The 56,388-nt window shown below is 62.1% G+C and carries 51 protein-coding genes and 2 pseudogenes (2 of these 53 only partly in view); 30 read left to right on the top strand and 23 right to left on the bottom strand.

What is annotated here, in order from left to right:
* Positions 1-472: the 5' portion of an L-ornithine N(alpha)-acyltransferase gene (gene olsB / locus EXN22_RS22400; protein ID WP_130266117.1), read on the bottom strand. The gene continues 284 nt to the left of window position 1, outside the view; 472 of the gene's 756 nt are visible here — the first part of the coding sequence; its start codon is at positions 470-472; its stop codon lies beyond the left edge, outside the window.
* A gap of 133 nt (positions 473-605) precedes the next feature.
* Between olsB and EXN22_RS22395 the strand changes: the two genes are divergently transcribed.
* From EXN22_RS22395 to EXN22_RS22370, 6 genes are all read left to right on the top strand, one after another.
* The gene (locus EXN22_RS22395) at positions 606-1,493 is read left to right on the top strand and encodes an acyl-CoA dehydrogenase middle domain-containing protein (protein ID WP_130266116.1); all 888 of its coding nucleotides are present in this window, start codon (positions 606-608) and stop codon (positions 1,491-1,493) included.
* Positions 1,494-1,535: 42 nt separating this feature from the next.
* Positions 1,536-2,633, top strand: coding sequence for a serine hydrolase domain-containing protein (locus EXN22_RS22390; protein ID WP_130266115.1), 1,098 nt, complete (start codon positions 1,536-1,538; stop codon positions 2,631-2,633).
* Positions 2,630-2,926, top strand: coding sequence for an amidase (locus EXN22_RS22385; protein ID WP_130266114.1), 297 nt, complete (start codon positions 2,630-2,632; stop codon positions 2,924-2,926). The genes EXN22_RS22390 and EXN22_RS22385 overlap by 4 nt, the downstream gene beginning before the upstream one ends.
* Positions 2,927-2,971: 45 nt before the next feature.
* A complete protein-coding gene (locus EXN22_RS22380; protein ID WP_130266113.1) occupies positions 2,972-3,553 on the top strand; it encodes a YceI family protein in 582 nt (193 codons plus the stop codon).
* Between the two features lies 1 nt (position 3,554).
* Positions 3,555-4,712 (top strand): phospholipase D-like domain-containing protein, encoded by a 1,158-nt coding sequence (locus EXN22_RS22375; protein ID WP_130266112.1) that lies wholly within the window; start codon positions 3,555-3,557, stop codon positions 4,710-4,712.
* A 72-nt stretch (positions 4,713-4,784) separates the two neighbouring features.
* The gene (locus EXN22_RS22370) at positions 4,785-6,179 is read left to right on the top strand and encodes a hypothetical protein (protein WP_130266111.1); all 1,395 of its coding nucleotides are present in this window, start codon (positions 4,785-4,787) and stop codon (positions 6,177-6,179) included.
* Between the two features lie 62 nt (positions 6,180-6,241).
* On the opposite strand, the gene EXN22_RS22365 is transcribed toward EXN22_RS22370, so the two are convergent.
* Positions 6,242-7,765, bottom strand: a complete 1,524-nt coding sequence (locus EXN22_RS22365) for a fumarate hydratase (RefSeq protein WP_010220854.1) — start codon at positions 7,763-7,765, stop codon at positions 6,242-6,244.
* Positions 7,766-8,075: 310 nt separating this feature from the next.
* Between EXN22_RS22365 and EXN22_RS22360 the strand changes: the two genes are divergently transcribed.
* Both EXN22_RS22360 and EXN22_RS22355 read left to right on the top strand, forming a co-directional pair.
* Positions 8,076-9,188, top strand: coding sequence for a GGDEF domain-containing protein (locus EXN22_RS22360; RefSeq protein WP_130266110.1), 1,113 nt, complete (start codon positions 8,076-8,078; stop codon positions 9,186-9,188).
* Complete coding sequence (locus tag EXN22_RS22355; RefSeq protein ID WP_130266109.1) at positions 9,181-10,119, top strand: iron-sulfur-binding ferredoxin reductase; 939 nt, start codon at positions 9,181-9,183, stop codon at positions 10,117-10,119. Before EXN22_RS22360 ends, EXN22_RS22355 begins: the two co-directional genes overlap by 8 nt.
* A 67-nt stretch (positions 10,120-10,186) precedes the next feature.
* On the opposite strand, the gene pyk is transcribed toward EXN22_RS22355, so the two are convergent.
* Positions 10,187-11,638, bottom strand: coding sequence for a pyruvate kinase (gene pyk, locus EXN22_RS22350; protein WP_130266108.1), 1,452 nt, complete (start codon positions 11,636-11,638; stop codon positions 10,187-10,189).
* A gap of 188 nt (positions 11,639-11,826) precedes the next feature.
* Here pyk and EXN22_RS22345 point away from each other — a divergent pair, with 188 nt between their 5' ends.
* The 3 genes from EXN22_RS22345 to sbcB all read left to right on the top strand — a co-directional run bounded on the left by EXN22_RS22345 (position 11,827) and on the right by sbcB (position 14,190).
* The gene (locus tag EXN22_RS22345) at positions 11,827-12,213 is read left to right on the top strand and encodes a tetratricopeptide repeat protein (protein ID WP_130266107.1); all 387 of its coding nucleotides are present in this window, start codon (positions 11,827-11,829) and stop codon (positions 12,211-12,213) included.
* 125 nt (positions 12,214-12,338) lie between these two features.
* Positions 12,339-12,698, top strand: coding sequence for a PilZ domain-containing protein (locus tag EXN22_RS22340; protein ID WP_130266106.1), 360 nt, complete (start codon positions 12,339-12,341; stop codon positions 12,696-12,698).
* Positions 12,699-12,759: 61 nt separating this feature from the next.
* Positions 12,760-14,190, top strand: coding sequence for an exodeoxyribonuclease I (gene sbcB, locus EXN22_RS22335; RefSeq protein WP_130266105.1), 1,431 nt, complete (start codon positions 12,760-12,762; stop codon positions 14,188-14,190).
* 76 nt (positions 14,191-14,266) lie between these two features.
* On the opposite strand, the gene mvaT is transcribed toward sbcB, so the two are convergent.
* Positions 14,267-14,644, bottom strand: coding sequence for a histone-like nucleoid-structuring protein MvaT (gene mvaT, locus EXN22_RS22330; protein WP_130266104.1), 378 nt, complete (start codon positions 14,642-14,644; stop codon positions 14,267-14,269).
* A 316-nt stretch (positions 14,645-14,960) separates the two neighbouring features.
* On the opposite strand from mvaT, the gene purU reads away from it, so the two are divergent.
* Positions 14,961-15,812, top strand: a complete 852-nt coding sequence (purU, locus tag EXN22_RS22325) for a formyltetrahydrofolate deformylase (protein WP_130266103.1) — start codon at positions 14,961-14,963, stop codon at positions 15,810-15,812.
* Positions 15,813-15,835: 23 nt separating this feature from the next.
* Positions 15,836-16,009 (top strand): hypothetical protein, encoded by a 174-nt coding sequence (locus EXN22_RS26255; protein ID WP_165392250.1) that lies wholly within the window; start codon positions 15,836-15,838, stop codon positions 16,007-16,009.
* A 26-nt stretch (positions 16,010-16,035) separates the two neighbouring features.
* Here EXN22_RS26255 and EXN22_RS22320 read toward each other — a convergent pair whose 3' ends face one another.
* The 4 genes and pseudogenes from EXN22_RS22320 to EXN22_RS26765 all read right to left on the bottom strand — a co-directional run.
* On the bottom strand, positions 16,036-16,797 hold the full coding sequence (locus EXN22_RS22320; protein WP_130266102.1) for a DUF2334 domain-containing protein: 762 nt from the start codon (positions 16,795-16,797) through the stop codon (positions 16,036-16,038).
* The gene (locus tag EXN22_RS22315) at positions 16,790-17,911 is read right to left on the bottom strand and encodes a glycosyltransferase family 4 protein (protein ID WP_130266101.1); all 1,122 of its coding nucleotides are present in this window, start codon (positions 17,909-17,911) and stop codon (positions 16,790-16,792) included. Before EXN22_RS22315 ends, EXN22_RS22320 begins: the two co-directional genes overlap by 8 nt.
* Positions 17,912-18,106: 195 nt before the next feature.
* Positions 18,107-18,703: pseudogene (locus EXN22_RS26770) on the bottom strand (methyl-accepting chemotaxis protein); the annotation flags it as partial.
* 309 nt (positions 18,704-19,012) lie between these two features.
* A pseudogene (locus EXN22_RS26765) lies at positions 19,013-19,843 on the bottom strand (cache domain-containing protein); the annotation flags it as partial.
* Between the two features lie 313 nt (positions 19,844-20,156).
* On the opposite strand from EXN22_RS26765, the gene EXN22_RS22305 reads away from it, so the two are divergent.
* Positions 20,157-21,635: a helicase HerA-like domain-containing protein gene (locus tag EXN22_RS22305; protein WP_130266099.1), complete on the top strand. Its 1,479-nt coding sequence runs from the start codon at positions 20,157-20,159 to the stop codon at positions 21,633-21,635.
* 194 nt (positions 21,636-21,829) lie between these two features.
* Here EXN22_RS22305 and EXN22_RS22300 read toward each other — a convergent pair whose 3' ends face one another.
* The gene (locus tag EXN22_RS22300; protein WP_130266098.1) at positions 21,830-23,302 is read right to left on the bottom strand and encodes an inorganic phosphate transporter; all 1,473 of its coding nucleotides are present in this window, start codon (positions 23,300-23,302) and stop codon (positions 21,830-21,832) included.
* Positions 23,303-23,631: 329 nt separating this feature from the next.
* A complete protein-coding gene (locus EXN22_RS22295) occupies positions 23,632-23,832 on the bottom strand; it encodes a hypothetical protein (RefSeq protein WP_130266097.1) in 201 nt (66 codons plus the stop codon).
* A 607-nt stretch (positions 23,833-24,439) separates the two neighbouring features.
* On the opposite strand from EXN22_RS22295, the gene pcaR reads away from it, so the two are divergent.
* The 9 genes from pcaR (at position 24,440) to pcaC (ending at position 33,998) form a co-directional block, all read left to right on the top strand.
* On the top strand, positions 24,440-25,315 hold the full coding sequence (gene pcaR / locus EXN22_RS22290) for a pca regulon transcriptional regulator PcaR (RefSeq protein ID WP_130266096.1): 876 nt from the start codon (positions 24,440-24,442) through the stop codon (positions 25,313-25,315).
* Positions 25,316-25,591: 276 nt separating this feature from the next.
* Positions 25,592-26,938: an MFS transporter gene (locus EXN22_RS22285; RefSeq protein WP_130266095.1), complete on the top strand. Its 1,347-nt coding sequence runs from the start codon at positions 25,592-25,594 to the stop codon at positions 26,936-26,938.
* Positions 26,939-27,161: 223 nt separating this feature from the next.
* Positions 27,162-28,022 carry a CoA transferase subunit A gene (locus EXN22_RS22280; RefSeq protein ID WP_130266094.1) on the top strand — a complete coding sequence of 287 codons (861 nt, stop codon included), beginning with the start codon at positions 27,162-27,164 and terminating at the stop codon, positions 28,020-28,022.
* Positions 28,019-28,798, top strand: coding sequence for a CoA-transferase subunit beta (locus EXN22_RS22275; protein ID WP_130266093.1), 780 nt, complete (start codon positions 28,019-28,021; stop codon positions 28,796-28,798). The genes EXN22_RS22280 and EXN22_RS22275 overlap by 4 nt, the downstream gene beginning before the upstream one ends.
* Positions 28,795-30,000, top strand: a complete 1,206-nt coding sequence (gene pcaF / locus EXN22_RS22270) for a 3-oxoadipyl-CoA thiolase (RefSeq protein ID WP_177414086.1) — start codon at positions 28,795-28,797, stop codon at positions 29,998-30,000. The genes EXN22_RS22275 and pcaF overlap by 4 nt, the downstream gene beginning before the upstream one ends.
* Before the next feature lie 120 nt (positions 30,001-30,120).
* A complete protein-coding gene (locus EXN22_RS22265) occupies positions 30,121-31,410 on the top strand; it encodes an MFS family transporter (RefSeq protein WP_130266091.1) in 1,290 nt (429 codons plus the stop codon).
* 19 nt (positions 31,411-31,429) lie between these two features.
* Positions 31,430-32,794: a 3-carboxy-cis,cis-muconate cycloisomerase gene (locus EXN22_RS22260; RefSeq protein ID WP_130266090.1), complete on the top strand. Its 1,365-nt coding sequence runs from the start codon at positions 31,430-31,432 to the stop codon at positions 32,792-32,794.
* Positions 32,795-32,805: 11 nt separating this feature from the next.
* Complete coding sequence (gene pcaD, locus EXN22_RS22255) at positions 32,806-33,603, top strand: 3-oxoadipate enol-lactonase (RefSeq protein WP_130266089.1); 798 nt, start codon at positions 32,806-32,808, stop codon at positions 33,601-33,603.
* Positions 33,604-33,605: 2 nt separating this feature from the next.
* A complete protein-coding gene (gene pcaC, locus EXN22_RS22250) occupies positions 33,606-33,998 on the top strand; it encodes a 4-carboxymuconolactone decarboxylase (RefSeq protein ID WP_130266088.1) in 393 nt (130 codons plus the stop codon).
* A 70-nt stretch (positions 33,999-34,068) separates the two neighbouring features.
* Here pcaC and EXN22_RS22245 read toward each other — a convergent pair whose 3' ends face one another.
* On the bottom strand, positions 34,069-34,593 hold the full coding sequence (locus EXN22_RS22245; protein ID WP_130266087.1) for an Mpo1 family 2-hydroxy fatty acid dioxygenase: 525 nt from the start codon (positions 34,591-34,593) through the stop codon (positions 34,069-34,071).
* An 88-nt stretch (positions 34,594-34,681) separates the two neighbouring features.
* Between EXN22_RS22245 and EXN22_RS22240 the strand changes: the two genes are divergently transcribed.
* Positions 34,682-35,371, top strand: coding sequence for a Crp/Fnr family transcriptional regulator (locus EXN22_RS22240; protein ID WP_130266086.1), 690 nt, complete (start codon positions 34,682-34,684; stop codon positions 35,369-35,371).
* Here EXN22_RS22240 and EXN22_RS22235 read toward each other — a convergent pair.
* From EXN22_RS22235 to EXN22_RS22225, 3 genes are read right to left on the bottom strand one after another with little or no spacing between them, the layout of a single operon-like run.
* Positions 35,343-36,944: an arylsulfatase gene (locus tag EXN22_RS22235; protein ID WP_130266085.1), complete on the bottom strand. Its 1,602-nt coding sequence runs from the start codon at positions 36,942-36,944 to the stop codon at positions 35,343-35,345. The genes EXN22_RS22240 and EXN22_RS22235 overlap by 29 nt on opposite strands.
* Before the next feature lie 9 nt (positions 36,945-36,953).
* Positions 36,954-37,778 (bottom strand): ABC transporter ATP-binding protein, encoded by an 825-nt coding sequence (locus tag EXN22_RS22230; RefSeq protein ID WP_130266084.1) that lies wholly within the window; start codon positions 37,776-37,778, stop codon positions 36,954-36,956.
* Positions 37,775-39,370: an ABC transporter permease gene (locus EXN22_RS22225; RefSeq protein WP_130266083.1), complete on the bottom strand. Its 1,596-nt coding sequence runs from the start codon at positions 39,368-39,370 to the stop codon at positions 37,775-37,777. The genes EXN22_RS22230 and EXN22_RS22225 overlap by 4 nt, the downstream gene beginning before the upstream one ends.
* 277 nt (positions 39,371-39,647) lie before the next feature.
* On the opposite strand from EXN22_RS22225, the gene EXN22_RS22220 reads away from it, so the two are divergent.
* Positions 39,648-40,694: an ABC transporter substrate-binding protein gene (locus tag EXN22_RS22220; RefSeq protein ID WP_130266082.1), complete on the top strand. Its 1,047-nt coding sequence runs from the start codon at positions 39,648-39,650 to the stop codon at positions 40,692-40,694.
* On the opposite strand, the gene EXN22_RS22215 is transcribed toward EXN22_RS22220, so the two are convergent.
* The gene (locus EXN22_RS22215) at positions 40,651-41,577 is read right to left on the bottom strand and encodes a LysR family transcriptional regulator (RefSeq protein ID WP_130266081.1); all 927 of its coding nucleotides are present in this window, start codon (positions 41,575-41,577) and stop codon (positions 40,651-40,653) included. The genes EXN22_RS22220 and EXN22_RS22215 overlap by 44 nt on opposite strands.
* Before the next feature lie 181 nt (positions 41,578-41,758).
* Here EXN22_RS22215 and EXN22_RS22210 point away from each other — a divergent pair, with 181 nt between their 5' ends.
* Positions 41,759-42,664, top strand: a complete 906-nt coding sequence (locus tag EXN22_RS22210; RefSeq protein ID WP_130266080.1) for a TauD/TfdA dioxygenase family protein — start codon at positions 41,759-41,761, stop codon at positions 42,662-42,664.
* 66 nt (positions 42,665-42,730) lie between these two features.
* Here the strand turns inward: EXN22_RS22210 and EXN22_RS22205 are convergent, their stop codons facing one another.
* The 4 genes from EXN22_RS22205 to EXN22_RS22190 form a co-directional block, all read right to left on the bottom strand.
* Entirely contained in the window at positions 42,731-43,978 is a 1,248-nt protein-coding gene (locus tag EXN22_RS22205) for an OprD family porin (protein WP_130266079.1), read from the bottom strand.
* Positions 43,979-44,255: 277 nt separating this feature from the next.
* Positions 44,256-45,710: an AdeC/AdeK/OprM family multidrug efflux complex outer membrane factor gene (locus EXN22_RS22200; RefSeq protein WP_130266078.1), complete on the bottom strand. Its 1,455-nt coding sequence runs from the start codon at positions 45,708-45,710 to the stop codon at positions 44,256-44,258.
* Positions 45,707-48,859, bottom strand: coding sequence for an efflux RND transporter permease subunit (locus EXN22_RS22195; RefSeq protein WP_130266077.1), 3,153 nt, complete (start codon positions 48,857-48,859; stop codon positions 45,707-45,709). Before EXN22_RS22195 ends, EXN22_RS22200 begins: the two co-directional genes overlap by 4 nt.
* A 3-nt stretch (positions 48,860-48,862) precedes the next feature.
* A complete protein-coding gene (locus tag EXN22_RS22190; RefSeq protein WP_130266076.1) occupies positions 48,863-50,014 on the bottom strand; it encodes an efflux RND transporter periplasmic adaptor subunit in 1,152 nt (383 codons plus the stop codon).
* A gap of 259 nt (positions 50,015-50,273) precedes the next feature.
* Here EXN22_RS22190 and EXN22_RS22185 point away from each other — a divergent pair, with 259 nt between their 5' ends.
* Positions 50,274-50,906, top strand: coding sequence for a TetR family transcriptional regulator (locus EXN22_RS22185; RefSeq protein ID WP_130266075.1), 633 nt, complete (start codon positions 50,274-50,276; stop codon positions 50,904-50,906).
* A gap of 94 nt (positions 50,907-51,000) precedes the next feature.
* Here the strand turns inward: EXN22_RS22185 and pobA are convergent, their stop codons facing one another.
* Positions 51,001-52,185 (bottom strand): 4-hydroxybenzoate 3-monooxygenase, encoded by a 1,185-nt coding sequence (gene pobA, locus EXN22_RS22180; RefSeq protein WP_130266074.1) that lies wholly within the window; start codon positions 52,183-52,185, stop codon positions 51,001-51,003.
* Between the two features lie 168 nt (positions 52,186-52,353).
* Here pobA and EXN22_RS22175 point away from each other — a divergent pair, with 168 nt between their 5' ends.
* Positions 52,354-53,232 (top strand): helix-turn-helix domain-containing protein, encoded by an 879-nt coding sequence (locus EXN22_RS22175; protein ID WP_130266073.1) that lies wholly within the window; start codon positions 52,354-52,356, stop codon positions 53,230-53,232.
* Here the strand turns inward: EXN22_RS22175 and EXN22_RS26250 are convergent.
* Positions 53,225-53,398, bottom strand: a complete 174-nt coding sequence (locus EXN22_RS26250; RefSeq protein ID WP_165392249.1) for a hypothetical protein — start codon at positions 53,396-53,398, stop codon at positions 53,225-53,227. The genes EXN22_RS22175 and EXN22_RS26250 overlap by 8 nt on opposite strands.
* 72 nt (positions 53,399-53,470) lie before the next feature.
* Complete coding sequence (locus tag EXN22_RS22170) at positions 53,471-54,379, bottom strand: LysR family transcriptional regulator (protein ID WP_130266072.1); 909 nt, start codon at positions 54,377-54,379, stop codon at positions 53,471-53,473.
* Between the two features lie 105 nt (positions 54,380-54,484).
* On the opposite strand from EXN22_RS22170, the gene EXN22_RS22165 reads away from it, so the two are divergent.
* On the top strand, positions 54,485-55,366 hold the full coding sequence (locus EXN22_RS22165) for an MBL fold metallo-hydrolase (RefSeq protein ID WP_130266071.1): 882 nt from the start codon (positions 54,485-54,487) through the stop codon (positions 55,364-55,366).
* A 30-nt stretch (positions 55,367-55,396) separates the two neighbouring features.
* Positions 55,397-56,032, top strand: a complete 636-nt coding sequence (locus EXN22_RS22160; RefSeq protein ID WP_130266070.1) for an NAD(P)-dependent oxidoreductase — start codon at positions 55,397-55,399, stop codon at positions 56,030-56,032.
* Between the two features lie 11 nt (positions 56,033-56,043).
* On the opposite strand, the gene EXN22_RS22155 is transcribed toward EXN22_RS22160, so the two are convergent.
* Positions 56,044-56,388 carry the 3' portion of a LysR substrate-binding domain-containing protein gene (locus EXN22_RS22155; RefSeq protein WP_130266069.1) on the bottom strand. Its footprint extends 564 nt past the window's final position, so only the last 345 of its 909 coding nucleotides appear in the window; its start codon lies beyond the right edge, outside the window; the stop codon is at positions 56,044-56,046.

Below are 56,388 nucleotides of genomic sequence, written 5' to 3'. Positions count from 1 at the left end.
CCTGCATGGGGATGCTGGCGCAGCCCATCAGGTAGCTGTAGCGGCCTTCGTTGAGCACTTCGGCCAGTTCCGCCCAGAGCACGGCGATGGTGCCGCCGTTGCGGTAGGCCGGATCGACGCAGGTGCGGCCAAGCTCCAGGATCGGTCCTTGCAGGTGGCCGAGGCCGTGCAGGCTGAACTCCTCTTCGCTGTAGAAGCGCCCCAGGCTGCTGGCGGCCTGGTGGTCGAGCAGGCGGGTGGTGGCGACCAGGCGCCCGCTATTGAGATCGCGCACGCCGATGTGACGGCAATGAATGTCGTAGTCATCCATGTCCAGGCCCAGCTCGGCGCCTTTGAGTTTGGCCTTGAATTCACCGCTGAATACGCTGAAACGAAGGGCCTGAGCTTCCTGCAGGGCGGCCGGGCCGACCAGGCGTTCGGCTTGCAGACGGCGTTCAGTGCTGTTGTCGCCAGAGCGAGCGATCCGAGTCATTGCGTGTCTCCATAAGCCAGCCATGGGGTTGCGGCCGGTCGACTTTGTTGTGCAAGCTCAGCCTAGGTAGATGCGGTGTCACCCCCGTGAAGAATTGGTGATGCTTGTATGACAGCCCCCAAGGAGCGCTTCGATGGCCTGGTTGCAACGACTCAACGACCGACAACGACACCCACAGGCCGCGACGCTGGCCGACACCTATTCCAGCCTGCTGGCGCGCCTGGGCCCGGTCAGCCCGTTCGAGCTGGCGGTGCTCGGTGGGCGGGCCATGAACACCCCGGGCCTGGCCTTCCTGGTCGGTTACCAGGCGGCGCTGCGGGTGCTGTGGCCCAGTGCGCCGCAGAGCCTTGGCGCCCTGTGTGCCAGTGAGCGGCGCAGCGTGCGCCCGGCGGACATGCACGTGCGTCTGGATGATCTGCGCCTGACGGGCAGCAAGGACTTTGTCACCGCCGGGCTCGATGCCGAGTGGCTGCTGGTGGCGGCGCGTTGCGAAGCGTCCGGGCAGCCGGTGGAACTGAGCCTGGCGGTGGTCTATGCCGGCGAGCCGGGTGTAAGCCTGGAACCCCTGCCGTCCTTGCCGTTGATGCCGGAAGTCGGCCATGCCCGCCTGCACCTGGACGGCGCATTGTGCGAGCGCCTGGCCGGTGACGGCTGGGATGCCTACGTCAAACCCTTCCGCTCGCTGGAGGATCTTTATGTGCTCAGCGCCCTGTGTGCCTGGCTGTATGGCGTCGGTCAGGAAAGCGGTTGGCCGCAGAGCCTGCAGCTGCGCCTGATCGGCCTGCTCGGCGGCTGTGCAGAAAGCACTCGCCAGTGCGCGGATGTCGCGGCCAGCCATCTGCTGCTAGGTGGCCTGTTTGCCCAGTTCAACGCCTTGAAAGAGGAGATCAACCTGGCGCTGCTGGCAGGCCCCGACGAGTGGGCCAGCCTGTGGCAACGCGACCAGGGTTTGCTGGAGATTGCTAGCGCCGCCCGGGCCAAGCGCCTGGCCAAGGCGTGGGCCGCCGCCGGATTGTCATGAACCGCTGGCAGGCTGGGCGAACCCTGGCCAAGAGTGCGCGGCATGAGCAGAGTGGTGTGGTGGATACTGGCTGTTCTTGCCTTCAGCAAGGCCGTGTCGGCCGCAGAGTATTGGCCCGTACCTGACTGGCCGGTTGCCGATGATGCCAACCCAGGCGCCTGGCAGGCGGTCGAACGCTATGCCTTCGCTCCACGTAATGATGAACAACGCCAGGGCGTGCGCACCGACGCCCTGCTGGTGATCGCCGACGGGCGCATTGTCTATGAGCGCTATGCAGCGCCCAACACGGCGCAAACCGCGCACCTGACCTGGTCGATCAGCAAGAGCGTACTGGCGACCCTGTTGGGTGTCGCCCACGCCCAGGGCCGCTTTGACCTGCAGGATCCGGTGGCGCGTTTCTACCCGCCCATGCGCGCCCATCCCCAGGTGCGCATCGAAGACCTGCTGCATTGGGCCAGCGGTCTGGACTGGCAGGAGGACTACGAATACGCGCCGCTCAAGTCATCGGTAGTGGCCATGCTCTACACCCGCGGGCGCGGCGATATGGCCGACTACACCGCAGCCAGGCCTGAGGCGGTAAGCCCTGGGCTGCGCTTTCTCTACTCCAGCGGGGACAGCAACGTGCTGGCAGCGGCCTTGCGCGAGATGGTTGGCGAGGGCGGTTATGCAGAGTATCCCTGGCACGCTTTGTTCGAACCCCTGGGTATTGGTAGCGCCGTGTGGGAGCGTGACGGCAAAGGCACCCTGGTGGGGTCCTCCTACCTGTACCTGAGCGCCCGTGATCTGGCGCGCATCGGGCTGTTGATGCTGCGTGAAGGCCGCTGGCAGTCGCGGCAATTGCTGGCCAGCGATTGGGTTGCGTTCAATCGCCAGCCGTTCCTGCAAGCCACTTCGCAACCTGGTGAGGCAAACCCAGGTGGGCACTGGTGGCTCAACCAGGCGTTGCCCGGCAGAGCGCAACCCTGGCCGGATGCGCCATCCGACACTTACGCAGCCCTCGGGCACTGGGGCCAGGCGCTGTATGTACTGCCTGCGCGCAAGTTGGTGATCGTGCGTTTTGCTGATGACCGTGACGATAGCTTCGCCCATAACGAACTACTAAAGCGGGTACTGGCAGCGACCAGCGAGGCACTACCATGAAGCGCATAGTGCTGGTGCTGATCCTGCTGGCAGGCGCCTGGGGCTGGTACGAACGCCAGGCGCTGGCGGATTTCCCCGGTATTCTCAGCGCCTATTCGGCCAAGGAGTACTGCTCGTGCCGCTATGTCATGAATTTCGACTCCCACTATTGCCGGAGCTACGTACAGCAGTACCTGCCACTGAGTGGCCTGGATGAGGATGTCCAGCAGCGGTTGATTCGCGCTGAAGGGTTGGGAGTAGCAAGCCGAGCGCAATGGCAAGGGCCACGCGTGGGCTGTCGCTTGCTGCCGTGAAGGCAGCCGGGTAAGGTTGATGACCATTGTGTTACAGGATTTCACATGTTCAGTCTGCCGCGTCTTCTGCTAACCCTGCTGGTCGTCTTGAGTCTCCCTGCCCAGGCCAATTGGCACCTGGACGGCGAATCGTCGCGCCTGTCGTTTATCTCCAGCAAGAACGGCGACACGGCCGAGGTGCATCGTTTCCTCGTCTTGCATGGCAAGGTCGATCGCAAGGGCGCCGCCGAACTGCAGATCGAGATGGACTCCAACAGCAGTGGTGTACCGTTGCGTGATGAGCGCATGCGCAAGGAACTGTTCGAGTTCGCCAAGTTCCCCGAAGCCACGGTCAGCGCGCAGATCGACCTGCGCCCGATCAACGACCTGGCCAACGGTGCCCAGGTGGAACTGCGCCTGCCCTTGACCGTCAGCCTGCATGGCAAGCAGCACAGTTACAGTGCTCTGTTACTGGCCACCCGCCTGGATGAGCGGCGCTTTCAGGTGGTGACCCTGGAGCCGTTGATGCTGCGCGCCGATGATTTTGATTTGCTCCCAGGCCTTGCCACCCTGCGCAAGCTGGCCGGGCTCAAGTCCATCAGCCCGTCGGTGCCGGTGGCTGCGGTGCTGATTTTCACGGCGCGTTGAGATGGCCGGACCGGTCTTTCCCTGGCGCGATGGCAATCGGTTCGAGCTGTTGATCGACGGTCCGCAATTCTTCCCGCGCATGCTCACCGCCATCGTGCGCGCCGAGCATCAGGTGGATCTGGAACTGTACCTGGTAGAGGCGGGGGCCTGCGCCGAGGCCATGGTCCAGGCCCTGGTGCAGGCCGCCGAGCGCGGGGTGCAGGTGCGTTGCCTGTTCGATGATTACGGCTCGCTGGCCTTCACCCTGAGCCTGCGTCAGCGCTTGCTGGCGGCCGGCGTCGAACTGCGCTGGTACAACCGCCTGCGCTGGCGCCGGGGCTTGCGCAACCTGTACCGCGATCATCGCAAGCTGCTGTTGGTCGACCAGGCCTGGGCGGTGGTGGGCGGCACCGGTGTCACTGACCAGTTCTGGACCCCGAGCGAAGACGTCAGCGAATGGCACGAAGTGATGGTGCAGATGCAAGGCCCGCTGGTGGCCGATTGGCAGATGCTCTTTGATCGCCAGTGGCGCGCCAATCTGCGCCGCACCGCCTGGCGGCCACCGACCCATTTCGGCCTGCCGCGCTTGCCACGGGTTCCGGACAGAGGCATCGGCATGGGCCGGGTGGCCTACGCCGACGCCCGCCAGCACCGGGACATTCTGCAATCGCTGGTGCGTGCGTTGAACAGTGGCCAGCGGCGGATCTGGCTGGCGACACCTTACTTTCTGCCGACCTGGAAGGTCCGTCGCTCCCTGCGCCGCGCCGCTTCCCGTGGTATCGACGTGCGCCTGTTGCTGACCGGGCCGCGCACCGATCACCCTTCGGTGCGCTATGCCGGCCATCGCTATTACCCGCGGCTATTGCGCGCCGGTGTGAAAATCTTCGAGTACCAGCCGTGTTTCCTGCACTTGAAGATGGTGCTGGTGGACGACTGGGTCAGTATCGGCTCGTGCAACTTCGATCACTGGAACCTGCGGTTCAACCTTGAAGCCAATGTCGAGGCCATCGACCCACCCCTGACCGCAGATGTGGCGGCGAGCTTTGAGCGTGACTTCGCCCAGAGCCTGGCCGTTGACCTTGCCCACTGGCATGCGCGGCCGTTGTGGAAGCGCGTGCAGCAACGCTTGTGGGGCTGGCTCGACCGGCTGGTGGTCAACCTGCTCGACCGTCGCGACTAGTATTTTTGCTAGTTGTTCAGGGGAAAAGAAGACGTTTCAATGAGTCTCTTATCTACCCTTGGAGGGTACGAAATGAAGGCTCGGAATAACCACGGAAATATCGATCTTTCCTTCGGTGATGCAGGGTATGTCGGCACTGATTATGAAAAGTCGCAAGGTGCGATATGCAGCTTGGCCACAGGCGCTATTCGCAATTTCTATTTAGACTTAAGCTTAAATGTCAGTGGCTTTTATATTCAGGGGCGTTTGGCCAATGGTCAGGTAGATCCCCGGTTTGGCGAAGGAGGGACCAAGTTCCTGAGAATTGTTAGGCCGGAGGAAGACAATGTCCGTTTTGTGCATCCTCTTTATGCTATCCGTACGGCTGCCAATGATTGTCTGGTCATTGGTGTGCTGCTGGCTGGGGAGGCTGCCCAAGCATTTGTTTCCAAGGTGCGCGCCGATGGGGACCTAGACCTCGATTACGGTGAGAATGGAACGGCGACTTTCACGCTGGTGGGGGCGAGCAGTGGCGTACTTCAGGTAAATGCAACGAAGGCAGACGCTACGCTTTGCGCAGTAGCGACCCAGTGGGCGTGTGCAAAACCTCGTCTCAAGAGTGTGCCCAAAAATACTGTTGCAACAGGCCAAGTAGCGCAGGATGGCGGTCTGATTTTTTCAATCAGAAGCCGCTTTCAGACTCAGGGTGATTTCATTGTCAAGCTTGATGCAAGCGGAAATCTGGATGAAGCGTTTCAGGGGGGCTGCATACAGATTGTCGTTAATGGTGAGCTGGCGAAAATCGGCAGCGTCATTCTCGATGAGCAGCACCGGGTCGTAGCGTGTGGTTGGATAGCGGACTATGGCTTTGTTGCAAGGCTTACCGACGACGGCATGGCAGATACCAGCTTCGGCCCACAAGGCAATGGTTTTAGCATGTTTGCGAGCGAACACCCGGGCGGGCAAGTCAGCCTGTACAGCCTGCTTGCAGGCAATGCTGGAAGGTTGTTTGTCGGTGGTTTCACGGACACCTATCCGAATTTTTTTGGCAACATCCTGATCGGTCTTAAAGAGGACGGTCATCTGGACGAGGGATTTGCCGAAGGCGGGCTATTGGGATTGCCTCAAGGCACGGGATTCTATTTTCTATCCCCAGGATACGAGGGAAGGATCCTCGCGGCCTGCAGGTATTTGGGCTGGGAAGAACCAACCATTGGTGAGATGACATACCTTTGGTGCATCACAGCGCAAGGGCAAATAGAGGAAAAGTTCGGCAATGGCAGTAGTGAGGAAGGCACCGCAGGCAGTCAGCTAACCTCGCTCAATGACATAGTGGATGTTCACATGCAGGTAGATGGCAATGTGTTGCTCTACGCGGGCCATGGCGGTTTCTCGGAGCCGGCTTCCGCTAAACTTTGTCGTGTATTGCCGGACATCCTCGCGCAAGTCAAAGCGACATCGCCCTTGGTGGCCAGGTATTCCCACTAAAGAAAAATGCGGCAGAGGGCTCAGGCCCGCTGCCGCATTTTTCCAAGCGTGAGCCGCTAGGCTTACTTCACTTCCACCGCCAGGCTTTCAGCGATCTTGTGCTGCCAGATCGCGGGGCCTGTGATGTGCACCGACTCGCCATTGCTGTCGACGGCGACAGTCACCGGCATGTCCTTGACCTCGAACTCGTAGATCGCTTCCATGCCCAGTTCGGCGAAGGCCAGGACCTTGGACTTCTTGATCGCCTGGGCGACCAGGTAGGCAGCGCCGCCAACGGCCATCAGGTACACAGCCTTGTTGTCCTTGATCGCTTCGATGGCGGTCGGGCCGCGCTCGGATTTGCCGATCATGCCCAGCAAGCCGGTTTGCTCGAGGATCTGCCGGGTGAACTTGTCCATCCGCGTTGCGGTGGTCGGGCCTGCCGGGCCAACCACTTCGTCACCCACCGGATCAACCGGGCCGACGTAGTAGATGAAGCGACCCTTGAGGTCGACCGGCAGTTCTTCGCCCTTGTTGAGCATCTCGACCATGCGCTTGTGCGCAGCGTCGCGGCCGGTGAGCATCTTGCCGTTGAGCAGGATGGTCTCGCCCGGTTTCCAGCTCTGTACGTCTTCCGGGGTCAGGGTGTCGAGGTTGACGCGGCGAGCCGAAGGGCCGGCTTCCCAGACGATTTCCGGGTAGGCGTCCAGCGATGGTGCTTCCAGGTCGGCCGGGCCCGAGCCGTCGAGCACGAAGTGGGCGTGACGGGTGGCGGCGCAGTTGGGGATCATGCACACCGGCAACGAGGCGGCGTGGGTCGGGTAGTCCATGATCTTGACGTCGAGCACGGTGGTCAGGCCGCCCAGGCCCTGGGCGCCGATGCCCAGCTGGTTGACCTTGTCGAACAGCTCCAGGCGGATCTCTTCGATGCGGTTCTGCGGGCCACGGGCCTTGAGCTCGTGGATGTCGATGGATTCCATCAACACTTCCTTGGCCATCACTGCGGCTTTCTCGGCGGTGCCGCCGATGCCGATGCCGAGCATGCCCGGTGGACACCAGCCGGCACCCATGGTCGGAACGGTCTTCAGAACCCAGTCGACGATCGAGTCGGACGGGTTGAGCATGGCCATTTTCGACTTGTTCTCGGAGCCGCCGCCTTTGGCTGCCACGTCCACTTCCACGGTGTTGCCCGGGACGATGGAGTAGTGGATGACCGCCGGGGTGTTGTCCTTGGTGTTCTTGCGGCTACCGGCCGGGTCGGCCAGGATGGATGCGCGCAGGACGTTTTCCGGCAGGTTGTAGGCGCGGCGCACGCCTTCGTTGATCATGTCGTCCAGGCTCATGGTGGCGCCATCCCAGCGCACATCCATGCCGACGCGCACGAACACGGTGACGATACCGGTGTCCTGGCAGATCGGCCGGTGGCCGGTGGCGCACATGCGCGAGTTGATCAGGATCTGGGCGATGGAGTCGCGTGCAGCCGGCGACTCTTCACGCAGATAGGCCTCATGCATGGCCTGGATGAAATCAACGGGGTGGTAGTACGAAATGAACTGCAGGGCGTCGGCAACGCTCTGAATCAGGTCGTCTTGCTTGATCACGGTCATGCAGCGCGCTCCTCTTAAAGACGGGAACATTCATTAAGGTATTCCGACGCGGACTGGCCGAGGTGTCGAAACGACCTTCAACAGGCGCCAACGCAAGGCTGTCGGCGCAAAAAAGGCGCGGCAGTATAGCGCGCATCTGCCGCCGGTACACGTACCAAAGGTCCCCACCAAGGTCGGCAAGGCGTGGGCACCGTTCTTGCCTGAGCCTCTGCCGATCCGGGCAAACATGGCAATTATTCGTCACAGACCCTAAAGTGGCGGTTGGCCATGCCCCATTCCTCTGCCTTGGCCAGGGCACGGTGAGTCACCTGTGACCGAAACAGCGCTGCAGACACTGCTACTCAAACGCTTTCTATTGGCTGCGGGCACTTATGTGCTGGTGCTGGCACTGGTCTGGGGTGCGCGCTTGAGCGGGCACCTGCAAGCCTCCCAGGATGCCTTGTTGCTTGGTGGTGGCCTGTTACTGTTGTGCCAGGTGATGCTCGGCTGGGTGTTTGTCAGCGGGCGTAACCTGCGTTTCAATGACCCGAGCCTGACCCAGTTGCAGATCCTGCTGGCGATCGCCTGGCATACCTGGCTGTTGGCCCAGCTCGACCAGGGCCGTGGCACCTTCTTGATGTTCTACCCCTTGATCCTGCTGTTCGGCCTGTTTCACCTGCGCGGCCGGGTGTTCGTGCGTTGTGCGCTGCTGGTGCTGTTGAGCTTCGCCGGCCTGATGGCCTGGGAGGCCTGGCAGGTGCCGCAGCTCGATCCATCACTTTGGCTGCTGCAGGGTGGCGCGCTGCTGGTGGTGCTGTGCTGGTTGTGCCTGTATGCCCGTTATGTGCAGGCTGCCCGACAGCGTATGCGCCAGCGGCGCCATGCCTTGCAGGCCCATCAGGACACCCTGCGCGGCATGATGCGCCAGCTCGAAGGCCTGGTGGCTACCGATGAACTGACCGGCCTGTTCAACCGTCGGCACTTTCTGGGCTTGGCCACGCGTGAGTTGGAGCGCATGCGCGCCGAGCATTGCCATGGGCTGGCCCTGATCGACCTTGATCATTTCAAACGTATCAATGACCTGTATGGCCATGCCGCTGGCGATCAGGTGCTGCAGGCCTTCGCCTCGATCGCCAGCGAATGCCTGGAGGAACCCGCTGTATTGGCCCGCTATGGGGGTGAAGAGTTTGTGCTGTTGCTGCCCGATTGCACCGAGGTGCAACTCGCCGACTGTTGCGAGCGGTTGCGTAAAGCCTTTGCCCTGGCCCAGCCGCCAGCAGTAGGTTTGCGTGTCGAGCCGTTGAGCCTGTCGGCCGGAATGACCTTGCTGGGCGCCGGTGATGACCTCGACGTGGCCCTGCAGCGCGCGGATCAGGCGTTGTATCGAGCCAAGCGCCGCGGGCGTAATCGCTGTCTGGCCGCATGGGAGACTGTCGATGCCTGAGTTGCGGGTGGGGCAGCGGCAATGGGCGGTGGCGCCAGGCAGTAACCTGCTCGACGCCTTGAATGATGCCGGCCTCACGGTGCCCTACAGTTGCCGCGCCGGCAGCTGTCATGCTTGCCTGGTGCGTTGCCTGCAAGGCCGGCCGGGGGATGCCAGGCCCGATGCCTTGGCGGCTGACAAGCGTCAGCAAGGATGGCGCCTGGCGTGCCAGTGCAGTGTCGATGAAGACTTGCAGGTGGCGGTATTCGACCCGCTTGCGGATGGCTTGCCAGCGCAGGTTGTCGGTTTGGACTGGTTGAGCCCCACGGTGTTGCGCTTGCGTCTTGCGCCGCAACGACCACTGCGTTATCAGGCCGGTCAGCACTTGGTGCTATGGAGCCCGAGCGGGGTCGCCCGGCCATATTCTCTGGCCAGTCTGCCGGGGGAGGAGGGCTTTCTCGAGTTTCATCTCGATTGCCGGCAACCTGGGGCCTTTTGCGATCAGGCGCGGCAATTGTCCAGCGCTTCGACCCTGCACCTGGGCGAGTTGCGCGGTGGTGCCTTGCACTACGACCCCGACTGGCAGGAACGCCCGCTGTGGCTGCTGGCGGCGGGTACTGGCCTGGCGCCATTGTGGGGGATTCTGCGCGAGGCGCTGCGTCAGGCACATCACGGCCCGATTCGCCTGCTGCACCTGGCCCATGACGCTCAGGAGCATTACCTGGCGCAACCATTGACCGAACTGGCCAGCCGTCACCGGCAATTGCAGGTCGAGCTGCTGACCCCGGCTGAGTTGCCTCAGGCATTGGCAGCGTTGCACTTGCAGTCACGTCAGACTGTGGCCCTGGCCTGCGGCTCGGCGGCCAGTGTCGAGCAGTTTTCCCGGCGCATGTTCCTTGCCGGCTTGCCGCGCAACCAAATTTTTGCCGATGCTTTTATTGCGCACGCTTGATTGCGCACGGGCACAAAAAAAGCCCCGCAACACAAGCTGCGGGGCTTTGTTCAGCAGGGTCTGCGGATCAGACCAGCGAATCACCAACGTGCAGGATCTTCATGCCATTGGTGCCACCGATGGTGTGGTAGCTGTCGCCTTTGGTCAGGATCGCCCAGTCACCTGGCTCGACCGCGCCGCGCTGCAGCAGCTCATCGACCGCCGCCTGGCTGACTTTGTCGGCCGGCAGGGCTGCCGGGTCGAACGCTACCGGGTACACGCCACGGAACATCGCGGCGCGGGCCAGGGTGGCGCGGTGCGGCGAGAAGGCGTAGATCGGCACCGATGAACGCAGACGCGACATGATCAGCGGGGTGTAACCACTTTCGGTGAGGGCGATGATCGCCTTGACGCCAGGGAAGTGGTTGGCGGTGTACATCGCCGCCAGGGCGATGCTTTCGTCGCAGCGCTCGAAGCGGGTGTGCAGGCGGTGGCTGGACTTCTGGCTGGTCGGGTGTTTTTCCGCACCCAGGCAGATACGCGCCATGGCCTGTACCGCTTCGATCGGGTAGGCACCCGCGGCGCTTTCGGCCGAGAGCATCACCGCATCGGTGTTATCCAGCACGGCGTTGGCCACGTCGGACACTTCGGCGCGGGTCGGCATCGGGTTCTGGATCATCGACTCCATCATCTGGGTCGCTACAATCACCGCCTTGTTGTTGCGACGGGCGTGCTGGATGATCTTCTTCTGGATCGCGATCAGCTCGGCATCGCCGATTTCCACGCCCAGGTCGCCGCGGGCAACCATGACTGCGTCACTGGCGGCGATCAGACCGTCGAGGGTCTCGTCGTCGGCGACTGCTTCGGCGCGTTCGATCTTGGCTACCAGCCAGGCACTGCCGCCCGCTTCGTCGCGCAGGCGACGGGCGTATTCCATGTCGGAGGCATCGCGTGGGAAAGAAACGGCCAGATAATCCAGGTCCATTTCGGCGGCCAGCTTGATGTCGGCCTTGTCTTTTTCAGTCAGGGCCGGAGCGGTCAGGCCGCCGCCGCGACGGTTGATGCCTTTGTGATCGGACAGCGGGCCGCCGATCAGTACTTCGCAATGCAGGGCGTCGGCGGTGGCGCTTTCTACGCGCATGACCACACGGCCGTCGTCGAGCAGCAATTCGTCACCGACACCGCAGTCCTTGACCAGGTCCGGGTAGTCGATGCCGACGATATCCTGGGTACCTTCGGTCAGCGGGTGGGCGGTGGAGAAGGTGAAGCGGTCACCGACCTTGAGTTCGATACGCTTGTTGCTGAATTTGGCGATGCGGATCTTCGGCCCTTGCAGGTCGCCGAGCAGCGCCACGTGGCGGCCGAGGCGGGCAGCGATGTCGCGGATCAGGCGCGCGCGAGCCTTGTGCTCGTCAGGCGTGCCGTGGGAGAAGTTCAGGCGAGCGACATCCAGGCCTGCGAGGATCAGTTGCTCGATCACTTCCGGCGAGTTGCTGGCGGGGCCAAGGGTGGCGACGATTTTGGTACGGCGGATGGTCATGCACAGACTCCTATAGTGAAGCGCAGCGAAAGGCTACTCCGGAAAATCGCTGTAGTCATTGTTCCTTTGCACTACCTGCCGCTTGGCGTGTGGGAGCGGGCTTGCCCCGCGATGAGGCCGCTACAACCAGCACGCTCTACAGATTTATCAATCAAAGCCGATACACTGCTCAATACAGGAGAACCCCCATGCGAGCCTTGATCGTTTTAGCCCTGGCGACCAGCGTCGTCGGCTGCACCCGCTGGTCGATGGACCATCATCTGAATAACGCTTACCGCGCCTATGACCGGGGTAATTGCGAGCGGGTGATGCTCGAGCTGTCCCAGGTCGATCGCACCAGCCGTGCGCGACCATTCATCCAGCCGGAAGTGTCGCTGCTGCGTGGCCAGTGCCTGGAGCGCCAGAAGCTGTTCGTCGATGCGGCACAGACCTACCAGTTCATCTCCCAGCGTTACCCGCAGAGCGAATACGCCTACCGCGCCCGCGCCCGCCTGCAGACGCTCGAGCAACTGGGGCACTTGCGCACCGGCGAGGCAGCTATCGCCCGGCCAGCAACGACAACGCCTTGGCGTTAATACTAAAGTGGTCGAGTCTGATTGTGACGTAGGGGTCAGGTTGAGCTAATCTTGTTGCTGAGATGAATGAAAACAGCAGCCCTAGCGCGGCCCTGCTAAAAGGGTCTTCGACAGCGATCCCGACCATGCTTGACGAGCGCCGAATCGAGCGTCACCAGCTCCCTTATTTCCTTAAAGTCTTCAACCGCTTCACCGACCAGCCCATTGGCTATCTGGGAAATGTGTCTGAAGACGGCCTGATGCTGATCAGCCAGCTACCGATGCTGGTCGGCCCGGATTTCGAGTTGCAGCTCAAAGTCCCGGGCCAGGAGGGTGCCCTGCACCTGATCAACCTGACTGCCAGTTGCCTGTGGAGCCATGAAGACCAGACCCCCGGCCATTACGACTCGGGCTTCATGCTGCTGCAGGCACCGCGCGAATTCGAGCAACTGGTGCGTGCCTTGCGCCACTATTTCAGCTTCCATCCGTTGAACGCCTCCGCCTGACACTGGCCGTGGCGGGCTGCGGGCCCTAGACTCTGGTCGATCTTATGTTCAGGACGACCCCGTGAGCTCCAGCATTTTCTGGCACGACTACGAAACCACCGGTATCAATCCGCGCAACGATCGACCCCTGCAGGTCGCCGGTGTGCGTACTGACCTGGATCTCAACGAGATCGAGGCGCCGATCAACTTCTATTGCCAGCCCAGCGACGATATCCTGCCGCACCCCAAGGCATGTCTGGTCACCGGCATCACGCCGGCGCAACTGGCCAGCCGGGGGTTGGGCGAAGCCGAGTTCATGACCCGCGTACATGCCGAGCTGGCGCGTCCGGGCACCTGTGGCGCGGGCTACAATAGTTTGCGTTTCGACGATGAGGTCACCCGCTACAGCCTGTACCGCAACTTCTTCGACCCTTATGCGCGCGAGTGGCAGGGCGGCAACAGCCGTTGGGACTTGATCGATATCGTTCGCAGTGCTTATGCGCTGCGCCCTGAAGGCATTGTCTGGCCGCAACAGGAGGGCCGGACCAGCCTACGCCTGGAGTTGTTGAGTGCAGCAAATGGCATCGACCATGGCCAGGCGCACGAGGCCTTGTCGGATGTGCGGGCAACTATTGCGCTTGCACGATTGATCCGACAGAAGCAGCCAAAGCTCTATGACTGGTTGTTTCAACTGCGCAGCAAGCAGAAAGTCCTCGACCAGATCCGATTATTACAACCGATGGTGCATATTTCCGGGCGTTTTTCAGCTGCGCGCAATTACTTGGGTGTTGTATTGCCTTTGGCCTGGCACCCGCGAAATCGCAATGCCTTGATTGTCTGTGATTTGCATCTCGATACTCGGCCGTTGATCGACGAGGACGCTGATTCACTGCGTCAGCGTTTATACACCCGCCGTGAGGAAATGCCTGACGGACAATTGCCGGTGCCGCTGAAGTTAATTCATGTCAATCGCTGTCCGGTGGTCGCACCGCTGGGCGTATTGCGGCCTGAAGATCAACAGCGGCTGGAACTGGATATGGCTGAGTATCAACAGCGAGCGGCCAGCCTGATCGCTGCGGCAGGGCAATGGCAAAACAAACTGCCGGTCATTTACAGTGCCGAGGAATTTGCCCCCTGCGACGATCCGGAACAGCAGTTGTATGACGGCTTTCTTGGTGATCGTGATCGTCGCCTGTGCGAACAAGTGCGCACTGTCGATCCACGGCAGTTGGGCCAGGGTCAATGGATGTTCGATGATGAGCGACTGGCGGAACTGTTGTTTCGTTACCGCGCGCGTAATTTCACCGAGACCTTGACTGCCGAAGAGCACCAGCGCTGGCAACGCTTCTGTCAGCAACGCCTGAGCGATCCGTTGATGGGCGCGCCCAATACCATCGGCGACTTCGAGCGGGCGCTTGAGGACTGCTGGGCAGAGGCCGATACCGGACAACAGGCGTTGCTCGGCCAGTGGCGGGAACATGTGCAGAGGTTGAAGTTGCGATTGGCAATGTAAGCAATTGTTGAAAATAAAAAACGCCAGCTAAGCTGGCGTTTTTTAAGCGAGTAACACAAGGCCGCCAGCGGGCTTATTAACCCAGCAGGGTTGCCCAGCCTTCAACCACATCGCCACCCCATTTGGCTTTCCATTCTTTCAGGGTTTTGTGGTTGCCGCCCTTGGTTTCAATCACTTCGCCGTTGTGCGGGTTCTTGTATTGCTTGACCTTGCGCGCACGCTTGGTGCCGGTGGCTTTTACCGCGCCGCGAGGTGCTTTGCTCAGTTTGGCTTCTGGATCCAGCAGCGCAATGATGTCACGCAGGGACTTCGAATATTCGCCCATCAGTGCACGCAGTTTGCCTTCGAACTCCAGCTCGGTTTGCAGCTTGTCGTCTTGCGACAGGTTCTGCAAACGGGCCTGCAGTTCTTTGATGGCTTCTTCGGTAGCGCGATATTCGTTGATCAGGGACATGAGGCGTTCCTTGGAAATGAAGGGTGTTTACAGGGACAGTGCGGCAATAGTAATCAGACACTCCCCTCAAGTAAACAATATTGCAGGTAATTAGCCCAAATCAATTGTTAAACACCTCGTGTGACCAGGTTAAGGAAAATTTACAAACTAACTCCGTTGCCAATAGTTAACTTAAACCCGGTGCCGGCATGGTCTGCCGGCCAGGTCCATGCCTGCGCTGGCGCTGCAGGTGACAGGTCGCGAGTAATCAGTACTGCAGTTTTGCCGGGCACTCGCTAGAATGAGCGCCTTTGCAAAGGTTTATGGAGACCCCCTCATGCGCACCTACCGACTGGTGATCGCTTGCCCCGACCGCGTTGGCATCGTCGCCAAAGTCAGTAACTTCCTGGCGTCCTATAACGGCTGGATCAACGAAGCGAGCCATCACTCCGATGAGCAGAGCGGTTGGTTCTTCATGCGCCATGAAATCCGCGCCGAGACGCTGCCGTTTGGTATTGAAGCGTTCCGTGAGGCATTCGCACCGATCGCCGAAGAGTTTTCGATGGTCTGGCGGATTACCGATACCGACCAGAAAAAGCGCGTGGTGCTGATGGCCAGCCGCGAATCCCACTGCCTGGCTGACCTGCTGCACCGCTGGCACGCCAAGGAGCTGGATTGCGACATTCCCTGCGTGATCTCCAACCACAACGACTTGCGCAGCATGGTCGAGTGGCACGGCATCCCCTTCTTCCACGTGCCGGTCGACCCGCAGAACAAGCAACCGGCGTTTGCCGAGGTGTCGCGTCTGGTCAAGGAACACGGTGCCGACGTGGTGGTTCTGGCCCGCTACATGCAGATCCTGCCGCCGCAGCTGTGCCAGGAGTACGCCCAGCAGGTGATCAACATCCATCACAGTTTCCTGCCGTCGTTCGTCGGTGCCAAGCCTTACCATCAAGCTTCGCTGCGCGGGGTCAAGCTGATCGGGGCTACCTGCCACTACGTCACCGAAGAACTCGACGCCGGCCCGATCATCGAGCAGGACGTGGTGCGTGTCAGCCACAGCGACAGCATCGACGATATGGTGCGTTTCGGTCGTGATGTCGAGAAGATGGTGCTGGCCCGCGGCTTGCGCTATCACCTGGAAGACCGCGTGCTGGTGCATGGCAACAAGACCGTGGTGTTCAACTAAGACGTTGCGCAGGAGGTTGCAGCATGGCCGATCCCCTCGACAAGGCAACCTCCAAGGCTCCACCGACCCTCGGCGAGGGCTGTTTGAGCCGTTACGACCCCGATGCCCTGGGCAGCGATGACGGCACCGATTTTCCCGGTGCCGTCGAGCTCTGGGAGCAGCTCAGGCTGACTGGCGACAAAACCGTGGCTGATTGAGCCGCAGCCCTCATCAAGCAGGTGCTTCATCTGCCATGCCTGCTGGCCAGCCAAGCGGATTTGGTCAGGGGTTCGCGGCCCTGGTGCAGCAGTCGTTGCAAGGTTTTCAGCCAGTACTGGCGCGATAGTCCATGGCGCATGTCCACCGGGTGCACGCCCAGGCGTATCACCGGCGCGTGGCGCAGCTGCACTTCATATGCATGACAGAGAATTTTCGATACACCACGGCGCCAGTTGCTGCGCGCGCTCCAGACCAGGCCGGGAGCAGGGATAGGGTCGAACTCGGGCAGATGATAGATGTGCTGCGGGTCGCTGGTGTAGCGCAGCGGTAACTGGCGCAAAACTTGACGGGTGCCGTCGCTCATCAGCCAGCCCGGGGCGACGAAGCCTGCCAATGGCCAGCCATAACGCTGGAACAGCTCGATGCCGGCCTCAAGGCGCGCCTGCGCCTGAGCCTGGCCGAGGCTGTAGAACTCGCCTTCCCGGGTGTAGACCCGGCGCAGCAGATAGTCCCGCAGTGAGCGCGGCGGCGGGCTGTCATCGGTGTGAAAGTAGCCATGCAGGGCCATTTCATCGCCACGCTGCAGGCGCCGGTCGAGCATCAGGCGAAAACCCGGGGCTTGCTCCAGGGGATTGCACTTGTGAAAGTCCGGCACCACCAGCCAGGTCATGGGAATGTCGCCCAGGGTATCGACCGCTTCGACAAAGGGCTGGTAGTCCGGCCAGGTTTGCGGCGCGACATCGTGCAGCACCAGCAGCAGGCTTGGTCGATCGGCTGGCTCAGGCATGGGCGCGCACCGGCCTCGGGTAGCCCAGTACCGCCCGATAATGTTCCAGCAGGCCGCTGACCACGCTATCCCAGGCATAGTGCTGCTCGACATGGGCACGGGCTTGCAGCCCCATCTGGCGGGCACCGCTTTCGAATACCTCCTGGACCGTGCGGGCCATGGCCTGGCCATCATTGGGTGGGCACAGGCGGCCGCAATGATCATTGACGATTTCGCGGAAGGCGCCGGCCGCCACGGCAATCACCGGGATGGCGCTGGCCATGGCTTCGAGAATGACCAGGCCGAAGGTTTCCTGATCGCCGGCGTGCAGCAGGGCATCGGCGCTGGCCATCAGGCGGGCGATTTCGCCTGCCGGGCAGAAGTGGCCAATGACGCTGACATTGGCCGGCACAGTGGCCGGCATGTGTGAGCCGACCAGAAGCAGATGGTAGTGTTTGCCCAGGCGCTCCATGCAGTCGAGCAACACGGGCAGGTTCTTTTCCCGCGAGCCGCGCCCGGCAAAGATCAGCAGGCGGGCGGTGTCGGCGATGCCCAGTTCGCGGCGTAAAGTCAGGTCGCGGTGCAGCGGGTTGAAAGTGTCCAGGTCGACACCCAGGCGCTGCACGTGGACGTTGTCGATGCCCAGCCCACGCAACTTGTCGGCCATTACCTGGCTGGGTGCGAGCACCCGGTTGAAGTTGCCGTAGAGCTTGCTGACGTAGGCTTCGACATTGGGCGTGAACCAGTTGCCCATACGGTTGCTTACCAGTAGCGGCAAGTCGGAATGGTAGAAGCCGATGACCGGCACATCACGCTCGCGGCGGGCGTCCAGGGCAGCCCAGGCGGTCAGGTAGGGGTCGCCGACCTCAATCAGGTCCGGTTGCAGGTCATGCAGAAGAGTGCGCCATGGGGCCAGACGCAGAGGAAAGCGATAACCGTTGCCGAAGGGCAGGGCCGGTGCCGGCACCTGGTAGATGCCATTGTCTTGGCTGGCGCTAGGGCCGGGGATCAGCAGGCTGTGGCGGACACCGGGGGCAAGGCCCAGGCGGCGGTGTTTGGCATCAAGATAGGTACGTACGCCGCCACTGGCCGGGGCGTAGAACATGGTGATGTCAGCGATGTGCACGATCAGCATCCCTCCAGGATCGCCTTCAGAGTGTGTCGCCATGCAGCTTTAGCCGCAGCGGACGCGCCCTAAGGTTGACCTCTATGAAGGATAGTTTGTTCGCTTGGGAGGCGGGAGCTTCAAGCCTCAAGCCTCAAGCTGCAAGAAAGAGCGGATCCGTGCGCGGCCTGCTTTTTCTTGCAGCTTGAGGCTTGCAGCTACTTTTTAGATGCGGAAGCTGCCCACCAGTTGTTTCAGGCGGCTGGCCTGTTGCTCCAGGTCCGCGCAGGCGCGCAGGGTCGATTGCAGGTTCTCCACGCCTTCCTGGTTGAGCATGTTGATTTCGTTGATGTCCATGTTGATCGAATCGACCACGGCAGTTTGTTCCTCGGTAGCAGTGGCCACCGACTGGTTCATGCCGTCGATCTCGCCAATGCGCAGGGTCACGCTGCCCAGGCGCTCACCCGCCTGGTTGGCAATCTCGACGCTGTCCTGGCTGTGGCGCTGGCTCTGGCCCATGGTGTCGACCGACTCACGGGCGCCGACCTGCAGCTCTTCGATCATTTTCTGCACCTGCTGCGCCGACTCCTGGGTGCGATGCGCAAGGTTGCGCACCTCGTCGGCCACCACGGCAAACCCACGACCCGCTTCACCGGCCCGTGCTGCCTCGATGGCGGCGTTGAGGGCGAGCAGGTTGGTTTGCTGGGAGATGCTGGTGATCACCTCAAGGATCTGCCCGATGTTCACCGTCTTGCTGTTGAGGGTTTCGATATGCGAGCTGGAGGTGCAGATCAGGTCAGACAGACGGTTCATCGCCTGGATGCTGCGGTCAACCACTTGCTGGCCTTCCTCGGCCAGGTGCCGGGCGGAGCTTGCCTGTTGCGAGGCTTGGGCGGCGTTGTGAGCGATTTCCTGGGCTGCAGCCCCCAACTGGTTGATCGCCGCAGCCACGCTGTTGGTGCGGTTGGATTGCTCGTCGGAGTTGACCATCGACGAGTTGGAGGCGCTGACTACCCGCAGGGCGACTTCGTTGACCTGCTCGGTGGCCGAGGACACTTCGCGGATCGAGCCATGAATACGCTCGACGAAACGGTTGAAGGCAGTGCCGAGAATGCCGAATTCGTCGTGGTTGTGAATGGCCAGGCGCTTGGTCAGGTCGCCTTCACCTTCGGCGATGTCGGCCATGGCCCGGCTCATGGTGTGCAGCGGCTGCATCAGCACGCGGATCAACAAACCGAGCAGGGCAATGATGATGACGACCGCCACCAGGGTGGCAATCACTGCAGAGGTGCGGAACTCGCTCAGCATCGAGTAGGCCTCGTCCTTGTCTACCGACAGGCCGATGTACCAGTTGGCCGAAGGCAGGCCTTTGACCGGGGCGAAGCTGAGGATCCGGGTCTTGCCATCAAGCTCGACTTCGCTCGGTTCCTTGCTGATGCGCGGGGTGTTCTGCGGGAACAGGTCCGACAGCGACTTCATCACCAGGTTCTTGTCCGGGTGCACGAGGATCTTGCCCTGATCGTTGACCAGGAACGCGTAGCCCATGCCGCCGAAATTCAGCGAGTTGATGATCTCGGTCAGGCCGTCCAGCGCCAGGTCGCCACCGACCACGCCGACATTGCGTGCAGCGGTTGCCACCACCGAGATGACCATCTTGCCGGTGCTGACATCAATATAGGGTTCGGTGAGGATCGGCCCGTTGGCTGCCAGACCATCCTTGTACCAGGGGCGTGCACGTGGGTCATAACCGTCCGGCATTTTGGTCTGCGGACGAATGGTGAAACCACCGTTGACGTCACCCAGGTAAATCGTCAGGAAACTTGAAACCAGGGCTTGTTGGCCGAGCAGCGTGCCAACTTTGTCGGCTTCGGGAAATGCGGCAATGTTTTGCGCAACGTTTTGCACCAGCAGAATACGACCGTCAAACAGGTTCTTGATATTGGTCGAAGTGGTCTCGCCCATTTCTTCAAGATAGTTTTCCAGATCCTCGCGAATGGCATTACGCTGCAAGAAATCGTTGTACAAGGTAAACAGGGTGAAGGCGATCATGACGATCAGCGAGGCGGCCAATAGGATCTTGTGGCTGAATCGGAGGCTTTTGTTCATAACGTGTCTATCCGCTAAGGTCTTGTTGTCCGGGTCGTTCGCACAAAGAACAGCGTGAAAGCAGTGCAGGTCCCAAGTCCTTGTCGGGCAATTCCTGTCTTTCTGGTGGTCTATCGCTATTTAATATCGGCCGTTTCAAGCCAAAGCTTTAAACAGAGGGTGAAAAAACATGCCTGACTCTTCGCAATTCGTGCTTGGTGCCGACCTCTCCGGCCAGCCGCTGGCCCAGGCCATGCGCCTGGCCAACCGTCACGGGCTGGTGGCCGGGGCGACGGGTACCGGCAAGACCGTGACCCTGCAGCACATGGCTGAAGCCTTCAGCGACGCCGGGGTGGCGGTGTTTGCCGCCGACGTCAAAGGTGACCTGTGCGGCTTGGGCGCAGTGGGCAACCCCCAGGGCAAAGTGGCCGAGCGTATTGCCGGGATGCCTTGGCTCAACCACCGGCCGCAGGCCTATCCGGTGAGCCTGTGGGATATTCACGGTCAGTCCGGTCATCCATTGCGCACGACCCTCAGTGAAATGGGCCCGCTGCTGCTGGGTAACTTGCTGGAGTTGACCGACAGCCAGCAGGCGGCGCTCTATGCGGCGTTCAAGGTTGCCGACCGCGAAGGCTTGTTACTGCTCGATATCAAGGACCTCAAGGCCCTGCTTGCGCACCTCAAGGACAATCCGCAGCTGCTCGGTGAAGACAGCGCGTTGATGACCACAGGTTCCAGTCAGGCGCTGTTGCGGCGCCTGGCAACCCTGGAGCAACAGGGCGCCGAGGCCCTGTTTGGCGAGCCGGCCTTGCAGCTGGAAGACATTCTGCAGCCGGATGCCGATGGCCGCGGGCGTATTCACCTGCTTGACGCCAGCCGCCTGGTACATGAAGCGCCGAAGGTCTATGCAACGTTCCTGTTGTGGCTGCTGGCCGAATTGTTCGAGCAACTGCCCGAGCGCGGCGATGCCGACAAACCGTTGCTGGCGCTGTTCTTCGATGAGGCACACCTGCTGTTCAATGGCACGCCCAAGGCCCTGCAGGATCGCCTGGAGCAGGTGGTGCGGCTGATTCGCTCCAAAGGGGTGGGGGTGTACTTCGTGACCCAGTCGCCGGGCGATCTGCCGGACGATGTCCTGGCGCAACTGGGCTTGCGTGTTCAGCACGGCCTGCGGGCCTTTACCGCCAAGGAGCAGAAATCGCTCAAGGCTGTGGCCGATGGCTTTCGTCCCAATCCGCAGTTCGACACCCTGAGCGTGCTGACCGAACTGGGTATTGGTGAGGCGCTGGTCGGCACCCTGCAGGAGAAAGGCACGCCAGGCATGGTCCAGCGTGTGCTGATCGCGCCACCGCAGTCACGAATCGGGCCGCTGAGCGCCGCTGAGCGGGCAGCGCTGATTGCCGAATCACCCTTGGCCGGGCGTTATGACAAGCCGGTCGATCGTGAGTCGGCCTATGAAATGCTCAACGCTCGCAAGGGCGGTGCGGCCGAAGCAGAACAAGCGCCAGCAGCGACGGAAGAAAGTTTTGCCGACAAAGCCGGCGAGTTCCTGCAAAGCGCGGCGGGGCAGGCGATCAAGTCGGCGGTACGCCAGGCGGCCAACCAGTTCGGTCGTCAGTTGGTGCGCGGATTGATGGGGTCGTTGCTCGGAGGCAACAAGCGGCGCTAAGCTCTGTACGAAACGCATCCGAGCTCGTCCATGCTGCGTTGAAAACAGGCTCGGAATGCTCATTTACAATCAGTAAACTCCGCTTCCTCGCCTGTTTTCGCCTTGCCTGGCCATCGCTCGAATACCTTTCATACAGAGCTAGATCGTAGTCATGAAAAAGGCGCCCGAAGGCGCCTTTTTCAATGCGGGACAGTTCAGACGATGAACTTGGTCGCCAACCAGAACAAGGCTGCCGACAGGCCCACGGTTGCAGGCAGGGTCAGGATCCAGGCCAGCAGGATGGTCTTGACGGTGCCGCCTTGCAGGCCGCTCTTGTTCGCCACCATGGTCCCTGCTACACCCGAAGACAGTACGTGGGTGGTCGAGACCGGCAGGCTGAAGATGTTGGCCATGCCGATGGCGCAGGCTGCAGTGATCTGCGCCGACATGCCCTGGGCATAGGTCATGCCCTGCTTGCCGATTTTCTCGCCGATAGTCAGTACCACACGCTTCCAGCCGACCATGGTACCCAGGCCCAGGGCCAGGGCGACCGCCAGGATGACCCAGAACGGGGCATATTCGGTGGTGGCCGTCAGGTCTTTGCGCAGCTTGTCCAGGTCAGCTTTTTCACGGCCCTGCAGGCCAGGCAGTTTGCCAACCTTCTTCGCGGTATCGTCCAGGCACAGCAGGTAACGACGCACTTCAACGCGTTTCTCCGGGGTCAGCGAGCGGTACTCGGTGACACCTTTGAGCGAGTCGAGCAAGGCGTTGATGGTCGGTTCGGTCTGCTGCGGGTTGCAGCTGAACTGCTCCGGCAGGTCGCCATTTTGCGCTTTGCCCAGGGCCAGGAATTCGCCCAGGGTCGCTTGGTTGCGCTGGTAGAACTGGTTCAGGTGCAAAGTGGCGTCGCGGGTACGTTCGATCTGGTAGGTGGTGCTGTTCAGGTCGAGAACGAACTGGGCCGGGACGATACCGATCAGTACCAGCATGATCAGGCCGATACCTTTCTGGCCGTCGTTGGAACCGTGTACGAAGCTTACGGCCATGGCCGAAATCACCAGGACCAGGCGGTTCCAGAAGGGCGGGTGCTTCTTGTCGTCGAGCTTGCGACGCTGTTCTGGCGTCTTGTGCATCTTCGACAGCGGGCGCCACCACTTGAGGCCGATCAGCACCAGGGCCGCTACGGCAAAGCCGGCCATGGGCGACAGCACCAGCGACATGCCAATGTCGATTGCCTTCTGCCAGTTGACCCCGTCACCCAGGGGAATATCGTTGATCAGGGCGTTGGCCAGGCCGACGCCGAGGATCGAGCCGATCAGGGTGTGAGAGCTGGACGCCGGGATGCCGAAGTACCAGGTACCCAGGTTCCAGGCGATCGCGGCTGCCAATAGAGAGAAGACCATCGCCAGGCCGTGGCCAGTATTCACATTGATCAGCAGTTCAACCGGCAGCAGGTGCACGATGGCATAAGCCACACCCACACCACCGAGCAGAACCCCGAGGAAATTGAACACGCCGGAGAAGAATACGGCCAGGTGCGGCGGCATGGCTTTGGTATAGATGACTGTAGCTACCGCGTTAGCGGTGTCATGAAAGCCATTGATGAACTCGAAGGCGAGTACGAAGGTCAAAGCGAGCAGCAAGCTCACCAGTACCCAGGCATCAAGTCCGCTGAATAAATCGATCATGAAGGAATTCTGACCCGGTCATAAGGGGGCGCGATTATGCCAGAAATCCCCGGTAATCGATCCCCCCGCTGCTGACCGCTCGACGACTTTTCTACCCTGCGTTGCAACCCATTGAGTTGACGAAGCGTGGCTGAACGTCGCCTAAAATGCGAAAAAATCGAGAAAAATTAGATATTTGCGCAAGATTTTGTCTTTCAGAAAAAAGTCAAACGGTTGTATGAAATTTGTGAAATTCCATTACGGCATACTTGATAGCGCGCAAAAATCCGCTGCAGCGCGTCGAGCGTAAAGCTCCCGGTGCGCTGCGCAACGGCAGGGCCAGCAGTGGGCTAGGGCGCCTGGTCCTTGAGTTCCTTCTCGATTTTTTCCAATTCCTGGGCGAAGGCCTGGTCCCGTACGCTGGCACGCTTGCGCCACGGTTTGCGTTCCGGATCGGGTTGTGCGGCGTAAGTGGTCACTTCACCGCCGTAAACGTCCTTGTAACGTTGTTCCTGGCGCTCCAGTTCTGCGCGCAGCTCATCTTTGGTCACAGTATTACCTGTAGTGTGGAAATAACCCTGGCGTTAACGCAGGCAAGTAGTGCACGACGCACAACAAGCACGCGGCTACGCTGCCAGAGCGGCATAACTGTCGCAGCAACAGTAGGTTCGGGTGTGCAAGCGAACATGAACAACGAAGTGTTCAGTCTAATGGTACTTGCAGCGATCCGCTGTATTCGGCCGGGGGCAGCTGCGAATTGGATCCGCAATAACCTTGCCCGGGGCAGGGGAACGAACTTTGATTATAGCAAGCTGATTGGCTGAGAGTAGCATTGTCTATTGTTGCCAAGACAAGCACAGCGCCCATTGTGTTACCAAGTTGTGAATGCTGACCAGCCGCTGAGTTTGAAATGTCGAACCTGCGCAATTGAGCAAGTTCTCCAGGTAAAAGCACCGGCATTGCATGAAAGGAAGAAAAACGGCCTCGCTTCGTGGGCAAGGCCGTGCCTGGGACTTCTACGGTGGGTACCTGACCAGTCTCTCCAAGAAGCCACATGGTGGCGCAGGAAAGGTATAAGCAATTGAGGGTGGCGGTCAATTGCGATTATCGGTCGATGGTTCGATAATCGCCCCAGTGATCGAGTTGCCGAGGCTAGCCATGACAGAAGAAACAACGCCCAAAGGACCAGGACTCAATGACAACGTGCGTAGCTCGTTTGCTTCCCTGGCACCGCCCATCGTCGCCTCGCCGGCCAAGCGTATCCAGGCTTTTACCGGTGACCCCGACTTTATGACCTCGCTCGCCCGTGGGTTGGCGGTGGTGCAGGCCTTCCAGGAGCGCAAGCGCCACCTGACCATCGCCCAGATCAGCCACCGCACGGAAATCCCTCGGGCGGCGGTTCGCCGTTGCCTGCACACCCTGATCAAGCTGGGTTACGCCACCACCGACGGGCGCACCTATTCACTGCTGCCCAAGGTGCTGACCCTGGGCCATGCCTATCTGTCGTCAACGCCTCTGGCAGTCTCGGCCCAGCCCTATCTGGACCGGATGAGCGATCAACTGCATGAGGCCTGCAACATGGCCACCCTGGAAGGCGATGACATTCTTTACATCGCTCGTTCGGCCACCGTGCAGCGCCTGATCTCGGTGGATCTGTCGGTGGGCGGGCGCTTGCCGGCCTATTGCACTTCCATGGGCCGCATCCTGCTGGCGGCGCTGGACGATGCCACCTTGCACGAGTATCTGGAGCATGCCGATCTGCAGCCCAAGACCAGCCGCACCCTCCACGACCCGGTGGCGCTGCTCGAATGCCTGCAACTGGTTCGCCAGCAGGGCTGGTGTGTGGTCGATCAGGAGCTTGAGCAGGGCCTGCGCTCGATTGCCGTGCCGGTCTATGACGCTTCTGGCCAGGTGTTGGCAGCGCTCAATGTCAGCACCCATGCTGGCCGGGTCAGCCGCACCGAACTTGAGCAACGCTTCCTGCCGATCATGCTCGCCGCCAGCCGCGACCTCAGCGCGCAACTGTTCGCCTGAACGTTCCTGTGCGATAAACGCACAGAGATGCGTTTATCGAATTGCGCCGCGCCTGCCTGCTTATTAATGTCCCTCGCAGCGGTCAGCCTGCTCTGACCGCCCATAATAATGAGCGAGAGGCAAACGCCCCATGACCCACTTCCTGTCCCCGCATGGCTTGCACCTGTCCTACGCTGGACTGCGCGGCAGCTGATCCAGCTTTCCGAACCTGCTTCTGTTCGCCTGTGCCGTCACGCGCGCACCCGCACACTCGCGCGCTACTTCTGGATAAAAATAATGAATAGTCCTCAAGCTGCTGTCGGAAACTGCCTGGATGTGCAGTCCTTTATCAATAGCCAACCGCTGTCGCGCTATCAATGGCGGGTGGTGATCCTGTGTTTCTTGATTGTCTTCCTCGACGGCCTGGACACGGCGGCCATGGGCTTTATCGCCCCGGCCCTTTCGCAAGACTGGGGCATTGACCGGGCCAGCCTGGGGCCGGTGATGAGCGCCGCCTTGATCGGCATGGTCTTTGGTGCGCTGGGGTCCGGGCCGCTGGCCGACCGTTTCGGGCGCAAGGTGGTACTGGTCGCAGCGGTTGTGCTGTTCGGCGCCTTCAGCCTGGCTTCGGCCTATAGCACCAATGTCGATCAGTTGCTGGTACTGCGCTTTCTGACTGGGTTGGGCCTGGGCGCCGGCATGCCCAATGCCACCACGCTGCTGTCCGAGTACACCCCGGAGCGACACAAGTCATTGCTGGTCACCAGCATGTTCTGCGGTTTCAACCTCGGCATGGCCGGTGGTGGCTTCATTTCTGCCAAGCTGATCCCGGCGTTCGGCTGGCACAGCCTGTTGCTGATCGGCGGCGTGTTGCCGCTGCTGCTGGCGGTGGTGCTGGTGTTCTGGCTGCCGGAGTCGGCGCGCTACCTGGTGGTGCGCAACCGCGGCACCGACAAGGTGCGCAAGACCCTCGCGCCGATCGAGCCGGCGATGGTCGGCCAGGCGTCGAGTTTCAGCGTGCCGGAGCAACAGTCGGTAAAAGCCCGCAACGTGTTTGCGCTGATTTTCTCCGGTCGCTACAGCGTTGGCACCCTGTTGCTCTGGCTGACCTATTTCATGGGCCTGGTGATTGTCTACCTGCTGACCAGTTGGCTACCCACCCTGATGCGCGACAGTGGCGCGAGCATGGAGCAGGCCGCCTTCATCGGTGCGCTGTTCCAGTTTGGTGGTGTGCTTAGTGCTGTGGCAGTGGGTTGGGCCATGGACCGCTACAACCCGCACAAGGTCATTGGTGTCTTTTACCTGCTGGCCGGGGTGTTTGCCTACGCGGTAGGGCAGAGCCTGGGCAACATTACCGTGCTGGCGACCCTGGTGCTGATTGCCGGCATGTGCGTTAACGGCGCGCAATCGGCGATGCCCTCGCTGGCGGCGCGTTTCTACCCGACCCAGGGGCGTGCCACGGGGGTGTCGTGGATGCTCGGTATTGGTCGCTTTGGGGCGATTCTCGGGGCGTGGATGGGCGCGACGCTGTTGGGCCTGGGCTGGAACTTCGAGCAGGTCCTGACCGCGCTGGTGATCCCGGCGGCGTTGGCCACTACTGCAGTGATTATCAAGGGCATGGTCAGTCACGCGGATGCGACCTGAATAGCCTCATCGCGGGGCAAGCCCGCTCCTACAGGATTGTAGGAGCGGGCTTGCCCCGCGATGACTGACTCCTATTAGCAAGATAACAATCGGTTCGATAATCGAACGGTTAGTCGATTATCGGATTGAACCGCCCCCAAGCCCACCTTAATCTGAATCCATACCCGGCGCCTTCCAAGGCGCCTTGAGACCGACCCCGACTCAGCATATCCAGGAGTCTGCAATGGCTGAAATCCTCTCGCTCCACGACGCCGTGAAGCAGTTTGTCAACGACGGTGACTGCGTTGCCCTCGAAGGCTTCACGCACTTGATTCCGACTGCCGCCGGGCATGAAATCATTCGTCAGGGCAAGAAAGATCTGACCCTGGTGCGCATGACGCCTGACCTGATCTACGACCAGTTGATCGGCGCCGGTTGCGCCCGCAAGCTGATCTTCTCCTGGGGTGGCAACCCGGGTGTCGGTTCCCTCCATCGCCTGCGCGATGCCGTAGAAAAACACTGGCCGCAGCCCATCGAGATCGAAGAACACAGCCACGCGGACCTGGCCAACGCCTACGTCGCCGGTGCATCGGGCCTGCCGTTCGCGGTGCTGCGTGCCTATGCAGGTTCAGACCTGCCCAAGGTCAACCCGCTGATCAAGAGCGTGACCTGTCCCTTCACCGGTGAAGTACTCGCCGCCGTGCCTTCGGTACGCCCTGACGTCACCGTGATCCATGCGCAAAAGGCCGACCGCAAGGGCAACGTGCTGCTGTGGGGCATTTTGGGCGTGCAGAAGGAAGCAGCCCTGGCGGCCAAGCGTTGCATCGTGACGGTCGAAGAAATTGTCGACGACCTGAAGGCGCCGATGAACGCCTGTGTCTTGCCGACCTGGGCACTTTCGGCGGTGTGCCTGGTGCCGGGTGGGGCGCATCCATCCTACGCTCACGGTTACTACGAGCGTGATAACCGTTTCTACCAGGCCTGGGACCCGATTGCCCGCAGCCGTGAGAGCTTCACGGCCTGGATCGATCAGTACATTCGCGGCACCGCCGATTTCACCGAATTCAAGGCAACACTGGCCAGCGCTGCGGAGGTTGCACAATGAGCTACTCCACCAATGAAATGATGACCGTTGCTGCTGCCCGCCGCCTGCGCAATGGCGCGGTCTGTTTCGTCGGCATCGGCCTGCCGTCCAAGGCCGCCAACCTGGCACGCCTGACCTCGTCGCCCGATGTGGTGCTGATTTACGAGTCCGGCCCGATCGGCGCCAAGCCGAGCGTGCTGCCGCTGTCGATCGGTGACGGTGAGTTGGCTGAAACCGCCGACACCGTGGTGCCGACCGGCGAGATTTTCCGCTACTGGCTGCAAGGCGGGCGCATCGACGTAGGCTTCCTCGGTGCGGCCCAGGTCGACCGCTTCGGCAATATCAATACCACCGTGGTCGGTGATTATCACCAGCCCAAAGTGCGTCTGCCCGGTGCCGGTGGTGCGCCGGAAATTGCCGGTTCCGCCAAGCAGGTGCTGATCATCCTTAAACAGTCCAATCGCGCCTTTGTCGACAAGCTCGATTTCATCACCTCGGTCGGCCATGGCGAAGGCGGCGATTCGCGCAAGCGCCTGGGCCTGCCGGGCGAGGGCCCGGTGGGGATCATCACCGACCTGTGCATCATGGAGCCGGAAGCCGGCACCCATGAGTTCATCGTGACCTCGATCCATCCGGGCGTGACCCGCGAGCAGATCATTGCCGCCACGGGCTGGGCCATCCGTTTTGCCGAAGAACTGCAAACCACCGTCGCGCCGAGTGATGTCGAGCTCAACGCCTTGCGTGATCTGGAAGCACGTACCGCTGCCGCCCACGGCCAAGCGCCAGGAGAAGCCTGATGCGTGATGTATTCATCTGCGATGCCATTCGCACCCCGATCGGCCGCTTCGGCGGTGCCCTGGCCTGCGTGCGCGCCGACGATCTGGCGGCAGTGCCGCTCAAGGCGCTGATCGAGCGCAACCCGCAGGTGCAGTGGGAGCAACTCGACGAAGTGTTCCTCGGCTGCGCCAACCAGGCCGGTGAAGATAACCGCAACGTTGCACGCATGGCGCTGCTGCTGGCGGGCCTGCCGCAAAGCGTACCGGGGATGACCCTCAACCGTCTCTGTGCCTCGGGCATGGATGCGGTGGGTACGGCCTTTCGTGCCATCGCCAGCGGTGAGATGGAGCTGGCGATTGCCGGTGGCGTCGAGTCGATGTCCCGTGCCCCGTTCGTCATGGGCAAGGCCGACAACGCCTATTCGCGCAACATGAAGCTGGAAGACACCACCATCGGCTGGCGCTTTATCAACCCGTTGATGAAGGCCCAGTATGGCGTCGATGCCATGCCGCAGACCGCCGACAACGTTGCCGACGATTATCGAATCTCACGCGCCGATCAAGACGCTTTTGCCTTGCGCAGCCAGCAGCGCACCGCCGCTGCCCAGGCTGCGGGCTTCTTTGCCGAAGAGATCGTGCCGGTGCGCATCGCCCATAAAAAGGGCGAGACGGTCGTCGAGCACGACGAGCACCCGCGCGCCGACACCACCCTCCAAGCTCTGGCTCGACTCAAACCGGTCAACGGCCCGGACAAGACCGTTACCGCTGGCAACGCTTCGGGCGTCAACGACGGTGCCGCCGCGCTGATCCTGGCCTCGGCGCAAGCCGTGAAAAAGCACGGCCTGACCCCGCGGGCACGGGTACTGGGTATGGCCAGTGCTGGCGTTGCGCCACGGGTCATGGGCATCGGCCCGGTACCCGCGGTGCGCAAACTGACCGAGCGCCTGGGTGTGGCGGTGGCCGATTTCGATGTCATTGAACTCAACGAAGCCTTTGCCAGCCAGGGCCTGGCCGTGCTGCGCGAACTGGGCCTGGCCGACGATGCGCCGCAGGTCAACCCCAACGGCGGCGCCATTGCCCTTGGTCATCCGCTGGGCATGAGTGGCGCGCGGTTGATCCTCACCGCCTTGCACCAACTGGAAAAGTCCGGTGGGCGCAAAGGCCTGGCGACCATGTGTGTCGGCGTCGGCCAAGGCCTGGCCCTGGCGATCGAGCGGGTTTAAACCAATGACTCCCGTCACGCTGCCTCCACGCAAGGCGGCGTGGCCGGGGTGATTGTTCTGTGGAACGTGAGTGTTACTGAGTGTGTCTAGACTCTCAGAACCCACCCAGAGTAAGCAGCCATGACTTCAGCCTATTACACCGGTGAGGAGCGTAGTAAGCGCATCTTTGCCATTGTCGGTGCGTCCTCGGGCAACCTGGTCGAATGGTTCGACTTCTATGTCTATGCCTTCTGCGCCATCTATTTTGCCCCGGCGTTCTTTCCCTCTGACGATCCGACGGTGCAGTTGCTCAACACCGCCGGGGTGTTTGCTGCAGGCTTTCTGATGCGGCCGATCGGCGGCTGGCTGTTTGGCCGTGTCGCCGACCGTCATGGCCGCAAGAATTCGATGATGATCTCGGTGCTGATGATGTGCGCCGGTTCCCTGGTCATCGCCTGCTTGCCGACCTATGCCTCGATCGGCGCCTGGGCGCCAGCACTGCTGTTACTGGCGCGGTTGTTCCAGGGGCTGTCGGTGGGTGGCGAGTACGGCACCACCGCAACCTACATGAGTGAAGTGGCCCTGCGCGGCCAGCGCGGCTTCTTTGCCTCGTTCCAGTACGTGACCCTGATCGGCGGCCAGTTGCTGGCGGTGCTGGTGGTGGTGATCCTGCAGCAGTTGCTCAGCGAGGACGAACTGCGCGCCTGGGGCTGGCGCATTCCGTTTGTGGTCGGCGCCATTGCCGCGGTGATTTCGCTGTTCCTGCGCCGCTCGCTGGAAGAAACCAGCAGCGCCGAGACCCGCAACGACAAGGAGGCCGGCAGCATAGCCGGGTTGTTTCGTCATCACACTGCAGCCTTTATAACCGTGCTCGGCTACACCGCTGGCGGCTCGCTGATTTTCTATACCTTCACCACCTACATGCAGAAGTACCTGGTCAACACCGCCGGCATGAGCGCCAAGACCGCAAGTTTCATCATGACCGGCGCGCTGTTCCTGTACATGTGCATGCAGCCGCTGTTCGGCATGCTTTCCGACCGCATTGGCCGGCGCAACTCGATGCTGCTGTTCGGCGCCCTGGGCACGCTGTTCACCGTGCCGATCCTGCTGGCGCTGAAAACCGTCACCAGCCCGTTCCTGGCCTTCGTGCTGATCACTCTGGCGTTGTGCATCGTCAGCTTCTACACCTCGATCAGCGGCCTGGTAAAAGCCGAAATGTTCCCGCCGCAGGTGCGCGCCCTGGGCGTTGGCTTGGCCTATGCGGTGGCCAATGCGATGTTCGGCGGCTCGGCCGAGTACGTGGCCCTGGGGCTGAAATCCATGGGCATGGAAAACACCTTTTACTGGTACGTTACGGCGATGATGGCGATAGCCTTCCTGTTCAGCCTGCGTCTGCCAAAGCAGGCGGCGTACCTGCACCACGACCATTGACCTGTTCAAGGACCTGCCAATGAACCCGCGTCCGGGCAATCAGCTGTTCGATGCCTATTTCACCGCGCAGGCCATGCGCGAGATCTTCTGCGACCGTGGCCGGGTGCAGGGCATGCTCGATTTCGAAGCGGCCCTGGCGCGCGCCGAAGCGTCCACTGGGGTCATCCCCCAAGTGGCCGTGGCGGCGATCGAAACCGCCTGCCATGCCGAGCGCTATGACTTTGCCGCACTGGCCCAAGCCATTGCATTGGCTGGCAACTCGGCAATCCCGCTGGTCAAGGCGTTGGGCAAGGTGATTGCCAGTGGCGTGCCTGAAGCTGAGCGTTATGTGCACCTGGGCGCCACCAGCCAGGATGCCATGGACACCGGCCTGGTCTTGCAACTGCGGGCAGCGTTGGACTTGATCGAAAAGGATCTGGCGCAGTTGGCCGATACCCTGGCCCGTCAGGCCCTGACCCACGCCCAGACGCCCTTGGCTGGCCGCACCTGGCTGCAACATGCCACGCCGGTCACCCTGGGCATGAAGATCGCCGGCTGGCTGGGCGCCTTGAACCGCCATCGCGAGCGTCTGCGCGAGCTCAAGCCGCGCCTGTTGACCCTGCAATTTGGCGGTGCATCCGGCACCCTGGCGGCGTTGGGCGACAAGGCGCTGCCCGTGGCTGTCGCCTTGGCCGCAGAGTTGAAACTGACGCTGCCTGAGCAGCCCTGGCACACCCAGCGCGACCGCCTGGTGGAGTTTGCTTCGGTGCTTGGCATGATCGCCGGCAGCCTGGGCAAGCTTGGCCGTGACATCAGTCTGCTGATGCAGACCGAAGCGGGCGAGGTGTTCGAGCCGTCGGCGCCAGGCAAAGGTGGCTCCTCTACCATGCCGCACAAACGCAACCCAGTGGGCGCTGCGGTGCTGATTGGTGCTGCCACCCGCGTGCCGGGCCTGCTGGCCACGCTGTTTGCCGCCATGCCCCAGGAGCATGAACGCAGCCTCGGCTTGTGGCATGCCGAATGGGAAACCCTGCCGGAGATCTGCTGCCTGGTGTCCGGTGCGCTGCAACAGGCGCAGGTCCTCGCCGACGGTCTGGAGGTGGACGCCGAACGCATGCGGCGCAACCTCGACCTGACCCAGGGCCTGGTGCTGGCTGAAGCGGTGAGCATCGTCCTGGCCCAACGCCTGGGGCGCGACCGCGCTCACCATTTGCTGGAAACCTGCTGCCAGCGTGCAGTGGCCGAGCAGCGCCATCTGCGCGCCGTGCTGGGCGATGACCCGCAGGTCAATGCCGAACTTTCGCCAGACGAACTCGATCGTCTGCTCGACCCAGCCCACTACCTCGGCCAGGCCCGTGCCTGGGTCGAGCGGGCGCTGGCTGAACATCACCGCGTCAATGCCTGAAGGAGGCTGCAGTGGCACAGGTACAACTCGCCGACGGCGTACTCAACTATCAACTTGACGGCCCTGAACACCTGCCGGTGCTGGTGCTGTCCAACTCCCTGGGCACCGACCTGCACATGTGGGACACCCAGATACCGGCCCTGACCGCGCATTTTCGCGTGCTGCGCTACGACACCCGCGGCCATGGCGGCTCGCTGGTAACCGAGGGGCCGTACAGCATCGAGCAACTGGGACAGGATGTAGTGGCCCTGCTCGACGCCTTGCATATCGACAAAGCGCATTTCTGCGGTCTGTCGATGGGCGGGCTGATCGGCCAGTGGCTGGGGATCAACGCCGGTCAAAGGCTCAATCGGCTGATCCTGTGCAACACCGCCGCCAAGATCGGCGCGCCGGACACCTGGAACCCGCGCATCGAAATGGTCCTGCGTGACCGGCAAGTGGCGATGGTCGGCCTGCGTGATGCCTCGATCGAGCGCTGGTTTACCCCGGCCTATGCTGCGGGCAATCCCGAGCAAGCCAAGCGCATTACCGACATGCTCGCGGCCACCTCGCCCGAGGGTTATGCGGCCAACTGCGGGGCGGTGCGCGATGCCGATTTCCGGGATCAGTTGGGCGCGATCAAGGCGCCGCTGCTGGTGATCTCCGGCAGCCATGATGCGGTGACGCCGCCGTCGGGCGGGCTGTTCATCCAGGAGCGCGTGGCAGGCGCGCAATATGCCGAATTCCATGCGGCGCACCTGTCCAACGTTGAAGTCGGTGCGCCGTTCAGCCGCCGGGTGATCGATTTTCTGCTGGGCCGAGAGGGCTGACCATGGACGAGAAACAACGTTATGACGCCGGCATGCAGGTGCGCCGCGCGGTGCTGGGCGATGCCCATGTCGACCGTAGCCTGAGCAACCTGAGCGAGTTCAACAACGAGTTCCAGGAAATGATCACCCGCCATGCCTGGGGTGACATCTGGACTCGCCCGGGCCTGCCCCGGCACACCCGCAGCCTGATCACCATCGCCATGCTGATCGGCATGAACCGCAACGAGGAGTTGAAACTGCACCTGCGTGCGGCGGCCAACAATGGCGTCACTCGTGAGGAGATCAAGGAAGTGCTGATGCAGAGCGCGATCTACTGCGGGATTCCGGCGGCCAATGCCACCTTTCACCTGGCCGAGTCGGTGTGGGATGAGTTGGGGGTTGAGTCCAGGGGCTGATCCTCTGGACCGTATCGCGGGACAAGCCTGCTCCCACTGTGGGAGCGGGCTTGCCCCGCGAAAGCGGCGGTCAGACCGCCGCCTTCTTCTGCCGAATCGCCACGGGCCCGACGGTGTCTTCAACGGCCTTTTTCAGCTCCAGGCGCATTCCCAGCAAGAAACCCAGTTCCACCACCACAAACAACGGCCCGATGATCAAACCCATCAGATCATCGACAAACGCAGGCTTGCGCCCTTCATAGTGGTGGCCGACAAACTGGATCACCCAGCCGACCACGAACAGCGTAAGCCCCGCACTCAACCACACCAGGGTGCTTTGCACCGCCAGCGCCTGCCCGGCCCACAGGCACAAGCCCAGCAGCAGTGCCATCAGCAGGCCCAGGCGCTGATCCAGGCGCAGGTAGAACCAGCCGGTAACCAGCGCCACCAGCAGCGCCGGTGACATCCAGACGCCAGCCAGGTCGGTACCTGGCCGCGACAGCAAAACGGTCACCGCCACGACGATCAGTGGAATGCCGACAAAGTGGGTGACGATATTGCGTGGGTCACGGTGGTAGGCGGCGTATTGACTCAGGTGTTCGACCAGGTTTTTCATTGTTGTTCCTCCTGTAGGTGGCGTGAGCATGTCCTACAGATAACTGTCTGTCTGTCGGCTAGCCGACAGAGTTCTCCTGCGAGGCGCTATGCGCGAAACCCTGCTGCAAGGTCACTGGTTCCAGGCGTTGCCTGCGTGCTTTCAGGATAGCTTGCTGGCGCTGGCCCGGCAGCGTGAGCTGGCGGCCGGGCAATACCTGTTCCAGCGCGGCGAAGCACCGTGCGGGCTGTATGCAGTGCTTGAGGGGGCGATGCGCGTGGGCGCGGTGGCCACCGATGGCAAGGAGGCGCTGTTGACCCTGATCGAAGCGCCACACTGGTTCGGCGAGATCAGCCTGTTCGACGGTCAGCCGCGCACCCACGATGCCCAGGCGCAAGGGCCGGCCCGACTGCTGTGGATACCTCAGGCGCCGCTGCTCAAGCTGCTCGATCAGCAGCCCCGGCATTGGCGTGACGTTGCCCTGTTGATGAGCCATAAGTTGCGTGTGGTGTTTGTCGCCCTGGAGCAGCAGAGCCTGCTGGCCGCCGCGCCAAGGGTGGCGCATAGGCTGTTGCAGATCGCCGCCGGCTATGGCGAATTGCTCGATAGCCGGCGGGTGCTGCAATTGTCCCAGGAGCAGCTGGCGCTGATGCTTTCGCTGTCGCGCCAGACCACCAACCAGATCCTCAAGTCGCTGCAGCAGGAGGGCGTCGTGCGCCTGGGCTATGGCGAAATCGAGATTCTCGACCACGCGCGCCTGCAGGTGCTGGCTAGTCCGGCTGGAACGGCGACTGACTGAGGATCACCCCGGTTTCCTCGACGTATTTTTGCCACTCACCCAGCAGTGCCTGCAGTTTTTCCGGCTGCAGCGTGGCCAGGTCATTGATCTCGCCCGGATCGCTGGCCAGGTCGTACAACTGCCAGGTGGCCGGGCCGACCGGCCCGGGAATGTAGACCGCTTTCCAGTGGCCCTGGCGAATCGCCCGGCGGCCAAAAAGCTCCCAACCGGTGACGGTGTGTTCGTCGTGTACCTGCTCGGTCTCGCCCGACAAGTACCCCAGCCAGGATTTGCCCCGCAGCGGTGCCACGTCACGGCCGCGCCAGCGCTTGCCGGGGTGGCGTACGCCGGCAAGATCGAGCAGGGTCGGGGTGATGTCCATCACCGTGCTGAACTGATGGCTGATCTGGCCCTGGCGCGCCAATGCCGGGTAATGCACCAGGGCCGGCACGCGAATCCCGCCTTGGCTGGTGAAGGCCTTGTACAGCCGTGACGGCGCGGTGGCCGCCTGGGCCCAGTGCGGGCCGTACCAGACGTAGGAGTTGGCCCGGCCGATGTTTTCCAGGCTGTTGTCATAATGCTGGTCGAGGTAGCTGGCCAGTTGCGGGCCGAACTTGGGGAAGGCTTCAAGCAGTGCGCCCTCGGCGCCGTTGTCGGACATGAACAGCACCAGGGTGTTGTCGAGCAGGCCCTGATTGCGCAGGTAGTCCAGCACCCGGCCAATGTTCCAGTCCATGCGCTCGACCATCGCCGCATACACCTCCATGGCCCGCGCCGAACGCTGGCGTTGCTCAGCGCTGAGGCTGTGCCAGTGGTTGTCGACGGGGTGGGCCTGGGTGTCGGCGGCAATCAGGCCAAGCTGGCGCAGTTTTTCCAGGCGCTCCTGGCGCAGCACTTCGGGGCCGGCGTCATAGCGGCCCTGGTAACGCGCCACCACCTCGGCCGGCGCCTGCAATGGCCAATGCGGTGCCGAGAAGGGCAGGTAGGCGAAGAACGGCCGGCTCTGGTCGCGTTCCTTCAGGTATTGAAGCAACTTGTCGCCGAAGGCGTCGGAGGAATAGAAATCCTCGGGCAGTTCTTCGATGAAGGTCTGGTCTTCGATGTACAACGCAGGCGTCGACTTGAGCAGGCCCGGGGTGTGCTCGTCGTAGGTCGGTTCAACGCCATAGTGGTTGGCCGCGCCCGGCAGCAGGGCGAAAGAGCGCTCGAAGCCACGGGCCTGGGGCGCAAGTTCGGCGGTCAGGCCCAGGTGCCATTTGCCGCTCATCAGGGTCTGGTAACCGGCATCGTGCAACAGCTCCGGCAGGGCGACCACACGGTCGTTGAGGTAGCCTTCGTAGCCCGGCTTGCCAATCAGTTCCGGGGTCAATGCCTCGGCCATGGTACCGATGCCGGCGATATGGTGGTCGGTGCCGGTGAGTAGCATCGAACGGGTCGGTGAGCAGGTCGGCGCGGTGTGAAAATCAGTCAGGCGCAAGCCAGCAGTGGCCAGGGCGTCGAGGTTCGGCGTGGCGATTTCGCCACCAAAGGCGCCGAGGTCGGAGAACCCCAGGTCGTCGGCAACGATGATCAAGAAGTTGGGGCGTTGGCTCATGGTCGCGTCTCAGTAGGCAAGGTAGGTCAAGGGCAGGTCACGGATCTGTTCCGGCACGGGCGGCAGATAGCGCGCGTCGGCGGTCAGTTCGTGCAGCAGGTCTTCGCGCAGGCGGTGGAAGGCATAACTGCCGCGTTGGCGCGGGTGCGCAAGGTTGATCTCGACGATGCGCCTGATCCGCCCGGGGCGTGGCTCGAGCACCACCACGCGGTCGGCGAGAAACAGCGCTTCTTCGACATCGTGGGTTACCAGCAGGGTGGTGATCCGTGCCCGCTCACGAATTGCCAGCAGCTCGTCCTGCATCTGCTGGCGGGTCAGCGCGTCGAGGGCGCCGAAGGGCTCGTCGAGCAGCAGGATGCGCGGGCTGGCCACCAGGCCGCGGGCAATCGCCACGCGCTGGGCCATGCCGCCGGAGAGCTGATGCGGGTAGGCCTGGCTGAAGTCCTCAAGGCCCACCAGGGCGATGTATTGGTCGATGCGTTGCTGGCGCTGCGAGGGGTTCAACGGTTCGTTGACCAGGCCCAGGCCGATGTTTTGTGCCACCGTCAGCCAGGGGAACAGACGGTGCTCCTGAAAGACGATGCCGCGTTCGCTGCCGATGCCATTGAGCGGTTGGCCGTCGACCAGGATCTGCCCCTGGTAGTCGTGGTCCAGGCCGATCAGCAGGCGCAGCAGGGTGGATTTGCCGCAGCCGCTGGCGCCGACGATGGCGACGAACTCACCGTCGGCGATCTGCAGGTTGAAGTCGCGGATGGCTTCCAGTTCGCCGTCGGCCACGGTGAAGTGCTTGCCGACCTGATTGAAACTGACCAGAGGGTGGGCGATGGCGTTCATGCTCGTCTCCAGCGCGTGGCGCGCAATTCCAGGTGTTGTCCGAGGGCGCCCAATAGCGCGCCGGTGAGGCCGACCAGGAGCATCCCGGCCATGATGATGTCCATGCGCAGCAACTGCTGGGCGCCGATCATCAGGCTGCCGATACCACCGCCCGAAGGCATGAAGTATTCGGCGCCGATGGTGCCCAGCCAGGCGTAGATCAGGCCGATGCGCAGGCCGGCGAAAATCCCCGGCGCAGCGCCCGGCAGCACCAGCCGGCGCAGGCGCTGGGGCAAATTGAGGTGCAGCACGCGGGCGGCTTCCTCCAGCTGTGACGAACGGTTGGCCACTGCCCGCTGGGTGGCGATGAACAGCGGGAAGAATGCCGCCAGGCCGACGAACACCCACTTGGCCAGTTCACCGAGGCCGAACCAGGCGGTCAGCAGCGGCACCCAGGCGAAGATCGCGATCTGCCGCACGCCGGCCAGGCTTGGCCCGAGCAGGCGTTCGGCGGGTGTCGACAGCCCAAGCCACAGGCCCAGGACAACGCCCAGGCTGCCACCGAGCAACAAGCCGCCCAGGGCCCGGCCGACACTGATGGCCAGGGCGCCGCTGAGCGAGCCGTCGAGCAGGCCATTGCCGGTGGTCTGCAAGACCTGCAGCGGGGCGACCAGAATCTGCGTGTCGACCCAGTCCAGTTGATTGGCCAGTTGCCACAGCGCCAGCAGTGCCAAAGGCAGGAGCAAGGCCTGCAGGCGTTGGCCTCCTTGCAAGCGTGACACCCGCAGCTCGGCGCTGGGCGGGTGCGGCCAGTGCACCAGGCGCCGGTCGAGCCAGCCCAGGCCACGGTCCATGACAAAGCCCAGCAGGCCGATGACCAGGATGCAGACGAAGACGATATCGAGCATGAACAACTGCCGGGCCCAGACCATCAGGTAACCGATGCCTTCACTGGAGGCCAGCAGTTCCACCGCCAGCAACGATGTCCAGCCGGTGGCCAGGGCCAGGCGTACGCCGGCAAGAAAAGCCGGCAGGGCTGCGGGAAAAATCAATGTACTGATCAGCAGATGCGGCGGCAGGCGCAACACTGTGGCCGCCTCGCGCAGCCGTGGTTGGGCATCGCGCACGCCGACCAGGGTATGCAGGGTGACCGGGACGATGATCGCCTTGACCAGCACCACCAGCTTGAGCACCTCGCCGATACCGAACAGCACCATGAACAGTGGCACCCAGGCCAGGGTCGGGATCTGCGCCAGGGCATTGAAAGTCGGCAGTACCAGGCGCTCGGCGCGGCGGCTGAAACCCAGCCAGGCTCCGAGCAAGGCGCCGCTGGCAACCCCCACCAGCAGGCCCAGGGCCAGGCGTTGCAGGCTGATCGCCAGATGCGTCCATAGCTCGCCCTGGGCAAGCTCCAGGCCGCTCTGCCAGACCAGGCTCGGCGCTGGCAGTATCTGTTCGCTCATCCACTGGTTGCGGCTGGCCAGCCACCACAATGCTGCCAATGACAGCGGCAGATACCAGGCTTGCAGGCGACGCAGGGGCAGTCCGTCGAATCGACCGGTTGGGCCTGGTGAGCTGGCCAGTGGCAGGCTGGAGAGTGAAGCTCGGGCCATGGAAACCTCCGACGTTGGCTATTTACTTATTCTTAAATTGAATTACTGGGTAAATATCGATTCATTTAGGTGATAAGAACCTGCATTTAAAGCTGCTGCCACAACGCGCAGCCAATGCATTCGAAGCATATTTTTCTTGTGGCTGATGCATGGCGTGCTGCAAGGCCCGTGGTGCGGCTTTTATGATTTATAGTTATTAAAATGTAATTTATTAGTATTTATTTGATCGTAAGCGTTATCGGTAGCGTGGTCGCACCATTACAAGGAGTCGCGTGCCATGAACCTGTCGATCAACCGTGTGTTCAACCTGTTTGCCGTTCCCGCCCTGGCCGCGGTGATCAGTTGGCTGCCGCCGCTGGCCCAGGCTGGCGAGGTCAAGGAGATCCGCATCGCCGTGCCGGACCTGAGCGCCGGCAGCCAGCATTCGGGCGGCGGTGTGACCGATGTGCTGCGCGACCAGCAACTGCTGGAAAAAGCCTTTGCCGCCGATGGCATCCGCATCCAGTGGAACTACTTCAAGGGCGCAGGCCCCGTGATCAACGAGGCATTCGCCAACGGTCAGGTCGATTTCGCCTACCTCGGCGACCTGGCGGCGATCATCGGCAAGGCCAATGGCCTCGACACCCGCCTGCTGGCCGCCACCGGGCGCGGTATCAAGCACTACCTGGGGGTCGCACCGGGCAGCAACATCAAGACTTTGCAAGACCTCAAGGGCAAGCGCGTGGCGGTGTTCCGCGGCACCGCCACCCAACTGTCGTTCGATGCCGCCCTGGCCAGCCAGGGCTTGAGCGAGAAGGACCTGAAAGTCATCAACCTGGATTTCAACGCGGCGATTGCTGCCCTGGCTGCCAAACAGATCGACGCTACCTGGGGTTCGACCGGTGTCAGCGCCCTCAAGCAACGTGGCCTTGCCGAATTGCCGCTGAACACCCGAGACCTGGGCGGCGCCGGCAATGTCCAGGCGGTGCTGGTGGGGTCAGGGCGCTTTGTCGATGAGCATCCCGAGTTGGTGCAAAAGCTGCTCGCCGCCCAGGAGCAGGCCGTGCACTGGCTGACCCAGGACGACAACAAGCAGGCCTATATCCAGCTGGTCTCGGGGCTGGCCAGTTACCCGCCGGCGATCCTTGAGCAAGACTTGCAGAATGAACAACTGAGCAAGATCTTCCCCTCGACCCTGGATGCCGACTTCCTGGCCAAACTGCAGGCTTCGGTGGACCTCGCCGCGCAGCAACGGCTGATCCGCAAACCGTTCAAAGTCGAGCAGTGGCTAGCGCCCCAGGCTACCCGGCCAGCACCTGCGCCTCTGGCTGCCGATCGAGGCTGATCAGGGTTTCGATCATCGCCCGGGCAGCCGGAGACAGGCGATAACCGCTGCGGCTGACAATGCCGCAGCGGGCGTTGAGGCTATCAAGGTTGGCCGGCAGGTTGCGCCAGTGCAGGCGCACCAGGCGGCCTTGGTCGATGTCCTCGGCAAAGGCTTCTTCGGTGCCGATGCCAATTGCATCAGTGCCGAGCACGATCTTTACCAGCGTAGGAAGGTGCTCAGTCTGCACCTGTGGGGCAAAGTCGGTCTTGCCGCTGAGGTTGGCCAGCAGCTTGCGCACCCCCGGTGGGATCAGGGTGGTGGCCAGCGGGTAGTCGAACATGTCGTTGGTCGACAGGCTGTCCTTGGCCAGCAGCGGGTGCCCCGGGCGGCAGAAGAACAGGCCACGGCGCGGGCTCAGCGGCTGGGTCTGGAAGTTCGGGTCGGCCTCGAAATGACGGATGTCGGCAACGAAGAACTCGATCTCTTCACGGCTCAGCGCGCGGCTGAGTTTTTCCCAGTTATCCACCTCGAAGCAGGTGCGCACCCTGGGGTGGGCACCGAGAAAGCGCGCGACCGCCATCGGTACCAGGTGCACCGCGGGCGCCGGGCCGCAGCCGAAGCGCAGCTCACCGGCATCGAGCTTGGTCATTTGTTGCACTTCACTGTTGAGCTGCGCCGCGCCCTGCACCAGGCGCAGAGCGTGTTGCAGCACCACCTGACCTTCGGGCGTGGGGCGCAGGTCCTTGTTGCCGCGATCGATCAGTACGCAACCGAACTCTTGTTCCAGGCCCTGAATACTGCGGCTGAAGGCCGGCTGGGTGATGCCCATCGCGTCGGCGGCGCGGACAAAACTGCGGTGTTCGGTGAGGGCGATGAAGTAACGCAGTTGGCGAAGATCCATATGCTTTCCCGGCATTCCAAAAATACGGCGAAGGTATTTGCCGCCGCGCAGGCTGAGGTTTTAAATGCAAGCTCTTATTCCGTCAACGAAGCATCTGTTTATTTGTTAGAGCTAATTTGCATATCAATAGAGCAGAGGTTTCAACGCCGTTTCGCACAACCAGCCAGATGAGGGTCAAACCATGAGCAATGCCGCACGCGCCGTCGCAACTGTTACCCACGTGTTGGACATCCACCCGGTAGCCGGGCGTATCGGCGCCGAGATTCGCGGTGTGCAGTTGAGCGCCGACCTTGAGCCCGCTGTGATCGAAGCCATTCAGGCCGCCCTGGTGCAGTACAAGGTGGTGTTCTTCCGCGCCCAGACCCACCTCGATGACCAGGGCCAGGAAGCCTTCGCCCACTTGCTCGGCGAGCCGATCGCCCACCCCACCGTGCCGGTGCGTGAAGGCACGCGCTACCTGCTTGAACTCGATGGTGGCCAAGGGCGCCGGGCCAACTCCTGGCACACCGACGTGACCTTCGTCGATGCCTACCCCAAGGCTTCGATCCTGCGTTCGGTGCTGGCGCCCGCGTCCGGTGGCGATACCGTATGGGCCAATACCGCCACGGCTTACCAGGACCTTTCAGTGGAGTTGCAGGCTCTGGCTGACCAGCTCTGGGCCGTGCACAGCAACGAGTACGACTACTCTGCAGCCAAGCCCAACGTGAGCCTCGAGCAACTGGAAAACTACCGCAAGATCTTCACTTCGACGGTGTATGAAACCGAGCATCCGGTGGTGCGGGTGCACCCGGTCAGCGGCGAGAAAAACCTCTTGCTCGGGCACTTCGTCAAACGCATCAAGGGCTATTCGCAGGGCGATTCGGCGCACCTGTTCAACCTGTTGCAAAGCCATGTCACGCGCCTGGAGAACACCGTGCGCTGGCGCTGGCAGGCGGGTGATGTGGCGATCTGGGATAACCGCGCAACCCAGCACTACGCAGTGGACGACTACGGTACCCAGGGCCGAGTGGTGCGTCGGGTGACCTTGCAGGGCGACGTCCCGGTGGGGGTGGCTGGTCAGCGGAGCCGGACGGTTCGCGGGGCCTGAAATTATCGCGGGGCAAGCCCGCTCCCACAGTTTCTTCCTGTAGGAGCGGGCTTGCCCCGCGAGCAATCAGAGAATACTGATCGGATAACTGATGATCAGCCGGTTCTCGTCAAATGCGTTAGTGCTGTAGTCCCGGCGCATGGTCGAGTTACGCCATTTGACCGACAGGCTCTTCAAGGTCCCGGACTGGATCACATAGGCCAGCTCCGACTCCCGCGCCCATTCCTTGCCCTCGGTAATGGCGCCGGTGTGCACGTTGTCGCCGCTGATGTAGCGGTTCATCAGGGTCAGCCCGGGCACGCCAAGGCCGGCAAAGTTGTAGTCGTGACGCAGTTGCCAGGAGCGCTCCTGAGCGTTGTCGAAGCTTGAGTTGTAGCTGTCGTTGGCCAGGGTGCCGCCACTGGTGCCGTTGACCCGCATCCAGGCATCGTCGCCGCTGACTTTCTGCAGGCCGACATAGACGGTGCTGGCACCGTATTTGGCCCAAAGCAGCGCCGAGGCGGTGCGGTTATCCAGCTTGCCGGCGCGTTCGGCGCCGTCTTCCTTGCCGATGAAGTAGCCCAGGTTGGCGCCCAGGGTCCAGTCTCCCATAGGCTGGCTGTGCACCAGGTTGAGGTACTGCTGGTTGTAGATGTCCTTGAGTTCGGCATTCCACAAGCCAATCATCGTGCGCTTGTCGTTGAAGCTGTATTCGCCGCCGGCAAAGTTGAAGCGGTCGGAGGTGAAGGCCGCCCGGCCGTTCATCGACATGTCTTGCATGCTCGCGTCATTGCGCGGGCTGTTGCCGCGCAACTGCCCTGCATACAGGCTCAGGCCGGTGATCTCCTGGGAGGTGAGCTGCCCGCCGCGGAAGGTTTGCGGCAGCGAGCGGCCATCGTCGGAGCGCAGGATTGGCAGCACGGGCATCCACTCGCCAACCTTCAGTTCGGTGTTGGAGATCTTCGCTTTGAGCGCCACACCCAGGCGGCCGAAATCGTCGGCCGGGCGCCCGTCATCGTGCACCGGCAACAGGTGGGTGCCCGCCGTGCCTTTGCCGCCATCGAGTTTGACCGAGTACAGGCCCAGCACATCGACACCGAAACCGACCAGGCCCTGGGTAAACCCGGAGCGGGCATCGAGGATGAAGCTCTGGGTCCATTCTTCGGCCTTGCCCTGGGGGTTGGCCGGGTTGACGAAGTTGCGGTTGATGTAGAAGTTGCGCAGGTTGAGGCTGGCCTTGGCGTCCTCGACAAAACCGCCCTCGCCAGCCAGGGCGGGCAGCGTGCAAGTCATGGCCAGAAAGCTGGGGAACAGGTGTCGTGCGGGTGAGGTCATGGTGTGTTGTCTCTTGTTTTTATATAAGCCGAAGCCATCCGCTGCGACGATTGGAGGTCACAGGCCGGGCTACGATCTTTGGGGGATAGGCTTTGTAAAAGCTGCGAAGCGATGGTGCGGGGCAGGGGGGGATGAATCAATTCGTTACAGGCGGAATTGGGCGGTAATCGAACGGTAACGGGTGGGTTAGCAGTTATCCGCTCCCACGGGCTGTTGTCCACCGCGATTGCAAAAAAAAGCCCACCGCCAAGGGTGGGCTCTTCTACAGCGCAGTCATTCAGCCTTTCGGCGTCTGGTCTGCAGCCTGCTGCTGCGCCTGACCGGTCTGCTCGTACCAGCCGCCACCGAGGGCCTTGTACAGGTTGACCTCGCTGACCAGTTGCGACAGGCGATCGCTGATCAACGACTGTTGGGTGTTGAACAGTTGACGCTGGGCGTCGAGGAAGGTCAGGTTGCTGTCGATACCGATGCGGTAGCGACGCTCGGCCAGACGGTAGTAGTCCTGGTTGGCGGCAACCAGGTCACGCTGGGCCTGCAACTGCTGATTGAAGGTCTGGCGCGCGGCGAGGCCATCGGAGACTTCCTGGAAGGCGGTCTGGATGGTTTTCTCGTACTTGGCGACGTTGATGTCCTTCTGGATCTTCGAGTAGTCGAGGCTGGCACGCAGGGACCCGGCGTTGAAAATCGGCAGGTTGATCTGCGGCTGGAACAGCCAGGTACCCGAGCCGCCCTTGAACAGGCCACCCATGTCCGGGCTCAGGGTACCGGCATTGGCGGTCAGGCTGATGCTCGGGAAGAACGCTGCACGAGCGGCGCCAATGTTGGCGTTGGCGGCCTTGAGCAGGTGTTCGGCTTCCTGGATGTCCGGCCGGCGCTGCAGCAGGTCGGAGGGCAGGCCCGCCGGTACTTCGGCCAGCAGGTCGCTGTCGAGCGGCTGGGCGCTTGGCAGGCTGGCCGGTACACCGGTACCGAGCAGCACGGTCAGGCTGTTGAGGTCCTGAGCCACCTGGCGCTGGAACTGCGCCAGCTTGACCCGCGCGCCTTCGACCGAGGTGCGGGCCTGGCTCAGGTCCAGGGCCGACGCCACACCCACTTCATTGCTGCGCAAGGTCAGCTGGTAGCTTTCCTCGTAGGTCTTGAGGGTGTCTTCGGTCAGCTTGAGCAGAGCCTGGTCGGCCTGCCAGGTGAAGTAGGCGTTGGCCACACTGGCCACCAGGCTGATCTGCGTCGAGCGCCGCGCTTCTTCGCTGGACAGGTAGTTCTCCAGCTGTTGCTCGGTCAGGCTGCGCACGCGGCCGAACAGGTCGAGCTCATAGGCACTGACGCCGAGGGTCGCCGAGTACTGGCTGGTGATGCTCGAATCACCACCTTGCGACATGTTCGCCGGCATCCGCTGGCGGCTGCCGCTGCCATTGGCCGAGACCGCCGGGAACAGGTCGGCGCGCTGGATACGGTACTGCGCACGGTAGGCATCGATGTTCAGTGCCGCAACCTTGAGGTCGCGGTTGTTGACCAGCGCGCTCTGGATCAGTTGCTGCAACGCCGGGTCATGGAAGAACTGACGCCAGCCCTGTTCGGCGGCGGCCACTTCGGCCGACTCGGTCGGCGAGTAGGCAGGGCCTTGCGGCCACTGCGCGGCCACCGGCGATTCCGGGGTCTGGTAGTCAGGGATCAGCGAGCAGCCGCCAAGAATGAAAGCGGTGACCGCCAGGGACAACAGGGACTTACTCATTGCCCAGCCTCATAGCGTGGAGTTTCAGGGGTGGCGTCCTCTTCGGGCTTCTTGCTACCGAACAGCGACGACACACTTACAAAGAACAATGGCACCCAGAAGATAGCCAATACGGTGGCAGTCAGCATCCCGCCGATCACCCCGGTACCGATGGCGTGCTGGCTACCGGAGCCTGCACCGGTGGAGATGGCCAACGGTACCACGCCGAGGATGAACGCCAGCGAGGTCATGATGATAGGCCGCAGACGCATCCGGCAGGCCTCGATGGCCGCATCGACCAGGCTGCGGCCCTGCTCGTGCAGTTCCTTGGCGAATTCGACGATCAGGATCGCGTTCTTCGCCGCAAGACCAATGGTGGTCAACAGACCCACCTGGAAGTACACGTCGTTGGACAGCCCGCGCAGGCTGGTGGCCAGCAGCGCACCGATGATCCCCAGCGGTACCACGAGCATGACCGCGATCGGGATCGACCAGCTTTCATACAGCGCCGCCAGGCACAGGAACACCATCAGCAGCGACAGGGCGTACAGCGCTGGCGCCTGGGAGCCGGACAGGCGCTCCTCGTACGACAGGCCCGTCCAGGAGTAACCGATACCCGCTGGCAGTTGCGCGGCCAGGCGCTCGACTTCAAGCATGGCTTCACCGGTACTGTAGCCTGGGGCTGGCGCACCAAGAATCTCCATGGCTTCGACGCCGTTGTAACGCGACAGCTTCGGTGCACCGTAGATCCACTCGCCCTTGGCGAAGGAGGAGAACGGCACCATCTCGCCAGCGGCGTTGCGCACGTACCATTTCTGCAGGTCTTCGGGGCTCATCCGCGCACCGGCTTCACCCTGGATGTAGACCTTCTTGACCCGGCCGCGGTCGATGAAGTCGTTGACGTAGCTGGCACCCAGGGCAATCGACAGGGTGTTGTTGATGTCGGCGATGGTCACGCCCAGGGCACTGGCGCGCTCGTCGTCGACGGTCAGCTGGTACTGCGGTTCATCGTTCAGGCCGTTCGGACGCACTGCCGAGAGGATCTTGCTTTGCGCGGCCATGCCGAGGAACTGGTTACGCGCTTCCATCAGCTTGTCGTGGCCGACACCGGCACGGTCCTGCAGGAACACGTCGAAACCGGTGGCGTTACCCAGTTCCAGTACCGCAGGCGGGGCGAAGGCGAACACCATGGCGTCGCGGAAGCTGAAGAAATGCTGCTGGGCACGGTTGGCCAGGTTGAACACATTGTTCTCGGCCGAACGCTCGCCCCACGGCTTGAGCATGATGAAGGCCATGCCCGAGCTCTGCCCACGACCGGCGAAGTTGAAGCCGTTGACGGTGAACACCGAGGCAACGGTATCGGCTTCCTTGTCGAGCAGGTAGCTGCGCATCTCGTCGATCACCACCTGGGTGCGCTCGGCACTGGAGCCGGCCGGAGTCTGCACCTGGGCGAACAGTACACCCTGGTCTTCTTCAGGCAGGAACGCCGTCGGGATGCGGGTGAACAGCCAGATCATGCCGACCACGATCAACAGGTAGGCCAGCAGGTACGGGGCCTTGTGCCGCAGCATGTTGCCGACGCCGCGCTCGTAGCTACGCACGCTGCGGTCGAAGTTGCGGTTGAACCAGCCGAAGAAGCCGCGCTGGGCGACGTGGTGCTCGCCCTTGGCAATCGGCTTGAGCATGGTTGCGCACAGCGCCGGGGTGAAGATCAGTGCCACCAGTACCGACAGGGCCATGGCCGAGACGATGGTGATGGAGAACTGTTTGTAGATCACCCCGGTGGAGCCGCCGAAGAAGGCCATTGGCAGCAGTACCGCCGACAGCACCAGGGCAATACCGACCAGGGCGCCCTGGATCTGGCCCATGGACTTCTTGGTCGCTTCCTTGGGTGACAGGCCCTCTTCGGCCATCACCCGCTCGACGTTTTCCACCACGACGATGGCATCGTCCACCAGCAAGCCGATGGCCAGCACCATGCCGAACATGGTCAGGGTGTTGATGCTGAAACCGGCAGCGGCGAGGATGCCGAAGGTACCGAGCAATACCACCGGTACGGTCATGGTGGTGATGATGGTGGCGCGGAAGTTCTGCAGGAACAGGTACATCACCAGGAACACCAGCACGATCGCTTCGATCAGGGTGTGGATTACCCCGCTGATCGACTCGGTCACTACCGGCGTGGTGTCGTACGGGAACACCGCCTTCATGCCTTCGGGGAAGAACGGCTCCAGGTCGTTGATGGTCTGGCGCAGGGCTTTGGCGGTGTCCAGGGCGTTGGCGCCGGTCGCCAGTTTGACTGCAAGGCCGGAGGCCGGCTTGCCGTTGAACTGGGCGCTGATCGCGTAGTTCTCACCGCCGAGGCTGACCTTGGCGACATCGCTCAGGCGTACCTGGGAGCCGTCACGGTTGACCTTGAGCAGGATCTTTTCGAACTGCTCGGCGGTCTGCAGGCGGGTCTTGCCGATGATGGTCGCGTTGAGCTGGGTGCCGGGCAGAGCAGGCAGGCCGCCGAGCTGCCCGGACGACACCTGGACGTTCTGCGCGGCCACGGCGGTGCGCACGTCGACCGGGGTCAGCTGATACTTGTTCAGCATGGCCGGGTCGAGCCAGATACGCATCGCGTACTGGGCACCGAACACCTGGAAGTCACCGACGCCGGCCGTCCGCGAGATCGGGTCCTGCATGTTGGAGACGATATAGTTGGCCAGGTCGTCCTTGGACATGCTGCCGTCTTCAGACACCAGGCCGATGACCAGGAGGAAGTTTTTCACCGCCTTGGTCACGCGGATACCCTGCTGTTGCACTTCTTGCGGCAGCAGCGGGGTGGCCAGGTTCAGCTTGTTCTGTACCTGGACCTGCGCGGTATCGGGGTTGGTGCCCTGCTCGAAGGTCGCGGTAATGGTCATGCTGCCGTCGGAGTTACTTTCCGAGGAGACATAACGCAGGTTGTCGATACCGTTGAGCTGTTGCTCGATCACCTGGACCACGGTGTCCTGCACGGTCTGCGCCGAGGCGCCCGGGTAGGTCACGGCGATGGCGATGGCCGGCGGTGCGATGCTCGGGTACTGGTTGATAGGCAACTTGAGGATCGACAAGGCGCCGACCAGCATGATCACCAAGGCGATCACCCAGGCGAAGATCGGGCGATCGATAAAGAATCTCGACATGGTTTATTCCCCTTTGGCCTCTGCAGTCGATGCATTGGCCTGGGTTGGCTGGGCACGCTTGACGTTGGTGGCGTCGCTGACCTTGACCTCGACGCCCGGTTTGACGAACTGCAGGCCTTCGGTGATCAGGCGATCGCCCGGGTTCAGGCCTTCCTGGATCAGCCAGTCGCTCCCCACGGTCCGGCTGGCCTTGAGCTGGCGCAGTTCGACCTTGTTGTCCTGGTTGACGATCAAGGCGGTCGGCTGGCCCTTGAGGTCGCGGGTCACGCCTTGTTGCGGGGCGAGGATGGCAGCGCTGTTGACCCCGGCGGCCAGGCGCGCGTGGACGAACATGCCTGGCAGCAGGTTGTGTTCAGGGTTGGGGAACACCGCACGCAGGGTCACGGAACCGGTGGTCTGGTCTACCGAGACCTCGGAGAACTCCAGGCGACCATCCTTGCCGTAGGTGCTGCCGTCTTCCAGGGTCAGGGTGACCTTGGCGGCGTTGTCACCGACTTTCTGCAACTGGCCGCTTTCCAGTTCGCGGCGCAGCTTGAGCAGTTCGGCCGAGGACTGGGTGACGTCGACGTAGATCGGGTCGAGCTGCTGGATCACTGCCATGGCATCGGCCTGGCCGTTGTTGACCAGGGCGCCTTCGGTCACCGTGGAGCGGCCAATACGACCGCTCAGCGGCGCCAGGACCTTGGTGTAGCGCAGGTCGATCTGGGCGCTGCGCAGCGAGGCTTCAGCCTGCAAACGTTTGGCATTGGCGTCGTCGTATTCCTGGCGGCTGACAGCCTGTTCGGCGACCAGTTGCTTGTAGCGTTCGGCCAGCGAGCGGGTCGATTGCAGGTTGGCCTGGGCGCTGGTCAGGGTCGCCTCGTACACCGACGGGTCGATCTGGTACAGCTGCTGACCTTCCTTGACTTCGCTGCCTTCTTTGAACAGGCGCTTGAGAATGATGCCGTTCACCTGGGGTCGGACTTCGGCAATGCGGTACGCGGTGGTACGGCCTGGCAAGTCGGACGTCAGGGTATAGGCCTGGGTTTGCAAGGTTACGACGCCGACCTGAGGAGCTTGCGCCGCAGGCGCCGCCTCTTCCTTTTTACAGCCGCTGAGCAGGGTTGCCAGGGCGACGGCGGAAACCAGAGCGGTAACAGCTGGCTTGAATTGCATGAAGATCCTCGGGTCGCAAGAGCTGAAGACGCTCAAGAATAATGGAAAGGGTGCGCTATAAAAAATGCTGTCGAGTGGATAAATAGCTTGCTAAGGAATATACTTACATTCATGGTTGTTTGTAAATACCTCGCAGGCGATGCATTTCGTCGTAGCGAGCTCCCAAATTAATACTTCCGGTAACAGTCTTCAGAGGCTGACCCGGGCCTACTCCCAGGCACCCAGCGTGCGTGCCCGGGCCTGATGAGGTTGTACTGCCATGGTCCGTCGAACCAAAGAAGAAGCCCAGGAAACCCGTGCCCAGATTCTTGAAGCAGCGGAGAAGGCCTTCTATAAACGCGGGGTAGCGCGTACCACCCTGGCCGATATCGCCAAGGAAGCGGGGGTGACCCGTGGCGCCATCTACTGGCACTTCAGCGACAAGGCCGAACTGGTACAGGCTATGCTCGACAGCCTGCATGAGCCGCTGGACGCCCTGGCGCGCGCCAGTGAAAGCGAGGATGAGGTCGACCCGCTCGGCTGCATGCGCAAGCTGCTGGTGCGCCTGATGCACCAAATGGTGCTTGATCCGAAAACCCGACGAATCAATGAAATTCTGCATCACAAATGCGAGTTCACCGATGATATGTGCGAGATCCGCCAGCAACGGCAGGCCTCGACGGTCGATTGTCATGCCCATATCGCGTTGTCGCTGGGCAATGCAGTCAAGCGCGGGCAATTGCCCGCCGACGTGGACCCGGATCGCGCGGCACTGGCCATTTACGCCTATATAGACGGATTGATCCGTCGCTGGCTACTGCTGCCAGGCAGCTTCGACCTGCTCAATCAGGCCGAGCTGTGGATCGATACCGGGCTGGATATGCTGCGCTTGAGCCCCGCCTTGCGCAAATGACACTTTGTGAAGCTTTGTGATCATTTGTTGCCACGGTTGTTGAAATGCCCTACTGGTGACCGCGCAATTGCCTGTCAGACAAGGCAATTGCAGTCTACTCGATAGGCTCGTAAGGCAGGCCGACATAGTTTTCTGCCAATGTTGTACGACCGGCTTCAGAACTGACGTAGTACTCAAGCTCAGTTTGCTGGATACGCTGGCTGAAGGCATCGCTGTCGGGAAAGCGGTGCAGGATCGAGGTCATCCACCAGGAAAAGCGTTCGGCTTTCCAGATTCTTCGCAGGCAGATCTGTGAGTAGCGTTCCAGCAACTCAGTGCGCCCTTGGCCGTAGACCTTGCGCAGAATGTTGTACAAGGTGCTGACATCGCTGGCTGCAAGGTTCAGGCCTTTGGCCCCGGTAGGCGGAACGATGTGCGCGGCGTCGCCGAGCAGGAACAGTTTGCCGTACTGCATCGGTTCAACCACGAAACTGCGCAGCGGCGCGATGCTCTTTTCAATGGCGGGACCTGTGACCAGGCGCTCGGCCAGATCAACCGGCAGGCGTGATTTGAGTTCGTTCCAGAAGCGCTCATCGGACCAGTCCTCGACCTTCTCCTGCGCCGGCACCTGCACGTAGTACCGGGTGCGGGTGGGTGAGCGCATGCTGCACAGGGCAAAGCCGCGCTCGTGGCGGGCGTAGACCAGTTCGTCGCTGACCGGTGGGGTGTCGGCCAGAACACCGAGCCAGCCGAACGGGTAGACCCGTTCGAATATCTTCAGTGCTTGCGCAGGAATCGATTGCCGGGCTATGCCGTGGTAACCATCGCAGCCGGCGATGTAATCGCAGTCCAGACGCTGCACTTCACCGTCTTTTTCGAAGGTCAGGTAGGGGCGCTCGGACGTAAGGTCGTGGGGGCGTACGTTGTCGGCTTGATAGACAGTGACGGCGCCGCAGGCTTGACGCGCTTGCATCAGGTCACGGGTGACTTCGGTCTGGCCATAGATCATGACGCCTTTGCCGCCGGTCAGGCCCTTGAGGTCGATGTGTTCGCGGCGCCCGTCGAACGCCAGTTCAAAGCCGCTGTGGGGCAGGCCTTCGGCATCCATGCGCGCGCCAACCCCGGCTTCGCGCAACAACTCGACCATGCCTTGTTCCAGCACCCCGGCACGGATGCGTCCGAGCACGTAGTCGGCGCTCTGGCGTTCGACGATGACGTTGGCGATCCCGGCCTTGTGCAGTAACTGGCCGAGCAGCAGGCCAGCAGGGCCGGCACCGATAATTGCGACTTGAGTCTTCATTGTTGTTATCCCAGGCAAGCTTCAGCACAGGGCTGCAAGCAGCTTATGATTGTTGTGCTTGCATTTTTCGCTTGGAAAGACGAGCAAAGAAGGGATAAAAGTGGCATGAAACAGGACTTTTCACTTATTGGTGCGATTATCGGGCACGGCCCTGGAGAGCGTTGAACCATGAGCAAGGCGTCGATTCCGGTATTCAAGCTGTACGGCGAGCAGTTGCAGTGGCCGACCCCGGACTTGCTGCACTGCGAATCGATCCCGGTGCGCAGCCGCGTGCATGATTGGGAAATCGAACCCCATCGGCATGCCGACCTGTGCCAGTTGCTGTTCCTCTACACAGGGCAGGCCGAGATCGAAGTGGAAGGCCAGGTCCAGCGTCTGGATCAGGCCGCCATCCAGGTGGTACCGGCTTTGAGCGTGCATGGTTTTCGATTTTCCAGCGATGTCGACGGCTACGTGGTCACCCTGGCTGCGCCCCTGGTGAACATGTTGCACACGCAACTGGCAGACGCGCCAGCAGCCCTGGCCCAGGCGGGCACTTACCTGGCTGGCAGCGACTGCACCTATTTGTACAGCCTGTTCAGCGCCTTGCAGCAGGAGTATCAACAGGAGCGACCGGGGCGTGATTTGCAGTTGCGCTCGCTGATCAATCTGCTGGTGGTGTGGATCAGTCGCCAATGTTTGCAACACCATGGCCAGGGGCTGGCAGTGGTGCGCGGGCGGGAGTACCTGGAGCGCTTCAATACCCAGGTCGAGCAGCAGTTTCGCCAGCAGCCGAGCGTCGAGGCGCTGGCCCATCAAGTGGGGATTTCGGTGGCCCATCTGAACAGCATCTGCCGTGAACTGGCCGGGCAGTCGGCGCTGCAGATCATCCATCAACGCTTGCTGCTCGAGGCCAAGCGCGAGCTGATCTACACCAGCCTGAGCATCAAGCAACTGGCCGACAGCCTGGGCTTTACCGACCCTGCGTACTTTTCGCGGTTCTTCCGCCGCCTGACCGGCAAGGCCCCCAGTGACTTTCGTCAGCAGGCCGCACGCCAGGCTACTTGAGTGCGCTCAGCGTCGCGGTGTGCGGTACGCAGTGAGCCAGGCTGCAACTGGCGGCTGAGTAGGGTTGGTTGCGAATCTGTTCGACCCGGTAGGCTGCGGCGGCATACAGCCCGACGACAGCGGCCATGGCACACACAACGGCGCATTTTCTGGATTTGACGCCCATGATGCTCACCTCCTGCCAACCACGTACAGGTGCTATTCAAAGCATAGGTCAGCTTGGCCAGGTATGCCCGGTCTAGAGCAGGTCGCGGTCCCAGATCGGCTCGGCGGTAAAGCGCTCGGCAAGGAAGTCGAGCATGCTGCGCAGGGTCGCCGGCATGTGCTTGCGCGAGGTGTACACGGCATTGAGGCTCAGCTCGCGTGGCTTGGCCTGGGGCAACAGGCGAATCAGCTGACCGCTGCGCAGGGCGTCGGCGGCCTGGTAGGTCGGCAGCATCGCCACGCCCGCGCCGGCCAGTGCCGCCCGTTGCAGGGTCATGGCTTCGTTGGCGCTGATGTTGCCCTGCACCGGCACCGAGACCACCTCGCCGTCCAGGTGAAAATGCCAGAGGCTACGGCCGAAGTAAGAGTGGGTCAGGCAGTTATGCTGGCTGAGGTCCTGGACCTGCTCAGGTGCCGGGTGCTGCTGCAGGTAGGCGGGGGAGGCGCAGATCACCGAGCGGCACACACTCAGGCGGCGGGCAATGAGGTTCGGGTCCAGGTCGTTGCTGGTGCGGATCGCAAGATCGATGCGCTCATCCACCAGGTTTACTGTGCGGTCGAGCATCTGCAGGTCGATTTTCACCCCGGGGTAACGTTTGACGTAGTCGGCCACGGCGTCCATTAGCTGTGCCTGGCCGAACGAGGTGCTGACACTGATGCGCAACTCGCCGCGCGGAGCATCGTTCGGGGTACTGACGGCTGCCTGCAAGTCACCGGCAAGGTCGAGCATCTGCCGGCAGCGCGGCAGGGTTTCCTGGCCGGCGGCGGTCAGGCTCAGGCGCCTCGTGGTGCGCTGCATCAGGCGTGCACCGACCCAGTCCTCAAGCTCTGCCAGATACCGGGAAACCACCGGCCGAGAAAGCTCCAGGTGGTCGGCGGCGGCCGATTGGCTGCCCAGGTCGACCACGCTGACGAAGACCCGCATTGCTGTCAGACGATCCATGATTTGCCCGCTTTTAGAAACAAACTAATCCTAAGCATCGCATTTTTTGTTACGGATCGTGCAACTAAGCTGTTGTTCATCGCTCACCTCACAGGAATTGCCCCGATGCCTCGTTCGTTTTCCCTACGCCGCCTGCTGCTGGCCTTCGCAACGCTGGGGGTCATGGCCCAGGCTTCAGCCGCCGAGCCGCTGAGCCTGGATGTCTACAACCCCGATACCAACGCCCTGTTTCCGGTCAGTTCGGTGATCGTCAGCGGCAAGCATGACGCCATTCTGGTCGATGCCCAGTTCGGCAAGGGCCAGGCGGAGCAGGTACTGGCCAAGCTGAAAGCGAGCGGCAAACAACTGACCACTATCTATATCAGCCACGGTGACCCGGACTACTACTTCGGCCTGCAGACCCTGACCCATGCCTACCCCAAGGCCAAGGTCGTGGCGTCGGCGGCAACCGTTGCCCATATCAAGCAGACCATGGACGGCAAGCTGGCCTACTGGGGCCCGCAGATGGGCGCCGACAAACCGGAAAAGCTGATCGTGCCGCAGGTGTTGCAAGGCAATGAACTGAAACTTGAAGGCCAGCGCCTGCAAGTGATTGGCCTGGACGGCCCGCAGCCGGACCGCAGCTTTGTGTGGATTCCGTCGATCAAAGCGGTGGTCGGTGGCGTGGTGGTCGCCGAGAACCTGCACGTATGGATGGCTGATACCCAGTCGGCGCAATCGCACAAGGACTGGTTGGCGACCCTCAAGCGCATCGAGCAGCTCAAGCCTGACACTGTGATCCCGGGCCACTACCTGGGCCAGAGCAGCCGCTCGCTCAAGTCGGTGCAGTTCACTGCGGACTATATCCGCGCCTTTGACGAAGAAACCGCCAAGGCTGGCAACGCCGCCGAACTGATCGCGGCGATGAAAAAACGTTACCCGGACCTGGGCGAAGAGAGCTCGCTGGAGCTCGGTGCCAAGGTCGCCAAGGGCGAGATGAAGTGGTAAGCGTCAATTCATTCTGACTGGAGAGTTCCCATGAGCAAGATCGCAATCATCGGTGCTACCGGCCGTGCCGGTAGCCAGTTGCTGGAAGAGGCCCTGCGTCGCGGCCATAGCGTTACCGCCATTGCCCGTGATCCTTCGACGCTGAAGGGGCGTGAAGGGGTCAACACCGTGGCGCTGGATGTCAGCGACAGCGCTGCCCTGCAACAGGCCGTCGCGGGGCATGACGTGGTGCTGAGCGCGGCGCACTTCTCCAGCATCAAGCCACAGGCCATTATCGAGCCGGTGAAGAAGGCCGGGGTCAAGCGCCTGCTGGTTGTCGGTGGTGCCGGTAGCCTGCTGCTGCCGTCGGGGCACAAGGTCATCGACAGCCCGGATTTCCCCGAGGCCTACAAAGCTGAGGCAACCGCGGGTGGTCATTACCTTGAAACCCTGCGTCAGGAACAGGGCCTGGACTGGAGCTTCCTGTCACCTTCGGCGGAATTTGTCGAAGGTGCCCGCAGCGGCGCTTACACGCTGGGCAAGGATCACCTGTTGATCGGCGCCGACGGCAAGAGCTGGATCACGTTTGCCGACTACGCCATCGCCATGCTCGATGAGGTGGAAAAGCCGGCGCACTCGCGCCAGCGCTTCACAGTAGGAGCGGGCTTGCCCCGCGATGCGAGCTAGCTGACAGAGTGTTATCGCGGGGCAAGTCGAATCGTCGCACCGCCGCTCCCACCAGCCTGCTCGCACAACCAGGCGAGCAGTTCCTGCAAGGCTGCTGAAGCCGCCCCTTGTGGTCGCACCAGGTAATAGGCCTGGCCGGTGCTGACCTTGAGCGCAAACGGGGTTACCAACCGACCGCACTTGAGGTCATCGCCGATCAGTGCCCAGTCGCCGATGGCCACACCGGTTCCCTGGGAGGCCATCGACATGGCCATGTCCAGGGTTTCGAAATGCTGGCCCTTACCTTGGCGGGGCAGGCTCGCCCCGGCGGCGTCGAGCCAGGCGTTCCAGTCGCGCTGGTCGCGGGTCGGATGCAG

Origin of the sequence: Pseudomonas tructae, from assembly GCF_004214895.1 — a bacterium.
Classification (GTDB): Bacteria; Pseudomonadota; Gammaproteobacteria; order Pseudomonadales; family Pseudomonadaceae; genus Aquipseudomonas; species Aquipseudomonas tructae.
Note: the sequence above shows the minus strand (reverse complement) of the source record. Positions and strands in the feature narration are given on the sequence as shown.

Bases quoted from the DNA above. Each gene is read 5' to 3' on its own strand.
- mvaT (WP_130266104.1), bottom strand. From the start codon at position 14,644: ATGTCCCTGATCAACGAATATCGCGCTACCGAAGAAGCCATCAAAGAA.
- EXN22_RS22305 (WP_130266099.1), top strand. From the start codon at position 20,157: ATGCCTGACTCTTCGCAATTCGTGCTTGGTGCCGACCTCTCCGGCCAG.
- EXN22_RS22230 (WP_130266084.1), bottom strand. From the start codon at position 37,778: ATGAACGCCATCGCCCACCCTCTGGTCAGTTTCAATCAGGTCGGCAAG.
- EXN22_RS22195 (WP_130266077.1), bottom strand. From the start codon at position 48,859: ATGTCGAGATTCTTTATCGATCGCCCGATCTTCGCCTGGGTGATCGCC.
- EXN22_RS22390 (WP_130266115.1), top strand. From the start codon at position 1,536: ATGAGCAGAGTGGTGTGGTGGATACTGGCTGTTCTTGCCTTCAGCAAG.
- EXN22_RS22245 (WP_130266087.1), bottom strand. From the start codon at position 34,593: ATGAAAAACCTGGTCGAACACCTGAGTCAATACGCCGCCTACCACCGT.
- EXN22_RS22355 (WP_130266109.1), top strand. From the start codon at position 9,181: ATGCCTGAGTTGCGGGTGGGGCAGCGGCAATGGGCGGTGGCGCCAGGC.
- EXN22_RS22380 (WP_130266113.1), top strand. From the start codon at position 2,972: ATGTTCAGTCTGCCGCGTCTTCTGCTAACCCTGCTGGTCGTCTTGAGT.
- EXN22_RS22190 (WP_130266076.1), bottom strand. From the start codon at position 50,014: ATGCAATTCAAGCCAGCTGTTACCGCTCTGGTTTCCGCCGTCGCCCTG.
- EXN22_RS26255 (WP_165392250.1), top strand. From the start codon at position 15,836: ATGGCCGATCCCCTCGACAAGGCAACCTCCAAGGCTCCACCGACCCTC.
- EXN22_RS22395 (WP_130266116.1), top strand. From the start codon at position 606: ATGGCCTGGTTGCAACGACTCAACGACCGACAACGACACCCACAGGCC.
- EXN22_RS22260 (WP_130266090.1), top strand. From the start codon at position 31,430: ATGAACCCGCGTCCGGGCAATCAGCTGTTCGATGCCTATTTCACCGCG.
- pcaR (WP_130266096.1), top strand. From the start codon at position 24,440: ATGACAGAAGAAACAACGCCCAAAGGACCAGGACTCAATGACAACGTG.
- EXN22_RS22170 (WP_130266072.1), bottom strand. From the start codon at position 54,379: ATGGATCGTCTGACAGCAATGCGGGTCTTCGTCAGCGTGGTCGACCTG.
- EXN22_RS22165 (WP_130266071.1), top strand. From the start codon at position 54,485: ATGCCTCGTTCGTTTTCCCTACGCCGCCTGCTGCTGGCCTTCGCAACG.
- EXN22_RS22285 (WP_130266095.1), top strand. From the start codon at position 25,592: ATGAATAGTCCTCAAGCTGCTGTCGGAAACTGCCTGGATGTGCAGTCC.
- EXN22_RS22315 (WP_130266101.1), bottom strand. From the start codon at position 17,911: ATGCTGATCGTGCACATCGCTGACATCACCATGTTCTACGCCCCGGCC.
- pcaC (WP_130266088.1), top strand. From the start codon at position 33,606: ATGGACGAGAAACAACGTTATGACGCCGGCATGCAGGTGCGCCGCGCG.
- EXN22_RS22370 (WP_130266111.1), top strand. From the start codon at position 4,785: ATGAAGGCTCGGAATAACCACGGAAATATCGATCTTTCCTTCGGTGAT.
- EXN22_RS22185 (WP_130266075.1), top strand. From the start codon at position 50,274: ATGGTCCGTCGAACCAAAGAAGAAGCCCAGGAAACCCGTGCCCAGATT.
- EXN22_RS22205 (WP_130266079.1), bottom strand. From the start codon at position 43,978: ATGACCTCACCCGCACGACACCTGTTCCCCAGCTTTCTGGCCATGACT.
- EXN22_RS22220 (WP_130266082.1), top strand. From the start codon at position 39,648: ATGAACCTGTCGATCAACCGTGTGTTCAACCTGTTTGCCGTTCCCGCC.
- EXN22_RS22215 (WP_130266081.1), bottom strand. From the start codon at position 41,577: ATGGATCTTCGCCAACTGCGTTACTTCATCGCCCTCACCGAACACCGC.
- EXN22_RS22340 (WP_130266106.1), top strand. From the start codon at position 12,339: ATGCTTGACGAGCGCCGAATCGAGCGTCACCAGCTCCCTTATTTCCTT.
- EXN22_RS22240 (WP_130266086.1), top strand. From the start codon at position 34,682: ATGCGCGAAACCCTGCTGCAAGGTCACTGGTTCCAGGCGTTGCCTGCG.
- EXN22_RS22375 (WP_130266112.1), top strand. From the start codon at position 3,555: ATGGCCGGACCGGTCTTTCCCTGGCGCGATGGCAATCGGTTCGAGCTG.
- pobA (WP_130266074.1), bottom strand. From the start codon at position 52,185: ATGAAGACTCAAGTCGCAATTATCGGTGCCGGCCCTGCTGGCCTGCTG.
- EXN22_RS22280 (WP_130266094.1), top strand. From the start codon at position 27,162: ATGGCTGAAATCCTCTCGCTCCACGACGCCGTGAAGCAGTTTGTCAAC.
- EXN22_RS22210 (WP_130266080.1), top strand. From the start codon at position 41,759: ATGAGCAATGCCGCACGCGCCGTCGCAACTGTTACCCACGTGTTGGAC.
- EXN22_RS22175 (WP_130266073.1), top strand. From the start codon at position 52,354: ATGAGCAAGGCGTCGATTCCGGTATTCAAGCTGTACGGCGAGCAGTTG.
- EXN22_RS22385 (WP_130266114.1), top strand. From the start codon at position 2,630: ATGAAGCGCATAGTGCTGGTGCTGATCCTGCTGGCAGGCGCCTGGGGC.
- EXN22_RS22225 (WP_130266083.1), bottom strand. From the start codon at position 39,370: ATGGCCCGAGCTTCACTCTCCAGCCTGCCACTGGCCAGCTCACCAGGC.
- EXN22_RS26250 (WP_165392249.1), bottom strand. From the start codon at position 53,398: ATGGGCGTCAAATCCAGAAAATGCGCCGTTGTGTGTGCCATGGCCGCT.
- EXN22_RS22200 (WP_130266078.1), bottom strand. From the start codon at position 45,710: ATGAGTAAGTCCCTGTTGTCCCTGGCGGTCACCGCTTTCATTCTTGGC.
- purU (WP_130266103.1), top strand. From the start codon at position 14,961: ATGCGCACCTACCGACTGGTGATCGCTTGCCCCGACCGCGTTGGCATC.
- EXN22_RS22320 (WP_130266102.1), bottom strand. From the start codon at position 16,797: ATGCCTGAGCCAGCCGATCGACCAAGCCTGCTGCTGGTGCTGCACGAT.
- EXN22_RS22265 (WP_130266091.1), top strand. From the start codon at position 30,121: ATGACTTCAGCCTATTACACCGGTGAGGAGCGTAGTAAGCGCATCTTT.
- EXN22_RS22300 (WP_130266098.1), bottom strand. From the start codon at position 23,302: ATGATCGATTTATTCAGCGGACTTGATGCCTGGGTACTGGTGAGCTTG.
- EXN22_RS22160 (WP_130266070.1), top strand. From the start codon at position 55,397: ATGAGCAAGATCGCAATCATCGGTGCTACCGGCCGTGCCGGTAGCCAG.
- pyk (WP_130266108.1), bottom strand. From the start codon at position 11,638: ATGACCATCCGCCGTACCAAAATCGTCGCCACCCTTGGCCCCGCCAGC.
- EXN22_RS22235 (WP_130266085.1), bottom strand. From the start codon at position 36,944: ATGAGCCAACGCCCCAACTTCTTGATCATCGTTGCCGACGACCTGGGG.
- EXN22_RS22275 (WP_130266093.1), top strand. From the start codon at position 28,019: ATGAGCTACTCCACCAATGAAATGATGACCGTTGCTGCTGCCCGCCGC.
- EXN22_RS22365 (WP_010220854.1), bottom strand. From the start codon at position 7,765: ATGACCGTGATCAAGCAAGACGACCTGATTCAGAGCGTTGCCGACGCC.
- EXN22_RS22345 (WP_130266107.1), top strand. From the start codon at position 11,827: ATGCGAGCCTTGATCGTTTTAGCCCTGGCGACCAGCGTCGTCGGCTGC.